This is a genomic window from Comamonas aquatica (assembly GCF_018064205.1).
Lineage (GTDB): Bacteria > Pseudomonadota > Gammaproteobacteria > Burkholderiales > Burkholderiaceae_C > Comamonas > Comamonas aquatica.
This window is the reverse complement of record NZ_CP072916.1, coordinates 3342501-3400171: the sequence shown is the minus strand read 5'-3', so window position 1 is coordinate 3400171 and position 57671 is coordinate 3342501. Positions and strand designations below refer to the sequence as shown.

Genomic DNA, 57671 nt, shown 5'->3' with positions numbered 1-57671 from the left:
CCAATTTCCGCGACCTGGGTGGCTACGCGGGGGCCGACGGGCGCACCGTGCGCTGGCGCAAGCTGTTCCGCTCGGACCACCTGGCGGGCCTGAGCCCCGCCGACCTGCAGGCCTTGCAGGCCCTGGGTGTGGCGCGGGCCGTGGACTTCCGCGGGGTGCAGGAGCGGGCCAGCCAGGGCTATGCCTGGCCATTCCTGGAACAGCAGGTGCTGGGCATTGAGCCCACCGTGGTGCAGCGGGCCCTGGCCCTGGTGCAGCAGGGCCACCGCCTGACCGCCGACGAAACCGTGGGCCTGATGCAAGACACCTACCGCAGCTTCGTCATCGACAACGCCGACCGCTTTGCCCGCCTGTTCCGCCTGCTGCAGGACAGCGACCAGCCGCTGGTGTTCCACTGCACGGCCGGCAAGGACCGCACCGGCTGGGCCGCCGCGCTGATCCTGCTGGCGCTGGGCGTGTCGCGCGAGGCGGTGCGCGAGGACTACCTGCTGACCAACCAGCTCTACCGCCGCCCGGCCGAGCTGGCGGCCAAGGCCGCGCAGTCCGTGCCGCAGGACATCCTGGACGTGCTGTGGCGCGTGCAGATGCCGTTTCTGGACAGCGCCTTCGTGCTGGCCGAGCAGCACGCCGGCAGCATGGACCGCTACCTGGCCGAGGTGCTGGGCGTGGACGCCGCAGCCCGCCAGCGCCTGGCCCAGCGTTACCTGGAAGGCTGAGCGGCGCGCGACAGCACCCCGCTGCGGCTTGCGCTAAACTTCACAAAATTAAGAGCGCCAAGCGCAGGATGGATCAGCGTTTACTGCTGTTTTGATACAAATTGAGGCTGCGGCTGCCCGCGCTGTCCGGGCTGGCTGCGGTCTTGCAACCGAGCCCGCCATGTCCCGCCGCCGTTTTTTGTTGGCCGTTGCCGCCGCCACGACTTTGACCCTCAGCGCCTGCTCCCAGGCCGTGCCCACCAAGATCAGCGTCAGCCAGGCCCAGCTCGAGCAGGGCCTGCTGCAGCAATTCCCCAAGCGCTTCCCCGTCGCCGGCCTGCTGCAGCTGGAAATGCAGCGCCCCGCCCTGCAGCTGCTGCCGGCCAGCAACCAGTTGCAGACGCACCTGCCCGTGCAACTGTCCGGCCCCGCGCTGCGCCAAAGCTATGCCGGCCGCATGGAGGTGCGCTTTGCCCTGCGCTATGAACCCCAGGACCGCACCGTGCGCGCGCACCGCGTGGAGGTGCTGAGCCTGCAGTTCGAAGGCGCCGATCCCGCCGTGGCCGACATGGTCTCCACCTATGGCCCGCGCCTGGCCTCGCAGGCGCTGGAGGCCTTTGCGCTGTACCACGTCAAGCCCGAGGAGCTGCAGCTGGCCGACAGCCTGGGCCTACAGCCCGGCGCCATCACCGTGACCCCGCAGGGGCTGGACGTGGCCATCGTCGCCAAGGACGCGGCGGCCAAGCCCTGAGGCCCTTGCCCGCAGGCGCCGCGGTGTTGTTGCCGGCGCCGCTACCATCGGACGACTCGGGCCGCCATGGTGGCCGGCCCATGGACGGAGGTACGACTTGATGCAGCAATCCCACGCACACCCCATCGGCGGCAAGTGGCCGGCCCAGTTCCCGCAGCGCCTGCAGCTGTATTCGCTGCCCACACCGAATGGCATCAAGGTCTCGGTGATGCTGGAAGAGGTGGGTCTGCCCTACGAAGCCCACCGCGTGGACATCCAGGCCGGCGACCAGTTCACACCCGAATTCCTGGCGCTCAACCCCAACAACAAGATTCCCGCCATCTGGGACCCGAACGGTCCGGGCGGCCAGCCGCTGGGCCTGTTCGAATCCGGCGCCATCCTGGTCTATCTGGCCGAAAAAACCGGTCAGCTCCTGCCCCAGGACCCTGCGCGGCGCTATGAAGCCCTGCAGTGGCTGATGTGGCAGATGGGCGGTGCCGGCCCCATGTTCGGCCAGGTGGGCTTCTTCTGGCGCTATGGCGGCAAGGATTTCGAGGACAAGCGCCCGCTGCAGCGCTATGTGACCGAGGCCAAGCGCCTGCTGGGCGTGCTGGATGCGCGCCTGCAGGGCCGCGACTGGATCCTGGGCGCTGACTACACGATCGCCGACATCGCCGTGCTGCCCTGGGTGCGCTGCCTGTCGGTGAACTACGAGGCCGATGCCCTGTTGGGCCTGGCCGACTACGCCAACGTGCAGCGCGTGCTGCAGGCCTGGCTGGCGCGCCCCGCCGTGCAGCGCGGCCTGGGCGTGCCTGCTGCCGCGGCGGCCTGAGCACGGCGCGCAAGGGCCCGCTGCGCTCGGGTTGGGGTGAGGCTGCGCAGTCCGCGCACCCGCTGCGGGCCGTGGCCCTGCGCTTGCCGGCTGGGACGTTGGCGGTGCCCGTGCTGCCACCGTCTTGCTGCTGGAACGCTCTGTTGCAGTGGCAGGGCTTGGAGCGGGCGGCCCGCGCCCTTATCTTCGAAGCATGTGCAACGCCGCAGTGTTGCCCGTCCGCAGGGGACGGGGATGGCGGCACCCAGCAGGAGCGACGGCCATGTCCGCATCCCCCATCCTTCAACGCCTGCCTCTGGGCAACCAGTGGCCGTGCATCGACCCCTTTCTGTTCTGCGCCCACCACAACGACGCCTACCCCGCCGGGGACGGCGCGCTGGGCGTGCAGGCCGTCGAGCTGGAAGACCGCCCCATGGGCAGCGACTTCAGCGGCAAGGACGGCTTTTCCATGTACCACGGCGACCATGTACCGGGCTTCCCGGGCCACCCCCACCGCGGCTTTGAAACCGTGACCCTGGTGCGCGAGGGCCTGATCGACCACGCCGATTCGCTGGGTGCGGCCGCGCGCTTTGGCGGCGGCGACGTGCAGTGGGTGACGGCTGGCGCCGGCATCATGCACTCGGAGATGTTTCCGCTGCTGCACACCGACCGCTCCAACCCGCTGGAGCTGTTCCAGATCTGGCTGAACCTGCCGGCCAGCCAGAAGATGGTGCCGCCCCACTTCACCATGCTGTGGAACGAGCGCATCCCGCGCCTGCAGCACACCGATGCCGCCGGGCGCCAGACCACGGTGACCGTGGTCGCCGGCGCCCTGGCAGGGGCGGGGGCCCCGCTGCCTCCGCCGCCCGAATCCTGGGCCTCCCAGGCCGAGGCCGACGTCGCCATCTGGACCCTCCGCCTGCAGCCCGGCGCCCGCTGGACCCTGCCCCGGGCCACAGGGGCGGCCACCCGTCGCATGCTGTACTGGTTTGTGGGCGACGCCCTGCAACTGGAGGGCGAGGACTTGGGCGCGCACGCCGCGCTGCAGGTGGAGGCCGGGCGCGACCTGGCCCTGGTCAACACCGGGGGCGAGGTGGCCGAGCTGCTGCTGCTGCAGGGCCGCCCGCTGGGCGAACCCGTGGTGCAGTACGGCCCCTTCGTGATGAACACGCAGCAGCAGATCATGCAGGCCATGCAGGACTTCCGCCGCACGCAGTTCGGGGGCTGGCCCTGGGACAGCCAGGCGCCGGTGCATGGCGCCACGCCGCGCCGTTTTGCGCGCCATCCGGGGCAGGCCGCGGACGAAGTGCCCGCATCCGCCTGACGTGATGCCCACCGAGTGCCTGCAGGGCAGGCGGGCGATGGTGGACAATGCAGCGCATTCCAACCGTGGCGGCCTGGCCGCCACTTTTTTGTGGCAACGCACATGAACATCACCCAAGACACGGCGGTCACGCTGAACTACAAGATCCACGAACTGCTGCAGGGCGGCATCGCCGGCGCTGTGCTGGACAAGGGCGACGTGGCCTACCTGCACGGTGGCTACGACAACCTGTTTGCCAAGGTCGAGGCCGCGCTGGACGGCAAGGCCGTGGGCGAGTCGCTGACCGTGGACCTGAGCGTGGACGAGGCCTTCGGCCCCCACGACCCCAGCCTGCAGCGCACCATCCCCAAGGGCGAATTCCCCGCCGGCGTGAAGGTGGGCGGCCAGCTGCGCGGCACCAACGACCAGGGCCTGCCCCAGATCTACAACGTGGTGAAGATCAAGGGCCCCGTGGTCCAGCTGGACGGCAACCACCCCCTGGCCGGCAAGGCGCTGCGCTTCAGCTGCAAGATCACCGAAGTGCGTGCCGCCTCGGAAGAGGAAGTGGCGCACCGCCACGTGCACGGCGGCCACGGTCACCACCATTGAGCCCGCTGCGCCCCGCAGGAAGAACCGCCGTCAGGCGGTTTTTTTATGGTGTTTTTTCGAAAAAAAGGAGCGTTTAACGCAGGTAGGGAAAGGGCTGGATGCCGAAAAGGCTTGAAAAGTATGGATCCCGCCGTGCAGGGGGCTGGCTGGGGCCTGGGAGAGTTGGTGGTGGGCAGGCCACAGGGCGGTGCGCACGGACCGGGCCAGCGCATTTGGCTAGGGCACCCTTGATCCCAGGGGCGCGCACTGCCATGCCGGCGCGGTGCCATGGGTGAGCGCGTGTGTTAGTCCCCACTGCGAATGGGGCTCCTGCCGGCAGCAGGAGGACTTGGAGTGGTATAAATAAAAATAGTTCTCAATAATATTTGAGTTCATGCATTCTCCTGCCTTCCCCCTGCGACCGGTTGCGGTCGCTTTGTCGTTCTGGGCCCTGGGTTCGGCTGCATCCGCGCAGAACCAGGCTGCCGCCACCCTGGAGACCGTCACGGTCGAAGCCAGTGCCGATGCCTCGGCCGAAGGCCTGTCCAAGCCGTTTGCCGGCGGCCAGGTGGCGCGCGGTGCGCGTGCCGGTATTCTCGGTACGCGCGACAACATGGAAGCACCGTTTTCCATCACCAGCTACACGAATGAGTTGATCCAGAACCAGCAGGCTCGTAGCGTGGCCGATGTGCTGCAAAACGACCCGGCCGTGCGTGTGGCGCGGGGTTATGGCAACTTCCAGGAAGCGTATTTCCTGCGCGGCTTTGTGCTGAGTTCGGACGATATTGCCTACAACGGTTTGTACGGCCTGATGCCCCGCCAGTACACCTCGGCCGAGTTGTTCGAGCGTGTGGAAGTGCTGCGCGGTGCCAGCGCCTTCCTCAACGGTGCCACGCCTTCGGGCGGAGGCATTGGCGGCAATATCAACCTGCTGCCCAAGCGTGCGCCGAATGAGCCGCTGAACCGTGTGACCGTGGGCGCCGCCAGTGGCGGTCAGTTGTATGTCGCGGCCGATGTCGCCCGCCGCTTTGGCCCGGGCGGCAGCACCGGCATCCGCGTCAACATGGCGCACCGCAAGGGCGACACCGCGGTGGACGGTGAAAGCGTGGGCCTGAATGTGGCCTCGGTCGGTGTGGATTGGCGCAGCAGCCGTGCGCGCCTGTCGGCGGACATCGGCTATCAAAACTACAAGCTGGACGGCACACGCCCCAGCGTGACTTTGGGCAGCGGCGTGAGCGTGGTGCCTACCGCACCCGACAACACCACCAACTACGCCCAGCCTTGGACGCATTCTTATGAACGCGACCTGTACAGCACCGTGCGTGGCGAATACGACTTCAGCGACAACCTGACCGGCTGGCTGGCAGCAGGCGCACGCACGGGCCATGAAGACAACCGTCTGGCGGGCGTGACGGTTACCAATGGCAGTACGGGCGATGCCACCACCTACCGTTTTGACAACCGTCGTGAGAACACGGTGAAGACGGCGGAGATGGGCTTGCGCGGCAAGTTCAACACTGGGAGCGTGGGGCACACCGTGGTGGGTGCTTTCTCGTACTACGGACTGCAAGAGAAAAACGCCTACGTGATGGATTACTTCAACACGTTGGCCACCAATATTTACCAGCCAACTTCCTGGGCCATGCCTGCCACATCCGGCTCGGCGTTCGTGGGTGGCGATTTGGCCAACCCTGGGAAGCTGAATACGGTGCGCATGACCAGCTTTGCGCTCGGCGACACCCTGTCCCTGCTGAATGACCGATGGCTGCTGACGCTGGGTCTGCGTCACCAGCAGCTGTCGAGCACCGATTACGCCTACAGCGATGTCATGAGCGGGACACCGTACAACGAAAGCCGCACTAGTCCCGTGGCGGGCGTGGTGTTCAAGCTGCGCCCCGAGGTGTCGCTGTACGCGAACTACGTGGAAGGCCTGTCCAAGGGCGAAAACATCACCGGCAACTATGCCAACGCGGGTACCTCGCTGGCACCCTATGTGTCCAAACAAAAGGAAGTCGGGATCAAGTACGACGGCGGCCGCATCGGCGGCGGGTTGGCCTTTTTCTCGACGGACAAGCCGGGCAAGCTGGTGGAAAACAACTATGTGACAGCCCATGGTGAAGACCGCCACCAGGGTCTGGAGCTGACCGCCTACGGTGAGCCTGCGAAAGGCTTGCGCGTGCTGGGTGGCGTGACCTGGCTGGATGCAGAGCAGCGCAATACCGGCAATGCCGCCACCCAAGGCCAGCGCGTCATTGGCGTGCCACGCCAGCAGGGCAACCTGGGGGTGGAGTGGGATGTGCCCATGCTGCGCGGTCTGACGCTGGATGCCCGTGCCGTGATGACCGGCAGTAGCTATGCCGACAGCGCTAACACGCTGCGCGTGGCGGGTTGGGCCCGTCTGGACCTGGGCGTGCGTTACCTGACCGAAGTGCAGGGCAAGCTGCTGACGCTGCGTGCCCGCGTGGACAACGTGGCAGACCGCGACTACTGGGCCTCGGTCGGTGGTTACCCAGGCAGAGGCTACCTGGTCCAGGGCGCGCCGCGCACCTTCACGCTCAGCGCCAGCGTGGACTTCTGAGGCTAGGCTCGCATGCGTGAATTCTGGACCGTGGTCCACCGCTGGCTGGGCCTGACGGTGGCGCTGTTCCTCATCGTCGCCGGGGCCACCGGCGCCGTGATTTCCTGGGACCATGAGATCGATGAGTGGCTGAACGCCGACATCATGCACACGCCCGGCCGGGGCGCGCTGCAGGACCCGCTGGCGCTGGCCGCGGCCGTGGAGGCGCACGATCCGCGCGCCGAGGTGTCGTACATGACCCTGGGGCTGGAGGAAGGCCATGCCGCCTCGTTCCTGGTGCGTCCGCGCAAGGATCCGGCGACCGGTGCGCCCTATGTCCTGGGCTACAACAACGTGTTCGTCGACCCCGTGACCGCCCAGGTGACGGGCCAGCGCAACTCCAAGAGCCTGGTGCTGAGTCAGCGCAACCTCATGCCCTGGCTGCGCCACCTGCACGAAAGCCTGCACATGCCGGCCTTCTGGGGCAGCGACCGCTGGGGCTTTTGGCTGATGGGGGGCGTGGCGCTGATGTGGCTGATCGACAGCTTCGTGGCCCTGTACCTGACGCTGCCGCGCCGCCTGGCGGCCGTGCGCAGTGCGCGCGCGACACCCGCACCGGCGCGCTCGTGGTGGGCCCGCTGGCAGCCCGCATGGGTGGTGCGCTGGCGTGCCGGCGGCTACAAGCTCCACTTCGACCTGCACCGGGCCGGGGGGCTGTGGGTCTGGCTGGTCATCATCGTGGTGTCCTTCACCTCGTTCTCGCTGAACCTGTACCGCGAGGTGTTCTACCCGGTGATGCGCCAGATCTCGACCACCACGCCAGGTCCCTACGAGACGCTGACGCCCGCACCGTTCGGCAGCTTCATCGAGCCCAAGATCTCGTTCGCCCAGGCGATCGACATCGCGCGCGCCGAAGGCGAGCGCCAGGGCTTCGAGCACCCGCCCGGGGGCATCTGGTATGGCGGCGACTTCCCGTTCTACAACGTCTCCTTCTTCGACCCCAGCAACGAGCTGGGCGCGCAGGGCATGGGGCTCTCGAACATCTACGTCAGCGCCGAGGACGGTGCGGTACTGGGCCAGCACCGTCCCTGGCATGGCACGGCGGCCGATGTCTTCGTGCAGCTGCAGCTGCCCCTGCACTCTGGCCGCATCCTGGGCCTGCCCGGGCGCATCCTGATGTCGGTCATTGGGCTGGTGGTGGTGATGCTGTCTGTCACCGGCATCGTCATCTGGGAGCGCAAGCGCCGCGCCCGCCGCGCGGCGGCGCGTGCCCCGCAGGCCCTGGTGGGCGACAGCGCCTGAGCGACGGGTTGGCGGCCCCGCTGCGGTGGGACTGGTGAAAAAGTGAGCGGTTAGCGCGCGTGTTTACTGGTTTTTGCTGCGTTTTGCATGCTAAATCACCGCATGACGCGCGCGGGCTGCTCCTTTTTTTAGCGCCTGCGCAGCAGTGCCCGGCGCAGCAGGCGCGCGGCGCGGTCGCGGATGCGGAACGGGCTGTGGCCCACCGCGGGCTGGAACTTGGCGCGCTGGCAGGCGCTCAGAAAGTCGCCCAGCAGCACGCTGCTGTCGATGATGGGGCTGTCCGGGTGGTGGAATTCCGGGTGCCACTGCGTGGCGGCGATGTAGCTCTGGCCCGGCGCCCGGCGGTAGATGGCCTCGGGGATGTGGTCGGGCACGCTCCAGGCCTCCACCTCGAAGCCGGGCGCCACGTCCTTGATGCCCTGGTGGTGGATGCTGTTGACCCGCGCCATGTAGGTGTTGGGGTAGAGCTGGGCCAGGCGCGAGCCCTTGACGATGTGGATGTCGTGCTGGTGCCGGTCGTAGGTGGTGGCGTTGCGGTGCATCTGCGCGCCCGGCACCTGGGTCAGGATGTCCTGGTACAGCGTGCCGCCAAAGGCCACGTTGATCAGCTGCAGCCCGCGGCACACCCCGAAGATGGGCTTGCCCGCCTGGCTGAAGGCCTCGACCACGGCCAGGTCGTACAGGTCGCGCACGCGGTCGCCCAGCCATTCGGGGCGCAGCGGCTCCTCGCCATAGCTGCCGGGCCAGACATCGGCACCGCCGTGCATGACCACGCCGTCCAGCCATTGCGCGTAATGCGCCAGGGTCACATCGCCCCTGGCGGTCTCGCCCATGGGGCAGGGCACCATCACCACCATCGCGCCCGAGGACATGATCCAGTGCGCGATCGACTGCTCCACGTACTGCAGGGTCTTGCCGGTGAACAGCGGGCGGCTGGCGTCGGCGTGGGAGAAGCAGGCGGACAGCCCGATCTTGAGGCGGCGTGAGGCAGGAGGGGACATGGCGACAGGCACGGCAGGGATGGCGATGCTTGGGTTTGTAACCGCGTCCCCGGGTTTTGTCATGTAGGAGAGCTGCCGCAACTGCCGCAGAACGTCGCCCGGTGGCGGCCATCCAGGCTGGCTGGCGTGCTATGTATTTTGAGTGTATCCAAGCCAGCGGCCCGGCCGGGGTGTGGCGACCGGCCGACGCCGCGGCGGCGGTGGTCGGGTTGATCCGGGTCAATCAGACGCCCTGGACTGACTTGCGGCGGCAGTTTTTGACCCCACACTGTGGTTGTCGGGCGGCAGGTGGCTGCAGCGCTGCTAGGATGTGTGCAGCAACCTGATTTCCGCTGGCCTCAGCAAAACCCGCCGTGCGATCAACGGCACGGCATTTGGTGACAAGGAGAGATGCATGCAAGTACAAGTCCATACCGACGCAACCATCCAGGGTGGCGATTCGCTGGAGACATGGGCCCATGAGGAAATCAACACCAAACTGGCCCGGCTCAAGGAGCATGTGGTGCGCGTCGAGGTGTTCCTGACCGGGGTGGATGCCCTGAAAGCCACGGGCGGCCCGGGCAAGAAGTGCGTGCTGGAAACCCGGGCCAACGGCCGCCCCCCCGTGGCCGTGAATGCCGAGGCAGAAAAGGTCAAGGACGCATTCAATGCCGCGCTGGAAAAGCTGCGCCGCACCGTGGAAGCCGATCTGGACAAGCTGCGCGACAAGAACGGCCGTGAAAGCGTGCGCGGGGTGGACGACGCGGCCACCGGCACCAACGGCTGATTCCCACGCCTCCACCGACAGTTTCTGTACCCCAAAGCCATGGCCGAGAGGCCATGGCTTTTTTCATGGGCCGGGCCCGCGCAGGGCCGGCCTGCGGGGCCGTCTGGTTCAGGCCAGTGCTGCTGTCAGCGCGCCGGGCGTGGTCAGCTTGTCGGCCACCAGCAGCGCGCGCATCTGCGCCTGGTCCATGATGCCCAGCTCCTCGGCCACCAGGGCGATGGGCTTGCCCGAGGCCATGGCCGTCTTGGCGATCTGGGCGGCCTTTTCGTAGCCGATCAGGGGGTTGAGGGCGGTCACCAGCGTCACCGACTCGTGGATGCGCGCGTCCAGCAGGGCGGTGTTGGCCTCGATGCCCTCGACGCAGTTGCGCTGCAGGGTGTTGCAGGCGCGGCCCAGGTGGCTCAGGCTCTGGTGCAGGGCCCAGGCCATCAGTGGCTCGAAGGCGTTGAGCTGCAGTTGCCCGCCTTCCACGGCCATGGTGATGGCCGCGTCATTGCCGATGACCTCGAAGCAGACCTGGTTCACCACCTCCGGGATCACCGGGTTGACCTTGCCCGGCATGATGGACGAGCCGGCCTGGCGTGCGGGCAGGCGGATGTCGCCCACGCCGGCCTGCGGGCCGGAGGACAGCAGGCGCAGGTCGTTGCTGATCTTGGACAGCTTGACGGCGATGCGCTTGAGGATGCCGGAGATGTCGGCAAATGCGCCGGTGTCGCCGGTGGCGGCGATCAGGTCGCGGGCCTTGACCACGGGCACGCCGGACAGCGCGGCCAGCGTGGGCACCACCACGTCCACATAGCCCACGGGGGCGTTGATGCCGGTGCCGATGGCGGTGCCGCCGAGGTTGATCTCGCACATCAGGGTGGCCGATTCGCGCAGGCGCTGTTCATCGTCGGCAATCATCTGGGCAAAGGCCGTGAACTCCTGGCCCAGCGTCATGGGCACGGCGTCCTGCAGCTGCGTGCGGCCGATCTTGAGGATGTGGGCGAACTCCCCGGCCTTGACCTGGAAGGCGCCGCGCAGCGCAGCCAGTGCCGCCAGCAGGTCCTGGATGCCGAAGTAGGTGGCCAGCTTGACCGCCGTGGGGTAGGCATCGTTGGTGGACTGCGAGGCATTGACGTGGTCGTTGGGGTGGATCACGTCGTAGCGGCCCTTGGGCAGGCCCAGGATTTCCAGCGCCAGGTTGGCGATCACCTCGTTGGCGTTCATGTTGGTTGAGGTGCCGGCCCCGCCCTGGATCACGTCCACCACGAACTGCTCATGGTGCTGGCCGGCGATCAGGCGCTGGCAGGCCTGGGCAATTGCATCCGCCTGGGTCTGGCTGATCACGCCCAGGCGCAGGTTGGCGGCGGCCGCGGCCTGCTTCACATGCGCCAGGGCGCGCACCAGGGCTGGCATCTGTGCCACGGTGTGGCCGGTGATGGGGAAGTTCTCCACCGCCCGGGCGGAGTGCACGCCCCAGTAGGCGTGGTCGGGGATGTCCTTGGGACCCAAAAAGTCGTGTTCCTGGCGCATGGCGGTGTGGCTCTCTCGTTGAATGGCGTGCCGACCCGCCAGACGTGCAAACGCCGCCCGGACAGGCGGCGTGCAGGGCCCGGATGGCGGGGCCGTGTGCCCGGTCGCAGGGCCGGGGGCGCCGCGGGGCATTGCCAGGGATTATGAAAGCCGTGCGCATGGGTTGCACCGCATTTGTGCATAGATGCCGTGCAATTGCACTTTCAAGGTGCTTTTTGCGTGTATTTGCCTAAATAAATCGCATGAAGATGAATAAATTGCATAGATCAGTGGTTTTTATCGCATATCGCACTGAAACAGTGCGAAAACATGGATACGAAACGGTGCGTCTGTGGGCATGGGTTCCTGCGGTCGGGGCGGTGATACGGCCCCCTGGCTGACAGACAGGGCGCGCGCGGCATGTTCAGATGGCAGGCCAAGCGCCGCCCACGGCCGCGCCCCGCAAACTAGGAGGAACCTATGACAACAATCCCAGACACCGACGCCATCACCCAGTTGCCCGAACGCTTTCAGGCACGCATCGAAGGCCGGGTCCAGCACCGCGTGGGCGATGGCCCGCTGGACGATATCCCCAAAGGGCAGGAAGTGCAGGTGGACGTGGCCCTGGCCAGCATGGTGGTGTCCTGGACCAGCGAGGGCCAGCCGGTCACGGTGACGCTGGCGCGCGAGGAGTTCATGTACTACGTGGACGAGGGCAGCATTGCCATCCTGCGCTGAGGCGCCGCCACCGGCCCGGGGGGCCATGGCACAAAAAAAGCCAAGTCGATGACTTGGCTTTTTTCATAGCTGACAGCGCTGGATGGGCAAGCGCTGGAGCCTGTTTTGGCAGGTAATCCGGAAGATTACTTGGCCACCACGCGCACCATTTCCAGGCACTTGTTGGAGTAGCCCCATTCGTTGTCGTACCAGGCCACGACCTTCACGAAGGTCTTGTCCAGGGCGATGCCGGCTTCGGCATCGAACACGGAGGTGCAGGTCTCGCCGCGGAAGTCGGTGGCTACCACCTTGTCTTCGGTGTAACCCAGCACGCCCTTCAGCGCGCCTTGGGACTGGGCCTTCATTTCGGCGCAGATTTCTTCGTAGGACGCTTCGGTGTTCAGTTCCACGGTCAGGTCGACCACGGACACATCGGAGGTGGGCACGCGGAAGGACATGCCGGTCAGCTTCTTGTTCAGCTCAGGAATCACCACGCCCACGGCCTTGGCAGCGCCGGTGCTGGAGGGGATGATGTTTTCCAGGATGCCGCGGCCGCCGCGCCAGTCCTTGTTGGACGGGCCGTCCACGGTCTTCTGTGTGGCGGTGGCAGCGTGCACGGTGGTCATCAGGCCGCGCTTGATGCCCCACTTGTCGTTCAGCACCTTGGCCACGGGGGCCAGGCAGTTGGTGGTGCACGAGGCGTTGGAGATTACGTCCTGGCCGGCATAGGTCTTGTCGTTCACGCCGAACACGAACATGGGGGTGGCGTCCTTGGAAGGGGCCGACATGATGACCTTCTTGGCACCGGCCGCGATGTGCTTGCGGGCGGTTTCGTCGGTCAGGAACAGGCCGGTGGACTCGATCACGATGTCGGCGCCGACTTCGTTCCACTTCAGGGCGGCGGGATCGCGTTCCTGGGTCAGGCGGATCTTCTTGCCGTTGACGATCAGGGTGTTGCCTTCCACGGCGACTTCACCGTCGAAACGGCCGTGCACGCTGTCGTACTTCAGCATGTAGGCCAGGTAGTCGGGCTCCAGCAAGTCGTTGATGCCAACGATCTCGATGTCGGAGAAGTTTTGCACTGCAGAGCGCAGCACGTTGCGGCCGATGCGGCCAAAACCGTTGATGCCAACCTTGATAGTCATAGTTGCCTCGTTGCTATGGAATGTGAAAACAAAACCGGGTCACTGTACGTAAAACACCCGCCTCGGCCAAGGCGTGGGCGGGTGTTTCAGTCGTGATTACTTGTTGCGCTGGATCGCCTCGATCACGGTGGCGGCCACGTTCTCGGCGGTGAAGCCGAAGTGCTTGAACAGCACGGGCGCGGGGGCCGATTCACCGTAGGTGTCGATGCCCACCACGGCGGCGCAGCCGTACTTCCACCAGAAGTCGGTCACGCCCATTTCGACGGCGATGCGGGGCAGGCCGGCGGGCAGCACGCTGGTCTTGTACGCCACGTCCTGCTTGTCGAAGGTGGTGGTGCTGGGCATGGAGACCACGCGCACGGCAATCTTCTGGGCGGCCAGCTGCTTTTGCGCGGCCAGGGCCAGCTGCACTTCGGAGCCGGTGGCGATGATCACGGCCTGGGCCTTGCCCTTCAGGCCCACATCCTTGGGCTCGGACAGCACGTAGGCGCCGTTGGCGATGTGGTCCAGCGCGTCTTCGCTCTTGGGTGCGTAGGCCAGGTTCTGGCGGCTCAGCAGCAGGGCCGTGGGCTTGTGCTTCTGGCTCAGGGCCACGGTCCAGGCCACGGCGGTTTCCGTGGTGTCGGCGGGGCGCCACACGTCCAGGCCGGGGATCAGGCGCAGCGAGGCGGCGTGCTCGATGGACTGGTGGGTGGGGCCGTCTTCGCCCAGGCCGATGGAGTCGTGCGTGAACACGTGCACCACGCGCTGCTTCATCAGCGCCGCCATGCGGATGGCGTTGCGGCTGTAGTCGGAGAAGGTCAGGAAGGTGCCGGCGTAGGGGATGAAGCCACCGTGCAGCGCAATGCCGTTCATGATGGCGGCCATGCCGAATTCGCGCACACCGTAGTTGATGTGGCGGCCAATCTGGCCGGCTTCGGTCTTGACCACGGCGCCCTTGGCATCCACGCGGAAGGCGGGGGTGGACTTGGTGTTGGTCAGGTTGGAGCCGGTCAGGTCGGCCGAGCCGCCCAGCAGTTCGGGCAGGGCGGCGGTCAGGCCTTCCAGGGCCAGCTGGCTGGCCTTGCGGCTGGCCACGGTGGCGGCCTGGTCGTGCGCGTCGGAGGCGATCTGGGCGGCCACTTGCAGGAAGTTGGCGGGCAGCTCACCGGCCATGCGGCGGGTGAATTCGGCGGCCTGGGCGGGGAAGGCCTTGGCGTAGGCCGCGAACTTCTTGTTCCAGGCGGCTTCGGCCTTCTGGCCAGCGGCCTTGGCGTCCCAGTCGGCGTAGACCTCGGCGGGGATCTCGAAGGGCGCGTGCGTCCAGCCCAGGGCGGCGCGGGTCAGGGCGATTTCGTCGGCACCCAGGGGTTCGCCGTGGGCCTTGGCGGTGTTGGCGCGGTTGGGCGAGCCCTTGCCGATGCTGGTCTTGCAGCAGATCAGTGTGGGCTTGTCCTTGCTCTTCTTGGCCAGGGCGATGGCGGCGTCCACGGCGTCCACGTTGTGGCCGTCCACGGCGCGGATCACGTTCCAGCCGTAGGCTTCAAAGCGCGCGGGGGTGTCGTCACCGAACCAGGGCGTGACCTGGCCGTCGATGGAGATGCCGTTGTCGTCCCACAGGGCGATCAGCTTGTTCAGCTTCCAGGCGCCGGCCAGGGCGGCGGCTTCGTGGCTGATGCCTTCCATCAGGCAGCCGTCACCCATGAACACGAAGGTGTGGTGGTCGACGATGGCGTGCTTGGGCTGGTTGAACTCGGCGGCCAGCAGCTTTTCGGCCAGGGCGAAGCCCACGGCATTGGTGATGCCCTGACCCAGGGGGCCGGTGGTGGTTTCCACGCCGGGGGTGATGCCCACTTCGGGGTGGCCGGCGGTCTTGCTGTGCAGCTGGCGGAAGTTCTTCAGCTCTTGCAGGGGCAGGTCGTAGCCGCTCAGGTGCAGCAGCGCGTAGATCAGCATCGAACCGTGGCCGTTCGACAGGATGAAGCGGTCACGGTTGGCCCACAGGGGGTTGGCGGGGTTGTGCTGCAGGTGGCGGCTCCACAGCGCCACGGCCATGTCGGCCATGCCCATGGGGGCGCCGGGGTGACCGGAGTTGGCTTGTTGAACGGCGTCCATTGCCAGCGCACGGATTGCGTTGGCCATCATCGGGGTGTTTGCCATGGGAGATTGGCTCCGGGGTTGGTGTTGGTGCAAAGAATTGCGGGATTTTACCGGTGTGGGCTGGCGGCGGTTTCCAGTCGATTACATAGCCCCCTGCATCGCCTACAGTGTGGGCTGCTGCGTGCCTGCGCACGCCAGAGAAAACTGCTACGCCATGACTTTTGCCTCCCTTCCCGCCATGCTGCTGGCCGCCGGCCGCGGCGAGCGCATGCGCCCCTTGACCGACACCACCCCCAAACCCTTGCTGACGGTGCAAGGCCGTGCCCTGCTGGACTGGCACCTGGGGGCCCTGCTGCGCGATGGCGTGCGCCAGGTGCTGGTCAACACTGCCTGGCTGGGCGCCCAGATCCCCGCGCACCTGGATGCCGTCTGGCCCGCGCAGGGCCTGCAGCTGCAGTACTCGCACGAGCAGGACGACTTCGGCCAGGCCCTGGAAACCGCTGGCGGCATCGCACGCGCCGTGCCCTGGCTGGGCGCTGCGTTCTGGCTGGCCGCGGGCGATGTGTACGCGCCGGACTTCGTCTTCGACGCGGCCCAGGCGCAGGCCTTTGCCGCGTCCGACGATCTGGCCCATGTGTGGCTGGTGCCCAACCCGGCGCACCACCCGAACGGCGATTTTGGCCTGCAAGAAAGCACGCCCGGCAGCGGCACAGGCCGCGCGCTGAACCTGCCGCCCGCACCGGCCGGCCAGGCCGGTGCGGCGCCGCGCTACACCTACAGCACCATCGCCCTGCTCAAGGCCGCGCTGTTTGCCGCGCCCTGGTGCGACATCGCCGCCGGCAACCCGCAGGGCGTGGCCGCGCCGCTGGCACCGTTGCTGCGCCAGGCCATGGATGCGGGGCGCTGCGGGGCCTCGCTGTACACCGGCCGCTGGACCGATGTGGGCACGCCCGAGCGCCTGGCGGCCTTGAACCAGGCTGCATAAAAAAGAGCAGGTGGCGCGCGCTGCGCCGAGGTTTTCAAGGCTTAGGGCTTTGAAACCCAGGTGGGACGCGCGCGTGCAGCTCCTTTTTTCGTTGGATGCGGCGCATGCCGCCGCGGCAGGGCCCGGGGGCGCCGCATGGGAGACCCGAGATGGTGGTGTGGGAATACGCGCAATTGTTCGTGGTGGTGGCCCTGGCGTCGGTGTGCCAGAACCTCACGGGCTTTGCCTTTGGACTGATCTTTGTGGGCGTGGCCGGGGCCTTGCAGCTGATGCCGATCGCCGACGCCGCCAACGTGGCCTGCCTGCTGTCGCTGGTCAACGGTGCGGTCTACCTGCGCAGCCACCCGTTCGAGCCGCGCTGGGACGTGCTCCAGCCGCTGGCCATTACCAGCCTGCTGGGCACGCTGCTGGGGCTGGCGCTGCTGCACTGGCTCAGCGGCAGCGCCCTGGGCGTGCTGCGCATGATCCTGGGCGCGGCCATCGTGCTGTGCGCCGTGGTCCTGCTGCTGCAGAAGGCGCAGCGCACGGCCCCCTCGCCCTGGCCGTCGACGTGGCTGGCCGGGGGCCTGGCGGGCGTGCTGGGCGGCCTGTTTTCCACGTCCGGCCCGCCCCTGGTCTACCACCTGTACCGCCAGCCGCTGTCGCCGCTGGTGGTGCGCCAGAGCCTGCTGGCCCTGTTCCTGATGGGCAATGTGCTGCGCCTGGGGGGTCATCGCCATGGGCGAGCTGGCCTGGTCCTCGGTGCTGGTCAGTGCGGTGGCCCTGCCCGTGGTGGCCGCCGTGACCTGGCTGGTGGCCCGGCATCCGCCGCCGCTGCCGCAGCGGGCCCTGCAGTGGCTGGTGTGCGCCTTGCTGATGCTGGCCGGTGTCAGCCTGCTGTGGGCCTGAACCCTGGCGCGCAGGGGCATTCGGGCGCAGTACCATCTGTGGCATGACTTCTGTTTACGCACAACGCCGCGCCCGCCTGGCCGCCCAATTGGGCGATGGCGGCATCGCCATCATTCCCACGGCACCGGAGCGCGGTCGCAACCGCGACAACAGCTATCTGTACCGGCATGACAGCTACTTCTACTACCTGACGGGCTTCACCGAACCCGGCGCCTGCTTGGTGCTGCGGGCCGATGGCAGCAGCACCCTGTTCTGCCAGCCCAAGGACCTGGAGCGCGAGATCTGGGACGGCTACCGCCTGGGCCCGCAGGCCGCGGTGCAGACCCTGGGCGTGAGCGAGGCCCTGTCCATCGACGACATCGACACGCGCCTGCCGCGCCTGCTGGAGAACCAGGCCACCGTCTGGTGGCCGTTTGCCACCCACGAGGGGCTGGCCGCGCGCGTCGAAGGCTGGCTGGGCCAGGTGCGCGCCCGCACCCGCGCCGGGGCACTGTGCCCGGCGGCGCAGGGCGATGTCTGCACGCTGCTGGACGAGATGCGCCTGGTCAAGGACGCGCACGAGCTGGACCTCATGCGCCGCGCCGGCCAGATCAGCGCCCGCGCCCACATCCGTGCCATGCAGCGCTCGGCCCGCATGCTGCGCGCCGGCGAGGCCGTGTGCGAATACCACCTGGACGCCGAGCTGCTGCACGAATTCCGCCAGGGCGGTGCCAATGGCGTGGCCTATGAGTCCATCGTCGCCGCCGGCGCCAACGCCTGCGTGCTGCACTACCGCGCCGACAAGGCGCCCGTGCGCGCCGGCGAGCTGGTGCTGATCGACGCCGGCTGCGAGCTGGACGGCTATGCCAGCGACATCACCCGCACCTTCCCGGCCAACGGTCGGTTCAGCGGCCCGCAGCGCGATCTGTACCAGCTGGTGCTGGCCAGCCAGAAGGCCGCGGTGGCGGTGACCAAGGCCGGCAACCGCTTCAGCGATGCGCACGATGCCGCCGTGGCCGTGCTGGCGCAGGGCATGCTGGACGTCGGGCTGCTGGACCGCAACGTGTATGGCACGGCCCAGGACGTGATCGCGCAGCGCGCCTACTTCCAGTTCTACATGCACCGCACCGGCCACTGGCTGGGCATGGACGTGCACGACTGCGGCAGCTACGTGGAGCCGAGCGAGATTGACCAGAGCACGCAGCACACCGATGCGCTCAGCGGTCAGTTGGTGACCACCCGGCCCAGCCGCATCCTGCGCCCCGGCATGGTCACCACCATCGAGCCCGGCATCTACGTGCGCCCAGCGCCCGGCGTGCCGCAAGCCTTCCATCACATCGGCATCCGCATCGAAGACGATGCCGTGGTGACCGACACGGGCTGCGAGCTGATCACCCGCGGCGTGCCCGTGGAGGTGGCCGAGATCGAAGCCCTGATGCGCGATTAACCCCCCAAGAGAGACCTGTTTGATGAGCCTGCAAGACCTGTACATCCGCCGTGCCACCAAGATCGTGGCCACCCTGGGCCCCGCCTCGAGCGAGGTGGATCTGCTCGCCAAGATGATTGCCACGGGCGTGAACGTGGTGCGCCTGAACTTCAGCCACGGCACCGCCCAGGACCACATCGACCGCGCCAAGGCCGTGCGCGAGGCGGCCGTGCTGGCCGGGCGCGAAGTGGCCATCATGGCCGACCTGCAAGGCCCCAAGATCCGCGTCGGCAAGTTCGCCGATGGCAAGGTGCAATTGGTAGCAGGGGCCAGTTTCGTGCTGGACGCCAGCCGCAAGGAGCCGGGTGACCTGCAGGGCGTGGGCCTGGACTACAAGGAACTGCCACGCGATGTGAAGGCAGGCGACGTACTGCTGCTCAACGACGGCCTGATCGTGCTGACCGTGGAGCGCGTGCTGGGCGATGCCGTGCACACCACGGTGACCATCGGCGGCGAGCTGTCCAACAACAAGGGCATCAACAAGCAGGGCGGCGGCCTGACGGCGCCGGCGCTGACGGCCAAGGACATGGAGGACATCAAGACCGCCATGGCCCTGGGCGCCGACTACGTGGCGGTCAGCTTTCCCAAGAACGCCACCGACATGGAAATGGCGCGCCAGCTGTGCACCGTGGCCTGCGCCGGCAGCGGCCACCGCCCCGGCCTGATCGCCAAGATCGAGCGTGCCGAGGCCATCCCGCTGCTGGAGGAAATCCTCAAGGCCTCGGACGGCATCATGGTGGCGCGTGGCGACCTGGCCGTGGAGGTGGGCAACGCCGCCGTGCCGGCACTGCAAAAGAAGATGATCCGCATGGCGCGCGACATGGACAAGGTGGTGATCACCGCGACCCAGATGATGGAGAGCATGATCACCAACCCCGTGCCCACGCGCGCCGAGGTCAGTGACGTGGCCAACGCCGTGCTCGACGGCACGGACGCCGTGATGCTCAGCGCCGAGACCGCGGCCGGCAAGTACCCGCTGGAGACCGTGCGCGAGATGGCCCACATCTGCGCCGCCGCCGAGGCGGCCGAGGACCGCAGCCAAGACGCCCAGTTCGGCGAGCGCGAATTCACCCGCATCGACCAGGCCATCGCCCTGGGCGCGCTGTTCACGGCCCACAAACTGGGGGCCAAGGCCATCGTGGCGATGACGGACAGCGGCTCGACCGCGCTGTGGATGAGCCGCCACCGCATCCACACGCCCATCTACGCGCTGACCCCCAAGGTCAGCACCCAGCGCAAGATGGCGCTGTACCGCAACGTGCGCCCGCTGCTGATGGACACCAGCGCCGAGCGTGACACCGCCCTGGTGCAGGCCGAAAGCCACCTGCGCATGCGCGGCATCGTGCAGTCCGGCGATGTCTACGCCATCACCTGCGGCGAGCCCATGGGCCAGCCCGGCGGCACCAACATGCTGCAGATCTGCCGCGTGCCCTGAGGGCGGCATGCGCGCCCACCCCAGCGGGCTGGCGGGCGATTGCGCCACGCCATGGTCAGCCGGGGTGGAGGCGGTTAAAATCGGCGGTTACGACGCGGTTACGGCCGCGCTACATTCCAACTTTTTTGACCGGACCACGACCATGCCTCTGATCTCGATGCGTGAAATGCTCGACCATGCCGCCGAAAACGGCTATGGCATCCCCGCCTTCAACGTGAACAACCTGGAGCAGGTCCAGGCCGTGATGGCTGCGGCTGACGAAGTCGGCGCACCCGTGATCCTGCAGGCCAGCGCCGGTGCCCGCAAGTACGCTGGCGAGCCCTTCATCAAGCACCTGATCCAGGCCGCGGCTGAGATGTACCCCCACATCCCCCTGGTGATGCACCAGGACCACGGCACCACCCCCGAGGTGTGCCAGGGCGCGCTGAACCTGGGCTTCGGCTCGGTGATGATGGACGGCTCGCTGATGAGCGACGGCAAGACGCCTTCGTCCTTCGACTACAACGTGGACGTGACCAAGCAGGTCGTGGCCATGGCCCACCGCATCGGCGCCACCGTCGAAGGCGAACTGGGCTGCTTGGGCAACCTGGAAACCGGTGAAGCCGGCGAGGAAGACGGCATCGGCGCCGAAGGCAAGCTGGACCACAGCCAGATGCTGACCGACCCCGAGGAAGCCGCCCAGTTCGTGCAGGCCACGCAGCTGGACGCCCTGGCGATCGCCATCGGCACCAGCCACGGTGCTTACAAGTTCAGCCGCCCCCCCACGGGCGACATCCTGGCGATTTCCCGCGTCAAGGAAATCCACGCCCGCATCCCCAACACCCACCTGGTGATGCACGGCTCCTCCTCCGTGCCCCAGGAACTGCTGGCCATCATCAACCAGTACGGCGGCAAGATGAAGGAAACCTACGGCGTGCCCGTCAAGGAAATCCAGGAAGCCATCAAGTACGGCGTGCGCAAGGTGAACATCGACACCGACATCCGCCTGGCGATGACCGGCGCGGTGCGCAAGTTCCTGGCCGAGAACCCCGACAAGTTCGATGCCCGCGAATGGCTCAAGCCCGCGCGCGAAGCCGCCAAGCAGGTCTGCAAGGCGCGTTACCTAGAATTCGGTTGCGAAGGCCAGGGTGGCAAGATCAAGGGCTACAGCCTGGAGCAGATGGCCAAGAAGTACGCTGCGGGCGAACTGGCCCAGGTTGTGAACTGAGCGCACTGGCGCTGGCGGCGCCCAGCGCCTGACAGACCCCGGCCCGCAGGCACCGCCTGCGGGCTTTTTTCATGGGCGCGTGGCGGCTTCGCTGCGGGTGCCATCTTGGTGCGGGGTGCACCCCGCACGGGACGGACGCCCTGTTTCGGGTCGCCGGTCTTGCGCATGTGGCATGTCAACATTGCATATATTCATGCAAACATTGTGAAAAGTTGTTCACAATCCGGGCAACAAGGACCTTTTATGACCACAACCATTCTTCGTCGCACCCTGATTGCCTGCGGTGCTGCCATGCTGGCAGCCGGCCCCGCGTTTGCGGATGACGCCGCTTCCTTCCCCAACAAGCCCGTGACCATCGTCGTGGGTTACCCCGCGGGCGGTTCGACCGACCTGGTGGGCCGTCTGGTGGCCAACGAAATCGAAAAGCACCTGGGCCAGACCGTGGTGGTCGAGAACCTGGGCGGCGCCGGTGGCGCCATTGGGGCACAGAAGGTGGCCAGCGCCAAGCCCGACGGCTACACGCTGCTGGTGGGCGCGAACAACGAAATCGCCATCGCCAACCAGATCAACAAGGCCGTGAAGTACAAGATCAGCGACTTCACGCCCATCGGCATGGTGGCATCGCAGCCCATGGTGCTGGTGGCTTCCAAGAAGGCCGGCGTGAAGAATGCCGCCGAGTTCGTCAAGGCCGTCAAGGCCAACCCCGGCAAGTTCAGCTACGGTTCGTCGGGCGTGGGCACGGCCCTGCACCTGGCCGGTGAAATGATGAAGGACCAGGGCAAGATCGACATGCAGCACGTGCCTTACCGCGGCGTGCCTGCGCTGACGAACGACGTGCTGGGCGACAACATCGAGTACGGCGTGTTCGTGCTGTCCTCGGGCCTGCCGCTGATCAAGGCCGGCAAGGTGACCCCCATCGGCACCACCGAAGCCAAGCGCTACGCTGCCACCCCCGACATTCCTGCCCTGGCGGAAACGCCCGAGTTCAAGAATGTAGACATCAACTCGTGGTTCGCCATGATGGCCCCCGCCAACCTGCCCGCGCCCATCGCGGCCAAGCTGAAGGCGGCGCTGGACAAGACCATGGCCTCGCCCGAGTTCCGCAAGAAGATGGAAGACGCCGGCGCGTCCGTGATGGACAGCAAGCTGGATGCTGGCAAGTACATCAACGGCGAAATCGCCAAGTACAAGAAGATCATCGACGTCGCGAAGATCGAACTGTAAGCCGGCTGCGCAGGCCTGCCCTGAGCCCACCCCAAAGCCCGTCCGGTTAGCGCCGGACGGGCTTTTTTTATGGTGGTTTATAAAAAAATGAGCGTATAGCGCTTGTCTGGCAAGGGTTGCAGGCTTGAAAGTGCCTGAAAGGCTTGCAGAGCCTGCGCTGCCTGCTCTGCTTTGTGGATCAACGCCCGCGCTGCAGGCGCGCCGGCTCCAGCGCGGCCTGGTCCACGCCCTCGTCCATCAGGCTGGGGTCGATGGGCTCGTCCAGCAGCAGGTTGCGCGCCAGCAGACTGTAGGCGGCGGCGCTCTGGATGCCGTAGCCGCCCTGGGCGGCCACCCAGAACAGGCCGGGGACCTCGTCGTCCCAGCCGATCACCATCTCGCCATCGGCGACGAAGGAGCGCAGCCCCGCCCAGGTGTGCGAGGGGCGGCGGATGCGCAGCGTGGTGGCCTGCTCGATGTTCCAGATGCCGGTGGCGATGTCCTCCTCCTCGGGCTGCACATCGTGGGGGTAGGTGGCGTCGGCATTCGCGGGGGAGCCCAGCAGCTGCCCGGCATCGGGCTTGAAGTAGAAGCTCTCGTCCGCGCTGATGACGGCCGGCCAGTGCGCGGCCTCCACCCCTTCGGGCGCGGGGAAGGTGAAGGCGCTGCGGCGCGCCGGCACCAGGCCGATGGCGCGGGCCCCGGCCAGCTCGCCCAGGCCGTCGGCCCAGGCGCCGGCGGCATTCACCAGCGCGTGGGTCTGCAGCTGGCGCCCGTCGGCCAGCGTGACCGTCCAGCGGCTGGCGAACACATCGTGTTGCAGGCCGGTGACCTCGGCCTGGCACCAGACCTGGCCGCCCTGCTGGCGCAGGCCGCGCAGAAAGCCCTGGTGCAGTGCGTGGACCTCGATGTCGCGCGCACCATCGTCCACAAAGCCATCGACGATGCTAGCGTTCAGCACCGGCACCAGGGCGCGTAGCGCATCGCCGTCCAGGCGCTGGGCGCCCGGGGAGTGGCGCACCGCCTCGGCATAGGCGCTATCGATCAGCGGTTTTTGCGCGGCCGTGGCCACGTACATCACGCCACGCGGGTGCAGCAGCGGCACATCGGTGAAGCCGGGGGGCGGATTTTCATAGAAGGCGCGGCTGGCGCGCGTCAGCGCCTGCACCTGGGGGGGGCCGTAATGCTCCTCGAACAAGGCCGCCGAGCGGCCCGTGGTGTGGTAGCCGGGCTGGGTTTCGCGCTCCAGTACCAGCACGCGCTGGCCCGCCTGTGCCAGCTGCCAGGCCGTGCTGGCCCCGGCCATGCCGGCGCCAATCACCACGATGTCCCATTGCTGGGCCTGCATATTGCTAGTTGCTTCACTCATGCCAGCAACGATACGCGGGTTCTGGCCCTTGTGAAGGGGTGGTGGCGACGGCCCAGGGGTTTCCCGGGCGGTGTTTTGCTTGATCTGCGTCAATTTTGGATGCAAGCCGCCACTTTTTTGCCCGCCGGATCGCTGCGCTGACAGGCTTACTGCGGATACTTGCTTCACCAACTTTTTTCGAGCCGGTGTGGGCACTGACTGTGCGGACAGCAGTGGCTGTATCGCAATTTGCTATGACCTCTGTGCTGCATCGCATGCGCTTGTCCCACAAGCTGCTGATTCTGGGTTTGGTGGCGCTGGTGATGGTGGCGCTGCCGCTGTCGCTGTATGTGACCGATGTGCTGGGCAATCTGCGCCACGCGCGCAGCGAGGCCACCGGCATGCCGCCCATGATGGCCGTCAATGCCGCCGTGCAGCAGCTGCAGGTGCACCGCGGCACGGCCGCAGGTATGCTGGGCGGCGACGCCACCATGGCCGCCCGCCGCGATGCGGTGCGCGAGACGGTCCACCAGCGCCTGGCGCAGGCCCAGCAGGCCCTGGCACAGGCCGAGGCGCCGCCCGAGCTGCGCCAGCAACTGGACCAGCTGGTGCAGCGCTGGAAGACGCTGGAGCAGGCGGTGGCCAGCCGCAGCATCCGCGGTCCCGACAGCATGGCGCAGCACACCCAGCTGGTGGTGCAGCTGTTGCTGCTCAACGAAGCGCTGCTGCACACCTATGCCCTGAACACCACGGCCCGCGATGACAGCCAGGCCATGATCCAGGCGCTGCTGACCCAGGCCCCGCTGCTCAGTGAAAGCCTGGGGCTGCTGCGCGGGCAGGGCGCCGGCTTCCTGGCCCAGGGTACGCTGCCACCGGAAAACCGCGGCAGTCTGCGCGCCCTGCACCAGCGGGTGGCGGACCTGCAGGCGTCCGTGGGCCGCTCGCTGGAGCGCGCCATGCAGCTCAACCCCCGCTACCGCCAGGTGCTGGAGGCGCCGTGGGGCCAGGCCCAGCAGCTGGGCAGCGACAGCCTGAAGATGGCGGCCGACCAGTTGATCAATGCGCCGCAGCTGTCCCTGGCCGCGCCGACCTTTTTTGACGCGCTGACGCGCAGCATCGAGGCCGTGAATGGGCTGGCCGTGGGCGGCACCGAGGCCTTGACCGAAGCCCTGCGCGCCGAGGAGCGCCGCTTGCGCCAGCAACTGACCGCGATGCTGGCGCTGATGGCGGCGGGCCTGGCGGGCGGGCTGTGGCTGGCCGTGGTGTTCGTGCGCTCCATCACCCAGCCGCTGCACCAGGCGGTGGCCATGGCCCAGGCCGTGGCCCAGGGGGACCTGAGTGGTGAAGACCACGCCGTGGGCAGCAACGAAGTGGGTGAATTGCTGCAGGCGCAGCAGGCCATGCGCGCGCACCTGCGTCCCATGGTGGCCCAGGTGCGCCGGGGGGCGGACAGCGTGGCCCTGGCCAGTGCCGAAATCGCCCAGGGCAACCTGGACCTGTCCAGCCGCACCGAAAGCCAGGCCAGCGCGCTGGAGGAAACCGCCGCCTCAATGGAACAGCTCAGCGCCACCGTGCGCCACAACGCCGACAACGCGCGCGAGGCCAGCCACCTGGCGCATTCGGCCCGCGATGTGGCGGTGCAGGGCGGCGCGGTGGTGGGCCAGGTGGTGCAGACCATGCAGGGCATCCACGACAGCAGTCGCCAGATTGCCGACATCATCGGCGTGATCGACGGCATCGCCTTCCAGACCAACATCCTGGCGCTGAACGCGGCGGTGGAAGCCGCACGCGCGGGCGAGCAGGGCCGTGGTTTTGCCGTGGTGGCCAGCGAAGTGCGCAGCCTGGCGCAGCGCAGCGCCGATGCGGCCAAGCAGATCAAGCAGCTGATCGAGGCCAGCGTGGCGCGCGTGGGCGAGGGCAATGTGCTGGTGCAAAAAGCCGGGGACACCATGGACGATGTGGTGGCCGCCATCCAGAAGGTGAACGACATCGTCGCCGCCATCAGCAGCGCCAGCCAGCAGCAGGCCAGCGGCGTGGCCCAGGTGGGCGAAGCGGTGCAGCAGATGGACCAGGCCACGCAGCAAAATGCCGCCCTGGTCGAGCAGATGGCAGCCGCTGCCAACAGCCTGAACCAGCAAGGCCAGGAACTGGTGCAGGCTGTGTCCCTGTTCCGCTGGGACGGCACCCACACTGCCGAGCCGGTGGCCGCGCCGCGCAGTCACGCCGTGCAGCACCAGCCGCGGGCGCTCGCCTAGCGCTCCGCCTCGGCGATGAATCCCTAAGGAGCTGCGGCTCCTTTTTTAATTTGCATAGCGGTAAACGCTTGCATTGCCTGGGTTTGTGCCCGCATTAGGCCTAACAACTGGGGCAAGTGATGCAGCCTGCCATGTGATGCTCATCAGGGCGTGAGGTGGGCCTGCAGATAGCGGCCGGTGTGGCTGTCGGCATGCTGCGCCACCTGCTCGGGCGTGCCCGTGGCCACCACCTGGCCGCCGCCGGTGCCGCCTTCGGGGCCCATGTCGATGATCCAGTCCGCGGTCTTGATCACGTCCAGGTTGTGCTCAATCACCACGATGGTGTTGCCCGCATCGCGCAGCTGGTGCAGCACGTTGAGCAGCAGCTGCACATCGGCGAAGTGCAGGCCGGTGGTGGGTTCGTCCAGGATGTAGAGCGTGCGCCCCGTGTCGCGCTTGGACAGCTCCAGCGCCAGCTTGACGCGCTGGGCCTCGCCGCCCGACAGGGTGGTGGCGCTCTGCCCGATGCGGATGTAGCCCAGGCCCACGTCCAGCAGGGTCTGCAGCTTGCGCGCGATGCTGGGCACGTCCTGGAAGAAGCTGCGCGCCTCTTCCACCGTCATGCCCAGCACGTCGGCGATGTGCTTGCCCTTCCATTGCACTTCGAGGGTTTCGCGGTTGTAGCGCTGGCCGTGGCAGACGTCGCAGGGCACGTAGACATCGGGCAGAAAGTGCATTTCCACCTTGATCATGCCGTCGCCCTGGCAGGCTTCGCAGCGCCCGCCGGCCACGTTGAAGGAAAAGCGCCCCGGGCCATAGCCGCGTTCGCGCGCCGTGGCGGTCTCGGCAAACAGGTCGCGGATCGGGGCGAACAGCCCGGTGTAGGTGGCCGGGTTGCTGCGCGGCGTGCGGCCGATGGGGGCCTGGTCCACGTTGATGACCTTGTCCAGGTGCTCCAGGCCTTCCAGCGCCTGGTGGGCGCCGGGTTCGGTGCCAGCGCGGTGCAGCTGGCGCGCCACTTCGGCGTACAGCGTGTCGTTGACCAGGGTGCTCTTGCCGGAGCCGGAGACCCCCGTCACGCAGGTGAACAGCCCGATCGGGAAGTCCACCGTCACGTCCTGCAGGTTGTGGCTGCGGGCACCCACCACGCGCAGGCTTTGCAGGGCGTGGTGATCGGGGGCGCTGCCGCTGCCGGGGATGGCCGGAAAGCCGCTGGCGGCAGGCGCCGCCGCCGTGTCGGCTGCCTTCACGGGCAGCCAGGGCGTGCGGCGCGGCGGCACGGCAATGCGTTTGGCGCCACTCAGGTACTGGCCGGTCGGGGACTGGGGCGTGGCCTTGACCTCGTCGAACGTGCCCTGGGCCATGATCTGGCCGCCGTGCACGCCGGCGCCCGGGCCCATGTCGATGATGCAGTCGGCCGCACGCATCATGTCTTCGTCGTGCTCCACCACGATCACGCTGTTGCCGATGTTGCGCAGGTGCTGCAGCGTGGCGATCAGGCGGTCGTTGTCGCGCTGGTGCAGGCCGATGCTGGGCTCGTCCAGCACGTACATCACGCCGGTCAGGCCGCTGCCGATCTGGCTGGCCAGGCGGATGCGCTGGGATTCGCCGCCGGACAGGGTGTCGGCGCTGCGCTCCAGGCTCAGGTAGTTCAGGCCCACGTCCAGCAGAAAGCGCAGGCGCGAGGAGATTTCCTTGACGATCTTCTCGCCGATTTCGGCCTTGTTGCCCTGCAGCTGCAAGGTGCTGAACCACTGGTGGGCTTGGGCCAGGGTGGCGGCGTTGACCTCGTAGATGGCACGGGCCTGATCGCCGTCGCCCACGCGCACATGGCGTGCCTCGCGGCGCAGGCGGCTGCCGTGGCAGTCGGGGCAGCTGCGCAGGCTGCGCAGGCGGGCCAGGTCGTCGCGCACGATCTGCGAATCGCTTTCGCGCAGGCGCCGTGCCATGTTGGGGATGACGCCTTCGAACACATGCTCCACCACGGTGGGCTTGCCGTCGCCGTCGTAGGTGAAGGCCAGCTTCTCGGTGCCGGAGCCCCACAGCACGACCTGGCGCACGGCGGCTGGCCAGCTGTCGAACGGCGCCTCCACATCCTGGCCATAGTGCTGCGCAATGCTTTGCAGCAGGCTGAAGTAGGTGCTGTTGCGCCGGTCCCAGCCGTGGATGGCGCCATTGGCCAGGCTGATGGAGGGAAAGGGCACGACCTTGTCCGGGTCGAAGTCCTCGCTGATGCCCAGGCCGTCGCAGGTGGGGCAGGCGCCCATCGGGGAGTTGAAGGAGAACAGGCGCGGCTCCAGCTCCTCCAGCGCATAGGTGCACAGCGGACAGGCAAAGCGGCTGCTGAAGACGTGCTCCTGGCCACTGTCCATGTCCACGGCCAGCACGCGGCCGCTGGCGGCATCGCCGCCGATGCGCAGCGCCGCCTCCAGGCTTTCGGCCAGGCGCTGCTGCAGGTCGGGGCGTACCTTGACGCGGTCCACCACCACGTCGATGTCGTGCTTGGCGTGCTTGTCCAGCACCGGCAGGTCGCTGGCCTCGCGCACGCTGCCGTTGATGCGAAAGCGGATGTAGCCCTGGGCCTGCATCTGCGTGAACAGCTCGGCGAATTCGCCCTTGCGCGCGCGTGCCACCGGGGCCAGCACCATCAGCCGGGTGCCTTCGGGCAGGGCCAGGATGGCGTCCACCATCTGGCTGATGGTCTGGGCCTGCAGGGGCAGATCGTGCTCAGGGCAGTAGGGCGTGCCGGCGCGGGCGAACAGCAGGCGCAGGTAGTCGTTGATCTCGGTGACCGTGCCCACGGTAGAGCGCGGGTTGTGGCTGGCGGCCTTCTGCTCGATGGCAATCGCCGGCGACAGGCCTTCGATCAGGTCCACGTCCGGCTTGTCGAGCTGCCCCAGGAACTGGCGCGCATAGGCCGACAGGCTTTCCACGTAGCGGCGCTGGCCCTCGGCGTACAAGGTGTCGAAGGCCAGGCTGGACTTGCCCGAGCCCGACAGACCGGTCACCACCACCAACTGGTTGCGTGGGATGTCCAGGTCGATGTTCTTGAGGTTGTGCGTGCGTGCACCGCGGATGCTGATGCGCGTATGCCCAAGGGCCTGGCCTAGGTAGCGGCCGTCAGGGTCGGGCGCATCGGCAGGCGGGAAGGGAGTCAAGGCGGCAGTCACGTCAGGGCTGGGGTCCGAAGGGAAATCATCCATCATAGAGATTTGGCCCGCCCGGTGTGTGGCGGTCATCTGCCCAATCGCAGACAATAAGGACTTGTTGGAGCCGCTGTACCGGGGCTCCGTGCGCCGCGGATTGCGGCTTTTTTGTGCCGTTCCACCTTGGTTTTGTTGCGTGTCCCAGCCCCACACCGATACCCCCTCCACCTCGCCTGACACCGCCGTCGGCAGCACGATGACCCCGCTGGAGCGCCGCGCCAGCGCCAGCCTGGCGCTGATTTTTGCGCTGCGCATGCTGGGGCTGTTCCTGGTGCTGCCGGTGTTCGCGCTGGAGGCGGCCAAATACCCGGGCGGCCAGGACGCGGCCCTGGTGGGCCTGGCCATGGGCCTGTATGGGCTGACGCAGGCCGTGTTCCAGCTGCCGCTGGGTCTGGCCTCGGACCGCTGGGGCCGCAAGCGCGTCATCGTGGCCGGGCTGGCCGTGTTCGCGCTGGGCAGCCTGGTGGCCGCCCTGGCCGATTCCCTGCTCGGACTGATGGTCGGGCGGGCGCTGCAGGGCGCGGGCGCGGTGTCGGCCGCCGTGACGGCGCTGATGGCCGACCTGACGCGCGACAGCGTGCGCACCAAGGCCATGGCCCTGGTGGGCGGCTCCATCGGCCTGATGTTTGCGCTGGCCCTGGTGCTCAGCCCGCTGCTGGCGGCCTGGGGCGGGCTGCCCGGCATCTTCGGTCTGACCTTTGCGCTCACGCTGGCCGGCATTGCCGTGGTGCTGTGGGTGGTGCCGCCTGAGCCGGTCCGGCACGCGGACGCACCGCGCGGCAAGGCGTCCGAACTGTGGCAGCACCCCGATCTGCTGCGCCTGAACGCCGGCGTGTTCCTGCTGCACACCGTGCAGATGGCGATGTGGGTGGCCGTGCCGGCGCTGCTGGTGTCGGCCGGGCTGGCCAAGGACGTGCACTGGAAGCTGTACCTGCCGGCCGTGGTGCTGTCCTTCGTCGCCATGGGCGGCTTGTTTGCCCTGGAGCGGCGCGGCCGCCTGCGCGCCGCCCTGCTGGGCTCCATCTGCCTGATCCTGGTGGTGCAGATCGGCCTGGGGGCCGTGGCCCAGGCGGTGCTGCCGGCCTCGCTGGCGCTGCTGGGCGGGCTGATGTTCCTGTTCTTTGTGGGCTTCAACGCGCTGGAGGCCAGCCAGCCCAGCCTGGTCTCGCGCATGGCGCCTGCGGCGCTGCGTGGCGCGGCCCTGGGGGCGTACAACACCCTGCAGTCGTTGGGGCTGTTTGCCGGGGGCTTCCTGGGCGGGGTGCTGGCCAAGTGGGGCGGCATGCCGGCCCTGTTCGCGGCCACGGCAGCGCTGATGCTGCTGTGGCTGGTGATCACCTGGCCGCTGCAGCCGATTGGGCGTGCGCCGCGTCATTAAAAAACAGAGCATCTAGCGCTGGCTGATCAATGGCTTCCATGCAGAAATGCGTGGAAGTCTTTTTTACGTCAGCGCGGCCTGCTCTGATTTTTGAAACGTCCTGCGCCGCATGTCCGGCAGGCGCACAGGTGTTGTTGTGCCGGGCTGCACGGCGCGCGGCAGGTGCGGTATGCTGCCAGCCTGCAGTCATACCGGGGGGTGCTGCACTCACTGATCTGGCGCGGGAACCTCCCCACTTTTTGCCCGCGCTACTTGCACAAAGGTATTCACCATGGCATCCGTCAACAAGGTCATCATCGTCGGCAACTTGGGGCGCGACCCCGAAATGCGCACCTTCCCCAGCGGGGACCAGGTCGCCAACGTCACCATCGCCACCACCGACCGCTGGCGCGACAAAAACACCGGCGAGAACAAGGAATCCACCGAGTGGCACCGCGTGGTCTTCAACGGCCGCCTGGCCGAGATCGTCGGCCAGTACCTGCGCAAGGGCTCGCAGGTCTATGTGGAAGGCAGCCTGCGCACGCGCAAGTGGACCGACCAGGCCACCGGCCAGGAGCGCTACGCCACCGAAATCCGTGCCGACAGCATGCAGATGCTGGGCAGCCGCCAGGGCATGGGCGGTGGCAACCAGAACCAGGGCTATGGCGATGACGCCGGCTATGGCGACAACGGTGGCTATGAGGCCCAGGCCCCACGCCGCGCGCCAGCGTCCGCACCGCGCCAGGCCGCACCCCAGCAGCGCATGGCACCGCCCGCGGCGGCTCCCGCGCCCATGGCCCCACCGCCCCAGCGCGCGGCTTCCGGCTTTGACGACATGGACGACGACATTCCGTTCTGACCGGCCACAGCCTGATCGCACCACCCGCACGGTTCGCCCGCTGCGGGTTTTTTATGCCCGCAAGCCGGGCTGAGAACTCGGATGCGGGTGCGGGGTTTGTGGGCCCCAGGCGCAGGTTTGGGCAGTTCTGGGCAGACTGCAAGGTTTTGGCTTTGTCTGCCTGTCCCATGCCTTCTTTCTATGCCAAGCAATGGCGTCGCCTGTTGTCGAGTTTTTCCCCGCAGATCCGGTGCTTGGTGGCGGAGATGGCGCAGGCCCACAACCAGGCGCTGGCCGAGCACTTTTATAGCGCCATGCTGGAGGACGAGGCCGCGGCGGGCCTGCTGTCGCACGAACAGGTGCATGCCCGCTTGATGGGGTCCATGCGCCAGTGGATCGCCCAGGTGCTGAGCGCGCAGCCGGAGGATGACCTGGAGCCCCTGGTGCAGCACCAGGTCAAGATCGGTGAAATCCATGCGCGCGTGGACGTGCCCGTGCACCTGGTGCTGCGCGGCGCGCGCCGGCTCAAGGACGGCTGGCACCACCTGCTGGCGCAGCACCATCCCGAGCAGCAGACGCTGGCCAGCCAGATGGTGGCCGCCGTGATCGACCATGCCATGGAGGCGATGTCGCAAGGCTATGCGGTGTCGCGCGACAGCAATTCGCGCACCAAGGAGGCGTACCGCCTGTTCTCCGTGACGCAGAACCTCACGACCGTGCGCGAGCAGCGGCGCGCCGAGTTGCTGGCCTGGGAGAACCAGTGCCTGTACCTGCACGCGCTGGGCGCTGAAAGCCAGCCGTTGAGCAACCTGGCCTCGTCCAATTTCGGGCTTTGGTTCCGCCACAAAGGCGCCGACATCTTCCAGGGCGCCCCGGCCGCGCAGAGCATTCTGGACGCCATCGAACGCATCGACCAGGAGCTGCTGCCGGCCCTGATGCGTGCCAAGGGCGGCGAGGTGGCGCAGCCGCTGCTGCAGCTGCACGAACAGGTCCGCCACATGGCCATGAACCTGGAGGCCTTGTTCACGCAGAACAGCGAACTGGATGCCGGGCGCGACGTGCTGACGCAACTGCTCAACCGCAAGTTCCTGCCCGTGGTGCTGTCCAAGGAAGTGTCCTATGCGCGCAAGAGTGCTGCGGCGTTCAGCGTGCTGACCATCGACATCGACTTCTTCAAGCAGATCAACGACCAGCATGGCCACGAGGGGGGCGACATGGTGCTGCAGCAAATGGCGGCCCTGCTGAGCCACAACATCCGCGGGGGGACTACCTGTTCCGCCTGGGGGGCGAGGAGTTCCTGATGGTGCTGGTCGATACCGGCAGCGAAGGGGCCCAGCGCGTGGCCGAGAAGCTGCGCAAGCAGGTGGAGCAGGCGCGCTTCCAGCTGCCGCGCAACCAGACCCAGGCCGTCACCATCAGCGTGGGGGTGGCGACCTTCGACGGCCATCCCGACTACCAGCGCATCCTGCGCCAAAGCGATGCGGCGCTGTACCGCGCCAAGACCGCCGGCCGCAACCGGGTGCAGGTGGCCGAGCTGGAAGGCTGAGCCCGCCCGCGCAGCCCGGTGCCTGTGGGCCGGGCTGCGGCGGCGGTGTTCAGGCGCGCAGGTTCAGCACGTCGAACATGTCGAACTGGCCCTGCGCTTGGGTGGCCAGGAAGCGCACGGCGCGCAGGCTGCCTTCGGCATAGGTAGCGCGGCTGCTGGATTTGTGCGTGATCTCGATGCGCTCGCCCGTGCCGGCAAACAGCACGGTGTGGTCGCCCACGATGTCCCCGCCACGCACGGTCGCAAACCCGATGGTGTTTTCCTTGCGCTCCCCGGTGTGGCCAAAGCGCTCGTAGACAGCGCGGTCTTCCAGCTTGGTGCCCTGGGCTTCGGCAATCACTTCACCCATCTTGATGGCGGTGCCCGAGGGTGCATCCACCTTGTGCTTGTGGTGGGCTTCGACGATCTCGATGTCGTAGCCGGTATCCAGTGCCTTGGCGGCCATCTCCAGCAGCTTCAGGGTGACGTTGACGCCCACGCTCATGTTGGGCGCCAGCATGATGGCGGTCTTTTGCGCGTAGGCAGCAATCTGGGCCTTTTGCGCATCGCTGAAACCGGTGGTGCCAATCACCACCTTGACGCCCAGCTCGGCGCACACGGCCAGGTGCTCCAGGGTCCCTTCGGGGCGGGTGAAGTCGATCAGGAAATCGGCCTTGGACAGTGCACTGCGCAGGTCGCTTTCGATCAGCGCACCGCTGCTCTGGCCCAGAAAGGCGGCGGCATCGCTGCCCAGGGCCGGGCTGCCGGGCAGGTCCAGGGCCGCAGTCAGCATGCAGTCTTTGCTGTTCTGGATGGCCTCTACCAGCATGCGGCCCATGCGGCCAGATGCGCCTGCGACGGCGATGCGCAGGCGAGGGGTCGAAGAGGTGGCGGTCATAGCAATCCTGTCAGTGTGTCGAACGTGCAAAGCCGCTCCAGCGCCTGAGGCACCGAGCGGCCCGTGTGCAGCATGCCAAGGCGCATGTGCAGAGAAATTCAGTTGGCTTCCAGCGGGGGGTAGCTGCGCTGGGGTTGCGCGGTGTCGCGGGCGACAGCGTCCGTAGCCTTGGGCTTGGCGGCCGGGAACTTGGCCAGCTGCTCTTCGGAAGCCTGCAGGTTGGGCACCTTCAGTTTGCCGGTGGGCTTGCCCAGGGTGGCCACGAATTCGGATTCCGAGGGCATTTCATCGCCTTCGGCCCGCACGAAGCGCTCGCCTTCGAAGAAGACGTTCAGCTTGCGGTTCTGGGCTTCCACCCCCTGGCGCTGGATGGTGAACACATAGTCCCAGCGGTCGGCGTGAAAAACGCTAGTGACCAGGGGCGTGCCCAGGATTTCACGCACCTGCTGGCGGCTCATGCCAGGCTGCAGGGCCTGCACCTGTTCGCGCGAGACGAAATTGCCTTGCACCACTTCCACCTTATAGGGGGTGATGGAGCTCATGGCATTGCGGGTGGTTTCACTCACGCTGCTACATGCGGCCAGCAGCGAGACGAGAGACAGGGTCAGCGCCACCCGGAGGCGACAACGGGCGTGTACATGCATGGGTAATAAGCCAAGGATATGATCTGGCCCATTGTAGCGGCAGGTGCTGTCGGGGCTGGCGCGCAATTGCGCACCCGGTTTTGGGCCGTTTTGTTGTCAGGGGCAAGCTGTCGTAAGCTTGTGCCGCAACCCACTTTCAATTACGCCATGAAGAACATCGACGACCTCAAAAGCACAGGCCTGAAAGCGACGCTGCCGCGCCTGAAGATCTTGGAGATTTTCCAGGGTGGCAAGCAACGCCATATGACGGCCGAAGACGTGTTTCGCGTCCTGCTCGATGAGCGTTCGGACATTGGTCTGGCGACGGTCTACCGCGTGCTGACCCAGTTCGAGCAGGCCGGCATTTTGCTGCGCAGCAATTTCGAAAGTGGCAAGGCGGTGTACGAGCTCAACGAGGGCCAGCACCACGACCATTTCGTCTGCACGGCGTGCGGCAAGGTGGAGGAGTTCTATGACCCCGAGATCGAGAAGCGCCAGCAGATGATCGCCGACCGCATGGGCTGGAGCATCCAGGATCACTCCATGTCGCTGTACGGCCAGTGTGCCGACTGCACGACCAAGGTGGGCAAGCGCTGAGCGCCGGCACGGCGAGCGTGCCCTGCTGCTGACCAGGCATCCTCGGGATGCCTTTTTTTATGCCGCCTTACTGGGCGCCGCGGCCCATGTCGCGCTCCATCGCCTTGCGGTGACGCTCGACAAATTCCTGGTAGGTGTCGATGCCCCGCAGCTGCAGGATGCTGTTGCGCACGGCGGCTTCCACCAGCACCGCAATGTTGCGACCCGCGGTCACGGGAATCACCACCTTGCGCACCGGGATACCCAGCACGTCCTGGGTCAGGGGCTCCTGGGGCAGGCGTTCGTACTCGCGCTCCATGGTTTCCTTGCGCACCAGGTGCACGATGAGCTTGAGGCGCATCTTGCGGCGCACGGCGGTCTCGCCAAAGATGGCGCGGATGTCCAGCAGGCCGATGCCGCGCACTTCCAGCAGGTTCTGCAGCAGCTCGGGGCACTTGCCCTCGATGGTCGTCTGGTTGATGCGGTACAGGTCGACGGCATCGTCGGCGACCAGGCCGTTGCCCCGGGTGATCAGCTCCAGGCCCAGCTCGCTCTTGCCCAGGCCGGACTCGCCGGTGATCATCACACCCATGCCCAGGATGTCCATGAACACGCCGTGCATGGTGGTGCGGTCGGCAAAGTGCTTGGACAGGTAGGCGCGCAGCACGTCGATGACGAAGGCTGAGGCTTCGCGCGTGGCGAACATGGGGATTTGTGCCTGTTCGCACATGGTCAGCAGGGCGGGGGGCGCTGCTTGCCCGTCGGCCAGCACCAGCACCGGGGGCTCCAGCTTGACGATGCGCGCAATCCGCCGGGCACAGTCTTCGGGGGTGGCGTTCTGCAGGTAGGCCACTTCGCGTTCCCCCAGCACCTGCAGGCGGTAGGGGTGGATGTAGTTCAGGTAGCCGACCAGATCGGCGCCGGAGCGCGCGGAGCGCACGGCCATCTCATCGAAGCGGCGTTCCGAGGCGCCCAGGCCGGCCAGCCATTCCCAACGCAGCGTGGTACGAAAAGCTTCGAAGAGCCGGTTGGCGTTGATGGCTTTGTGGCGCATGGCGGGGGCAGTGAAACCTTGCCGGCCCTCGCAGCAGGCAAGGTGGGGTTAGTTGGCAGCGGCGGATTGCCAGGTGGCAATCAGTTCGTGCAGGACCAGGGCGTCGTTGGCGCTCTTGAGCGACTCGCGCAGGCCGCTGTCGCTCAGCAGCTCGGCAATTTCCGACAGGATTTCCAGGTGCTGCTGGGTGGCGGCTTCGGGCACCAGCAGAAAGATCAGCAGCTGTACCGGTTGCTCATCGGGGGCGTCGAAGCCGATGGCGCGGGCCAACTGGAACACCGCGGCCATCGGGGCCTTCAGGCCCTTGATGCGGCCGTGGGGGATGGCGACGCCATGGCCCAGTCCGGTGGAGCCCAGACGCTCCCGGGCGAACAGGCTGTCCGTGATCAGCGCGCGCGACAGGCCGTGCAGTCCTTCAAACAAAAGACCGGCTTCTTCAAAAGCGCGTTTTTTGCTGGTGGCATCAACGCTCACAAGCACTTGAGCGGGCGACAGGATGGAAGCTAGACGGTTCATGTTGGGAGGAATTATGCATCGCCCGGACCCAGAATGCTGGCTGGTGCGCCGGAGCAAAAAGGCCGCCAGCTGGCGGCCTGTCAGGGCAGACTTTACCCAAATCTGCGTTCAAGCAAAAGACAAGGTGCTTTAAGGGGCCGCGAAGGCCGCCACGGCGTGTTTGGTCGGGGTGCAGCGCCAGCCCTTGGTGCGGGTCTTGTGGCTGAGAACCAGTCGGTCCAGCTTGTCGGCCAGTTCGTCGATCGCGGCGTACAGGTCAAAGTGCTTGCTGCCGGCGTGCAGGGCGTTGCCCTTGACGAGGATGCTGCACTCGGCGCGCTGGCGCCCGTCCTTTTGCGCTTCGTTGTGCGTGGACAGCAGCACCTTCACGTGGATCACCTGGTCCACGTGGCGCAGCACGCGGTCCAGTTTAGCGAGAACATAAGCCCGCAAGGCGGGGCTGACATCCAGATGGTGGCCGCTGATGGTCAAGTTCATAAATCAACCTCCTGTGCTTTCAGGGTGGCAAAGCTGGGGGCCGCACACCAGGGGTGCGGCTGGGGGCGGTTGAATGCGCATTCGTCGCTTGCGAACCACTATGCGCCTGTTGACCGGGGTGTGCAAGCGCATGCTGGGGTGGCACGCGGGGAAATGGCCGCCCGGCAGACGGGGGGCGCAAATGAGCGCAAAATGGGGCGTTTTTGCTGAGGTCTGCTGGGCGTGTGCGCCGCTGCGCAGGATCGGCATCGACATTGACGCAACCAGGTGCGCTGCGTGCGCCAGCGTCTGGCCCCGCCCTAAAATCCTGGCCTGCAGCACGGCCTGCCCGGCACGGCGACTTTGCCTAGTTTCGAATTCCTTTTGTCTGCCTTCTCCATGACACAGCCCACGACTTCTGCCCTGCACACTTCCAACATCACGTCCCTGCCGCTGCTGGCGCGCGGCAAGGTGCGTGACAACTACGCCGTGGGGGATGACCGCATCCTGATGGTGGCTTCGGACCGTCTGTCGGCCTTCGACGTGATCATGGGCGAACCCATCCCCGGCAAGGGCGTGCTGCTGACGCAGATGGCACTGTTCTGGTTCGACAAGCTGGGCCACATCTGCCCCAACCACCTGACCGGCGAAGCGCCCGAGTCCGTGGTCAAGCCCGAGGAAGTCAAGCAGGTCGAAGGCCGCTCCATGCTGGTGAAGCGCCTCAAGCCGGTGCTGATCGAGGCCGTGGTGCGCGGCTATCTGGCCGGCAGCGGCTGGCAGGAATACAAGGCGTCGCAGTCGGTCTGTGGCGTGCCCCTGCCCGCCGGCCTGACCAACGCTGCCAAGCTGCCCGAGCCCATCTACACCCCGGCCGCCAAGGCCGAGATGGGTGACCACGACGAAAACATCACCTACGAGCGCACCGTGGAAATGGTGGGCGAGCAGCTGGCCGCCCAGATCCGCGACACCGCCATCCGCATTTACAAGGAAGCGGCCGAGATCGCGCTGACCAAGGGCATGATCATTGCCGACACCAAGTTCGAATTCGGCCTGACCGAAGACGGCACCCTGGTGCTGATGGACGAGGTGCTGACCCCCGACAGCTCGCGCTACTGGCCCGTGGAAGGCTACGAGGACGCGCTGGCCCAGGGCGAGAACCCACCCAGCTACGACAAGCAGTTTGTGCGCGACTGGCTGGAGCAGGCCAAGGTCAACGGCAAGCTGTGGGACAAGACGGCCCCCGCGCCGCGTCTGCCCCAGGAGGTGATCGAGAAGACCGCCGCCAAGTACCGTGAAGCCCTGCAGCGCCTGATGGCCTGAGCAGGCGCCGCACGCCGCTGAAAAGAGAGCGGTTGGCGCTCGTCAGTAGTGGTTTAGAGGCTGAAAAACCTCTGAAAGGCTTGCTGGGCTTGCGCAGGCAGCTCCTGGTTGGTGCAACCCTGCGCAGTCCGCAGTCCGCAGTCCGCAGTCCGCAGTCCGCAGTCCGCAGTCCGCAGTCCGCAGTCCTAAGCTCTCAGCGGCGTGCGGGGGCGGCCTGCAGGGCGCTGGCCATGTCCATGGCCAGCTTGCGCAGGGCCTGCCAGCTGTCGCGTGGCCAGCCGTCGGCGGGCAGGCCCTTGACGATGCCGTCGACCAGGTGGGCCGAGTGCAGCAGGCGCACAGCGGCATTGGGCGTGAGGCGGGGCACCACGCGCTCGAACAGCTTTTCCTTGGCGCCCCAGATGCGCAGGCCGCGCAGCACCATGGGCAGGGGCTGGCCGCCGGCCAGCGCGTCCTTGGCGCGCTTGAGGTTGCGGATGTCCTCGGCCAGCGTCCAGTGCACCAGCACCTCGGCCGTGCCCTCGGCCTGTAGGCCGTCCAGCATGCGCATGGCGCGCGGCAGGTTGCCGGACAGCACGGCCTCGGACAGCTTGAAGACGTCGTAGCGCGCCACGTTCAGCACGGCCTGTTCGACCACCTCGTAGCTCAGCTCACCCTCAGGCTGCAGCAGGCCCAGCTTCTGGATCTCCTGGTGCGCGGCCAGCAGGTTGCCTTCCACGCGGTCGGCGAAGAACTGCAGGGTGCGCTGGCCCGCCTCGCCCGAGGCCACGCGTTGGCCCTGCTGGGCCAGGCGCTGCGCAATCCAGGTGGGCAGGGCGGCGCGCTCGATGGGGTCGATGGCCACGGTCACGCCGTTGGCCTCCAGCGCGGCGAACCAGGCGCCCTTCTTGGTCTGGGCGTCCAGGCGCGGCAGGGTGACCAGGGTCAGCGTGTGCTCGTCCTGGGCGGCGTGGGCGGCCAGCTGCTGCAGGGCGGCGCCGCCGTCCTTGCCGGGCTTGCCCGAGGGGATGCGCAGCTCCACCAGCTGCTTGTCGGCAAACAGGCTCAGCGATCCACCGGCGGCCAGCACCGCACTCCAGTCGAAATGCGCCCCCTGCACGGTGTGCACGCTGCGTTCGGTGTGGCCGGCTGCGCGCGCGGCGGCACGGATGGCGTCGGCCGCCTCCTGCTGCTGCAGCGGTTCGTCGCCGTACAGGGTGTACAAAGGCCGCAGACCCTTGTGCAGGTGTGCGGCCAGCTGGTTCAGTGCCAGTTGCATGGGGGCTTATTCCGCCGGGGGGTGGGCGGCGGCCAGGCGGCGCAGCAGCTGCTGCGCCATGTCGGCGTACATGTTGCGGTACAGGGCGGCTTCTTCCTCGTCCTTGGCCAGGGCCAGGGATTCGCTGTAGCTCATGTCGCGCTTCTGGTGGATTTCCGCGTCCTCGATCCAGACGCGGCCGTCGCGGTCGACCAGCTTGAAGCGGCCGGTCAGGCGCAGCTCCACCTCGCGCACCTGGCCGGACACGGTCTTGGCCAGCACCACGCGCTGGCGGGTCTCGCCCAGCAGGTGCAGGGTGGCCTCGGCCGTGTCGGGCTTGGCGGGCGGCAGCACCACGGTCAGGTTGCCACCGGCCGTGGCCAGGTTGCGCAGCACTTCACGGGTGAAGGGCGAGCCCGCCGGGGCCTGCACATACAGCGATTTGAAGGGGAAGGACGGCGCGCCACGCAGGCGAAAGCCGCAGGCGCTGACCACAGGGGCCAGCACCATCAGGGAAAGCAGCGTACGTTTGCGCATGGCGTGCATCCTCAGGCGTCGTCAGACGACGATGTTGACCAGACGGCCGGGCACCACGATCACCTTCTTGGGGGTGGCACCGTTGATGAACTTCTGGGCTTCTTCGTGGGCCAGGGCGGTGGCTTCGATCAGGGCCTTGTCGGCGGCGGCGGGCACGCGGATCGCGCCGCGCAGCTTGCCGTTGACCTGCAGCACCAGCTCCAGCTCGTCCTGCACCAGGGCCGAGGCATCCACCTGGGGCCAGGCCGCGTCCAGCAGGTCGCCCTGCTTGTTGGCGTAGCCCAGCTCGTTCCACAGCACATGGGTGATGTGCGGTGTGGCGGGGTAGAGCACGCGCAGCAGGATGCCAAAGCCTTCGATGGCAGCGATCTGGCCGTCGGCGCTGTCCAGGCCCTTGAAGCCTTCCAGCGCGTTGATCATCTTCATCGCGCCCGAGACCACGGTGTTGTACTGCATGCGCTGGTAGTCGTAGTCGACCTGCTTGAGCACGGTGTGCATTTCCAGGCGCAGCGCCTTGGCGTCCTTGCCGAACTGCACCTGGGACAGGTCGGACAGACCGTCGGTGGCGGCTTCGGCGGCGGCGTAGTTGCCGGCCAGCAGCTTGGCGCCGAAGTTGTAGACGCGGCGCAGGAAGCGGTAGCTGCCTTCCACGGCGGCGTCGTTCCACTCCAGCGTCAGCTCGGGCGGTGCGGTGAACATGGTGTACAGGCGCGCGGTGTCGGCGCCGTACTTCTCGATCAGCTCCTGCGGGTCGATGCCGTTGTTCTTGGACTTGGACATGGTGCCCACGCCCTCGTAGGCGATGGCCGTGCCCACGGGCAGCAGGCCGTCGGCGCTGTCGACTTCGGTCTTCAGCTTGGCACCGATGATCTTGCCGGTCTCGTCGTGGACATGCTCGACGTCCTTGGGCCAGAAGTATTCCTTGGCGCCCTTGGCCGTGCGGCGGCTGTAGATGTGGTTCAGCACCATGCCCTGGGTCAGCAGCTTGGTGAAGGGCTCATCAATCTTGACCAGGCCCAGGTCGCGCATGACCTTGGTCCAGAAGCGTGCGTACAGCAGGTGCAGGATGGCGTGCTCCACGCCGCCGATGTACTGGTCCATGCCGCTGCCGCCGGTAGCGGCATTCTGGTCGCGCATCCAGTATTCGGCGCCGGCGCCAACCATAGCTTCGCCGTTCTTGGCGTCGCAATAGCGCATGAAGTACCACGAGCTATCCACGAAGGTGTCCATGGTGTCGGTTTCACGGCGCGCTGGCTTGCCGCAGCAGGGGCAGACCACGCCAGCATGGAAGGCTTCGCTCTTGACCAGCGGATTGCCCGAGCCATCGGGTACTAGGTCTTCGGGCAGCACCACGGGCAGGTCCTTCTCGGGCACGGGCTGGGCGCCGCAGTCGGCACAGTGGATGATGGGGATGGGCGTGCCCCAGTAGCGCTGGCGGCTGATGCCCCAGTCGCGCAGGCGCCAGGTGGTCTTCTTCTCGCCCAGGCCCTTGGCGGCGACCAGCTCGGCCACCTGGTCCACGGCCTGGGTGTGGGCCAGGCCATCCAGCACGCCGGAGTTCACGCAGACGCACTTTTGCTTGTCGCCGTACCACTCCTGCCAGGCGTCGGTGGAGAAGGTTTCACCGTCCACCGCCACCACCTGCTGGATGGGTAGGTCGTATTTCTTGGCGAACGCAAAGTCGCGTTCGTCATGGGCAGGCACGCCCATCACGGCGCCGTCGCCATAGCTCATCAGCACATAGTTGCCGACCCACACTTCCACTTGCGCGCCGGTCAGCGGGTGCGTGACGAACAGGCCCGTGGGCATGCCTTCTTTTTCCTTGACCGCCAGCTCGGCTTCGGTCGTGCCGCCCTTTTTGCATTCTTCGATGAAGGCAGCCAGTTCGGGCTTGTCGGCGGCGGCGTGCAGGGCCAGCGGGTGCTCGGGCGCCACGGCGCAGAAGGTCACGCCCATGATGGTGTCGGCGCGCGTGGTGAAGACGTACAGCTTGCCGCCCTGGATGGGCTGGCCGTCGGCGCCCTGGATGTCGTGCGTGAACGCAAAGCGCACGCCGGCCGACTTGCCGATCCAGTTTTCCTGCATCAGGCGCACCTTGTCGGGCCAGCCTGTCAGCGTGGCCTTGTCGTTGCCGACCTGCACGTGGTCCAGCAGCTCTTGTGCATAGTCGGTGATGGCCAGGTAGTAGCCGGGGATCTCGCGCTTTTCCACCAGGGCGCCGGTGCGCCAGCCGCGGCCGTCGATGACCTGCTCGTTGGCCAACACGGTCTGGTCCACCGGGTCCCAGTTCACCACCTGGGTCTTGCGGTAGGCGATGCCCTTGTCCAGCATCTTCAGGAACAGCCACTGGTTCCACTTGTAGTACTCGGGGTCGCAGGTGGCGATCTCGCGGCTCCAGTCGATGGCCAGGCCCATGGACTGCATCTGCTTCTTCATGTACGCGATGTTGTCGTACGTCCACTGGGCCGGTGGCACCTTGTTCTTTAGCGCGGCGTTCTCAGCGGGCAGACCGAAGGCATCCCAGCCCATGGGCATCAAGACGTTGTAGCCCTGCATGCGCAGCTGGCGCGTGAGCATGTCGTTGATGGTGTAGTTGCGCACGTGGCCCATGTGCAGCTTGCCGCTGGGGTAGGGCAGCATGGAGCAGGCATAGAACTTTTTCTTGTTGCTGTCCTCTACGACACGGTAGGCATCGCGGGCGGCCCAATGGTCGTGCGCCGCGCGTTCGACCTCGGTGTGGTTGTATTTGTCTTGCATGAGCTGGTAGATCGGTTGTGCAGTCAAAATACTGCTTTCTCTGGATTTTAGGCGCTAGGACGGTTCCCTTGGCGCGCGAACGGGCGACCCTTTCGGTGCGGTTTGCCTGCAGATCCCCTTCTCTGACTGACTTTTTCTGACATTCGTTTGGACTGGTGCCAAACGCAGGTGTGTGCCGTGGATTTGACTGCTGTTGCTTTGTATGCCGGGATGGAGCCGTGGGCCCAGGCCTGTACCGGCCTGGTGTTGCTGGCCCTGCTGGCCCTGGTGTCGCGTTTCGTGGTGCAGGGCGTGCTGCTGCATTTCGTGCGTCTGTGGCGCCGGGCGATGCCGGCCATGGGCTGGGCGCCGATCCTGCTGCACGACCATGTGCTGGTGCGCCTGGCCAAGATCGTGCCCTCCGTGGTGGTGCAGCTGGGCATCCACTGGGTGCAGCACCTGCCGCCCAACGCGACCAAGGCGATCGGCAACCTGGCGACGGCGCTGACCGTGTACCACGTGGTGCGCGTGGTGGCCACGCTGCTGGGCGAGATCAACGATGCCCACGACCGCCACGACGGCCCCAAGGCCACGCAGACCCATTCCATCAAGAGCTATGTGCAGCTGGCCAAGCTGGTGGCCTACATCGTGGGCGCGCTGCTGATCGCGGCGGCCATCATGGACCGCTCGCCGCTGCTGCTGCTGTCGGGCCTGGGCGCCATGTCGGCGGTGCTGATGCTGGTGTTCAAGGACACCATCCTGTCCTTCGTGGCCGGGGTGCAGATCGCCTCCAACGACATGATGCGCGTGGGCGACTGGATCGAGATGCCCCAGGCCGGTGCCGACGGCTTCGTGGTGGACATCGCGCTGAACACCGTCAAGGTGCAGAACTGGGACAAGACCATCACCACCATCCCCACCTGGCGGCTGATGACCGAGAGCTTCAAGAACTGGCGCGGCATGTTCCAGTCCGGCGGGCGCCGCATCATGCGTTCGCTGCTGGTGGATGCTGCCACCGTGCACCTGCTGACCCCGGCCGAGCGCCAGAACCTGGCGCGCATCCGCCTGCTGGATGGTTTCTGGAGCGAGCGCGAGGGCCTGCTGGCGCAGGACGGCCAGGGCGGGGTGCTGCCCCCGCAGGCCGCCGTGGCGCCGGACATGGTGACCAACCTGGCCGCCTTCAAGGCCTATGCCTACGCCTACCTGCAGGCCCACCCCGGCATCTCCAAGGCGCCCGGCATGTTCATGCTGGTGCGCACGCTGGAGCCCACGGCCACCGGCGTGCCGCTGCAGCTGTTTTGCTACACCGCCACCACCGTGTGGGTGGAGTACGAGGGCATCCAGGGCGATGTCATCGACCACCTGATCGGCGTGCTGCCGCAGTTTGGCCTGGCCCTGTACCAGCGCTCGTCCGACCAGGGCAGCCGCCAGATCGCCCAGGCGCTGGCCCACGGCGAGCATGCCTAAGCCCGCGCGCGCCAGCGCCGCCGCCCACCTCCGGGGATAATTTCGCTATGACTAAGCACAGAGTGGTCGTCGGCCTGTCCGGCGGCGTGGATTCGGCGGTGACCGCCTATTTGCTCAAGCAGCAGGGCCATGACGTGGTCGGCATCTTCATGAAGAACTGGGAAGATGACGACGACAGCGAGTTCTGCTCCAGCCGCCAGGACTTCCTGGACGCGGCCAGCGTGGCCGATGTGATCGGCATCGAGATCGAGCACGTCAACTTCGCCGCCGAGTACAAGGACCGCGTGTTCGCCGAGTTCCTGCGCGAGTACGAATCCGGCCGCACGCCCAACCCCGATGTGCTGTGCAACGCCGAGATCAAGTTCAAGGCCTTCCTGGACCACGCCATGCGCCTGGGGGCGGAGAAGATCGCCACCGGCCACTACGCCCGCGTGCGCCAGAACGCCACGACCGGCCTGTTCGAGCTGCTCAAGGGCCTGGATCCGTCCAAGGACCAGAGCTACTTCCTGCACCGCCTCAACCAGGCCCAGCTGTCCAAGACGCTGTTCCCCGTGGGCGAGCTGCACAAGACCGAGGTGCGCCGCATCGCCGAGGAAATCGGCCTGCCCAACGCCAAGAAGAAGGATTCCACCGGCATCTGCTTCATCGGCGAGCGGCCGTTCCGCGACTTCCTGAACCGCTACATCAGCAAGGAACCCGGTCCCATCCTGGACGACCGCAACCGCAAGCTGGGCAAGCACGTGGGCCTGAGCTTCTACACCCTGGGCCAGCGCTCGGGCCTGGGCATCGGCGGCGTCAAGGACAAGGGCGCGGCGCGCGGCGCGGGCGACCATGCCCCCTGGTTCGTGGCCGCCAAGGAGGTGGAGAAGAACATCCTGCGCGTGGTGCAAGGCCATGACCACCCGCTGCTGCTGTCGCACCGTCTGGACGCGGACAACGCCAGCTGGGTGGCGGGCCATGCCCCCGCGCCCGGCACCTATGGCTCCAAGACCCGCTATCGCCAGCCCGATTCGCCGGCCGTCCTGGGGGCTTGCCCCAGCGCCACGCAGTTCCGCCTGGACTTTCCCGAGGCGCAATGGGCGGTCACGCCCGGTCAGTCGGCCGTGCTGTACGACGGCGAGGTCTGCCTGGGTGGCGGCATGATCGCCGCCGTCGATCCCCAGGACTGAGGCCGGCGCCACGGCGGGCCGCAGAACCGGCCACGCCCCCAGCCCAGGCCAACACCAGGCACGCTTGCGTGCCTTTTTTGTGCGCAAAATTTGGGTCAAATCATGCGCTAGCGCTTATCCATCCTGCGCAGGATGCTATGGAATCAGTCGATCAGTTGGGCGCGGGCCTTGGCCATCCAGCCGTGCAGGTGGGTGTGCAGGTCGCTCTGGCTGAAGGAGCAGCTTTCCTCGGTGAACAGGGCGCTGGACTCCAGCCGGTCCAGCAGTTGCAGCAGCACCGGGCCGTAGCGCTCGGGCAGGGCCGCCAGCAGGGCATGGGCGGCGCGCGCCTGGTCGTTGAGCTGCGCGGCGCTGAGGCTGCCGTCCTCCAGGCGCAGCAGGGCGTCGTCCAGGGCCTGCAGCTGCAGCAGGGCGTCGGTGTGGGCGGTCATGGCCGTTCTCCTCGGTGGCGGGGTGTTGGCATGCAGTGTAGGGCGCGGCAGACAGCCCTGTCACCGCACAGACCTCGCTTCTCGGCGAGAATCTGGGCATGAACGCGCTGAACATTGCCGAAACCATGCAGACCATGGGTTTGCAAGCAAAAGTGGCTGCAGCCCAGATGGCACGGGCGAATGCTGCTACCAAAAGCAAGGCCTTGCTGGCCTTGGCACGCCTGCTGCGCGACAACGTCGCGGCGCTGCAGGTGGACAACGCCCGGGACCTGGAGCGGGCCGTGGCGAATGGCTTGTCCGACCCGATGGTCGACCGCCTGCGCCTGACGCCCAAGGTGCTGGAGACCTGCGCCCAGGGGTGCGAGCAGCTGGCCCACATGCCGGATGTGATCGGCGAGATCTCGGGCATGAAGCAGCAGCCCAGCGGCATCCGCGTCGGCCAGATGCGCGTGCCCATCGGCGTGTTCGGCATGATTTACGAAAGCCGCCCGAACGTGACCATCGAGGCCGCCAGCCTGTCCATCAAGAGCGGCAATGCCTGCATCCTGCGTGGCGGCTCCGAGGCCATCGACTCCAACAAGGCCCTGGCTCGCCTGGTGGCCCAGGCCATGGCCGAAGCCGGCCTGCCCGAGCACGGCGTGCAACTGGTGCAGACCACGGACCGCGAGGCCGTGGGCCAGTTGATCGCCATGCCCGCCTATGTGGACGTCATCATTCCGCGTGGCGGCAAGGGCCTGATCGAGCGCATCAGCCGCGACGCCAAGGTGCCGGTGATCAAGCACCTGGACGGCAACTGCCACACCTATGTGGACGACCCCTGCGACATCGAGCTGGCCGTCAAGGTGACCGACAACGCCAAGACCCAGAAGTACAGCCCCTGCAACGCCACCGAAAGCCTGCTGGTGGCGCGCGGCGTGGCGCAGGAGTTTTTGCCCAAGATCGGCGCCATCTTTGCCGCCAAGGGCGTGGAGATGCGCGGCTGCCCCGAAGCCCTGGCCATCCTGCGCCAGGTCGCCGGCGCCCAGCTGGCCGAGGCCACCGAGGCCGACTGGAGCGAGGAATACCTGGCCCCCATCATCAGCGTGAAGGTGGTGGACGGCCTGGACGCCGCCATCGCCCACATCAACCGCTACTCCAGCGGCCACACCGAGGCCATCCTGACGCGCGACCACGTGCACGCCCAGCGCTTTTTGCGCGAGGTCGACTCGGCCAGCGTCATGGTCAATGCCAGCACCCGCTTTGCCGACGGCTTCGAGTACGGCCTGGGCGCGGAAATTGGCATCAGCACCGACAAGTTCCATGCGCGCGGTCCGGTGGGCATCGAGGGTCTGACCTCGCTCAAATACATCGTGCTGGGCGAAGGCGACGTGCGCAGCTGAAGCCCGCAGGCCGGACGGCGGCAATCGGCCGCGCGGCCTGGGCAGGTGCCTGCATCACAAGGACAGGGCATGAAGATCATCATCTTGGGGGCGGGCCGGGTCGGCTACAGCGTGGCGGAGAGCCTGGTCTCCGAGCGCAATGACATCACCGTCATCGACACCGATGCCCAGCGCCTGCAGGAGCTGCAGGACCGGTTCGACCTGCGCGGGGTCATGGGCAACGGCATCGACGTGCAGGTGCTGGCCGAGGCCGGCGCCGCCGACACCGACCTGCTGATTGCCTGTGCGGCCCAGGACGAAACCAACCTGGTCTGCTGCAAGATCGCCCACATGGTGTTCGGCGTGCGCACCCGCGTGGCGCGCGTGCGGGCGGCGGGCTTCGATGTGTCGCAGCCGCTGCTGGGCCCCGAGGGCTTTGCGGTGGACACCATCATCTGCCCCGAAACCTCGGTGATGCGCTACATCCTGAAGCTCATCGAGTACCCCGATGCCCTGCAGGTGCGCGAGTTCGCCGGCGGGCGCGCCTGCCTGTCCTCGGTGCGCGCGCGGCTGGGGGCGCCGGGCGTTGGCATGCGCATCGGCGACGTGCGCATGCACCACCCGGAGCTGGCGATGCGCATCGTGGCCATCTACCGGCGCTTTGCCGACGAGCCCGACCGTTTCGTGCGCTGCGACGGCAGCACCCGCATCGAGCCGGGCGACGAAGTCTTCGTGCTGGCCGCCAGCGAGCATCTGCAGCAGATGCTGAATGTCTTTCACCGCCCCAGCGGTCAGCCGGCGCGGGCAGTGCGTCGCATTTTGATAGCAGGCGGCGATCCGGTCAGCCTGCACCTGGCCCAGGCCCTGGCGACCGAGCCGGGGCGCTTCATCGTCAAGATCATCGAAAGCGATCCGCGCCGCTGCGAGGTGCTGGCGGCGGCCCTGCCCAGCGAGGTGCTGGTGCTGCAGGGCAACCCCACGGACGAGGACCTGTTCGCCGACGAGAGCGTGGAGGAGACGGACCTGTTCCTGGCGCTCACCGAGGACGACGAGAACAACATCATGGCCAGCCTGCTGGCCAAGCGCATGGGTGCCAGCCGCGTGCTGGCGCTGATCAACCGGCGCAGCTATGCCGACCTGATGCACGGCACGCAGATCGACATCGCGCTGTCGCCCGCGCAGGCCATGCTGGGCGAGTTCCTGGCCCATGTGCGCAAGGGCGACGTGCAGGCCGTGCACAGCCTGCGCCGCGGCGTGGCCGAGGCACTGGAGATCGTGGCGCGCGGCGACCGCAAGAGCTCCAAGGTGGTGGGGCGCCCGGTGGAGGCGCTGAAGCTGCCGCCCGAGGTGCACATCGGCCTGATCATCCGCGGCCTGCCGGACACCGAGGACATCCAGGCCCAGGCCGAAGGGGTGGAGCCCGAGGTCATCATCCCGCACAGCCACACCGTGATCGAGAGCAACGACCACGTGGTCTTCTTCCTGCCCAACAAGCGTTTGGTGCAGGAGGTGGAGCGGCTGTTCCGCGTCAGCGCCACGTTCTTCTAACGCGCAGGAGCGCTGCATGCAAGACCTGTTTCCCGTACTGCGCGTGTTGGGCGTGCTGCTGGTGTTCTTCGCCCTCGGCATGACGGTGCCGCTGGCGGCCTCCTGGTGGCTGCAGGATGGGGTCTGGCCCGCCTGGCCGGCCGCCATGGCGACCACGGCGCTGGCCGGGCTGCTGCTGTGGTTCTGCATGCGCCACCACAAGCGCGAGCTGCAGCCGCGCCACGGCGTGATCCTGGTGACCCTGGTGTGGGTCTGCCTGCCGCTGTCGGCGGCCCTGCCGATGATGGCGGTCTACCACCTGTTGGGGCGCGAGCTGCCTTTCACCTATGCCTATTTCGAGGCCGTGTCCGGGCTGACCACGGCGGGCTCGTCCGTGCTGTCCAACCTGGACGAGCTGCCGGTGTCGCTCAACATCTGGCGCACCTTCCTGCAGTGGGTCGGTGGTATGGGGATCCTGATTCTGGCTGTGGCCATCATGCCGCTGCTGGGCGTGGGCGGCAGCCAGATGTTCCGCGCTGAGGCGGCCGGCCCGGTCAAGGACACCAAGCTGACACCCCGCATCACCGGCACGGCCAAAGGCCTGTGGGGGGTGTATGCGGTGTTTTCCGTGTCCTGCATGCTGGCCTACTGGCTGGGGGGGATGGAGCCGCTGGACGCGCTGATGCACATGTTCACCACGGTGAGCCTGGGCGGGCTGTCGTCCCATGACGCCAGCTTCGGCCACTTCCAGTCACCGCTGCTGGAGGCCATCGCCTTCGTCTTCATGGTGGCGGCCAGCTGCAATTTCGCGCTGTACTTCGTGGCCATGCGCAAGGGCAACTGGCAGGGCTTCTGGCGCGACCCCGAGATGCGCGCCACGGTCGGCGTGCTGCTGGGCAGCAGCGTGCTGGTGTCGCTGCTGCTGTGGGGCAAGGGCGTGTACGGCCCGCTGGAGGCCTTCCGCTACGGCATGTTCAACACCGTCTCGGTGGCCACCACCACGGGGTTTGCCACGGTCGACTACCTGGGCTGGCCGGTGTTCGCCCCGTTCTTCATGCTGTTCCTGTCGGGCATGGCCACCAGCGCTGGCTCGACCGGCGGGGGCATCAAGATGATGCGCATGCTGATTCTGTTCAGCCAGGCGCGGCGTGAGCTGACACGGCTGGTGCACCCGCGCGCCGTACAACCGGTGGTGCTCGGTGGGCGTGTCGTGGATAACCGCATGATTTTTGCCGTTCTGGCGTTTATGCTGGTGTATGGCGGCACGATTGTGCTGCTGAGCATGGTGATGATGCTGACGGACCTGGACCCCATCACGGCGTTTTCGGCCGTGGTGGCCAGCGTGCACTGCCTGGGACCGGGGTTGGGCAGCATCGGGCCGGCCTCTTCGTACGCGGGGCTGACGGACTTTCAGATCTGGGTCTGCACGCTCGGTATGTTGTTGGGGCGCTTGGAGATTTTGAGCTTTCTCGCACTGCTGACCCCTGCATTCTGGCGCCGGTGAGTGAGCACCTGCGTATGATTCAGGGCATAAGGGTAAACACTTAAGTTTGCAGCGATTACCTACAATTACATAACCACCGTCGTTCGAGGACATACATGGTTCCACATCTCATCACCGCTTTGACCGGGCCGATCAACGAGCTTGAGCAGCGCATCATCGACTCCATGCCAGCCATTGAACGCTGGTTCCGCCTGGAGTGGATGGAGCACACGCCGCCCTTCTACAGCTCGGTGGACATCCGCAATTCCGGTTTCAAGCTGGCCCCTGTGGACACCAACCTGTTTCCCGGCAACTGGAACAATCTGACCGACCAGATGCTGCCCCTGGCGGTGCAGGCCACCATGGCGGCGATCGAGAAGATCTGCCCCGAGGCGCGCAACCTCCTGATCATTCCGGAGAACCACAATCGCAACCCCTCCTACCTGATGAACCTGGCGCAGCTGCAGCGCATCTTCAAGATGGCGGGGCTGAATGCGCGCCTGGGCTCCATCAGCCCGGACATCAAGAAACCCACCGAGCTGAGGCTACCCAACGGCGAGACCGTGCTGCTGGAGCCGGTGATCCGCAGCAAGCGCCGCATCGGCCTGAAGTACTTCGACCCCTGCACCATCCTGCTGAACAATGACCTGTCGGCCGGCGCGCCGGGCATCCTGGAAGAGCTGTACGAGCAGTACCTGCTGCCCCCGTTGCACGCGGGCTGGAGCGTGCGCCGCAAGAGCCGCCATTTCCAGAGCTACGAAGAGGTGGCCAAGCGCTTCGGCAAGCTGCTGGGGATTGACCACTGGCTGATCAATCCCCTGTTCGCCAAGGTGGAGCAGCTGGACTTCAACGAAGGCACGGGCCTGGACAACCTGGCCACCCAGGTGGATGCGTTGCTGACCAAGGTGCGCCGCAAGTACAAGGAATACGGCATCAAGGAAAAACCCTTCGCCATCGTCAAGGCCGACAACGGCACCTATGGCATGGGCGTGATGACGGTGCGCGACGCCAAGGAGCTGGACGACCTGACCAAGAAGGCACGCAACAAGATGGGCATCATCAAGGATGGCCTGTCGGTGCAGGACTTCATCATCCAGGAAGGCGTGCAGACCTCGGAGCGCATGAACGACGCCGTGGCCGAGCCCGTGGTCTACACCCTGGACCGTTATGTGGTTGGCGGCTTCTACCGCATGCACCCCGAGCGCGGCATCGACGAGAACCTGAACGCCCCCGGCTCCAGCTACGTGCCGCTGGCGTTCGCGCACAGCACCCACATGCCCCAGCCCGGCATGCACCCCGGTGCCAGCGCGCCCAACCGCTTCTACATGTACGGCGTCATCGCGCGCCTGGCCATGCTGGCCGCCAGCTATGAGCTGGAAGCCACCAACCCCGACGCCGAGGTCTACGACTGAGGCCCTGGGCAGGACACGACCGTGGTGTAAAAAGAAGAGCTGCCAGCGCTGGTTTTTCAAGGAATGCAGATGGAAATCTATTGAAAATCCTTGTAAAGCAAGCGCAATCAGCTTCTGTTTTCTAAGCGCAGCCCCCGGGTCTGCGCTTTTTTTATGCCGTCGTCCCCGGCGTGCCAGAACCGGGTGGCGCTGCGCGGTGGCTGTGCGCACAATGTGCGCCATGCAATTTTTCAGAGACTTCAGCCTGTCGGCGCTGAGTGCCGGTTTTGTGGCGGTGTTGGTGGGCGTGACCAGCTCGGTGGCCCTGGTGTTCCAGGCGGCCCAGGCCTTCGGTGCCACGCCGGCACAGATCAGCTCGTGGATGTGGGCCCTGGGCTGGGGCATCGGTCTGTGCTGCGCCGTGCCCTCGCTGCTGCTGCGCAAGCCGGTGATGGTGGCCTGGTCCACGCCCGGGGCCGCAGTGCTGGCGGCCGCCGGGGTGGCGGGCGGCTTCAGCATGGCCGAGGCCGTGGGCGCCTTCATCGTCAGCGCGGCGCTGATTGCGCTGTGTGGCTTCAGCGGCTGGTTCGAGCGGGTGATGGACCGCATCCCCGCCGCGATTGCGGCGGCGCTGCTGGCCGGGGTGCTGGCCCGCTTTGGCCTGCAGGTGTTCGAGTCGGCGCAGACGGCCCTGCCCCTGGTGCTCAGCATGCTGCTGACCTATGTGCTGTCGCGGCGCCTGTGGCCCCGCTATGCCGTCATGCTGACCCTGATGGCCGGCATCGCCTGTGCGGCCTGGCAGGGGCAGATGCAGTGGTCGCAGGTGGAGTGGCGCCTGGCCCTGCCGGTGTTCACCACGCCCAGCTTCACCTGGCAGGCCTGCATCAGCGTGGCGCTGCCGCTGTTTGTGGTCACCATGGCGTCGCAGAACCTGCCGGGGGTGGCGGTCATCCGCACCGCCGGCTATGCGCTGCCCGTGTCCCGGTTGGTGGGCACCACCGGCGTCGTCACCTTGCTGCTGGCACCGTTCGGGGCCTTCGGTATTAACCTGGCGGCCATTACGGCGGCCATCTGCATGGGCACCGAAGCCCACGCCGACCCGGCCAAACGCTACACCGCGGCGGTCTGGTGCGGTCTGTTCTATGTGCTGCTGGGCATCTTCGGGGCCGTGGTGGCCGGGCTGCTGGCGGCCTTCCCCAAGGAGCTGGTCATGGCGATTGCCGGCTTGGCGCTGCTCGGCAGCATTGGCGGGGGGCTGGTGGCTGCGTTGCAGCAGGACAGCAGCCGTGAGGCCGCACTCATCACCTTTCTGGTCACGCTCAGCGGTGTGGTGATTGCCGGCATCGGTTCGGCCTTCTGGGGTGTGGTCGCCGGGGGCTTGACCCTGTTCGTGCAACAGTACCAACCTTGGCGTACAAAAGCGCGCTGAACCTTTTCTTCTTTCTTGATCGGGGCGCTGCCCCAGCCCACCATGCAATTTCTGTTTGTCGCCGATCCCCTGGAATCTTTCAACACCAAGAAGGACAGCACCTTCGCCATGATGCGCGAGGCCCAGCGCCGTGGGCATACGGTGTTCGCGACCGAGCCCCGGGACATCAGCTGGCAGGTGGGGGGTAAGGTGGTGGCCCAGGTGCGGGCCCTGCGCCTGACCGGCGATCTGCACGACTGGTACGAAGAAGTGGGTGTGGCACAGCAGGCGTTGGCCGACTTTGATGCCGTGCTGATGCGCAAGGACCCGCCGTTCGACAGCGAATTCTTCTATGCCACGCACATGCTCAGCCAGGCCGAGCGGGAGGGCGCCAAGGTCTTCAACAAGCCGGCGGCGCTGCGTGACCACCCCGAGAAAATGGCGGTGATGGAATTCCCCGAGGTGCTGGGCCCCACCCTCATCACCCGCAACCCCCAGGACATCCGCGCCTTCCATGCCCTGCACCAGGACATCATCCTCAAGCCGCTGGACGGTATGGGTGGCATGGGCATCTTCCGTGTTGGCCCTGATGGCATGAACCTGGGCTCCATCATTGAAACCCTGAACCAGCAGGGCGCCACCAGCGTGATGGTGCAGAAGTTCCTGCCTGCCATCACCCAGGGCGACAAGCGCATCCTCATCATTGGCGGCAAGCCCGTGCCGTATTGCCTGGCCCGCATTCCGCAGGGCAACGAAGTGCGCGGCAACCTGGCTGCGGGTGGCAAGGGTGTGGCCCAGCCGCTCAGCGACAGCGACCGCGCCATCGCTGACAAACTGGGGCCCATCCTGGTCGCACGCGGCCTGCTGCTGGTGGGCCTGGATGTGATCGGCGACAAGGTCACCGAAATCAACGTCACCAGCCCCACCTGCTTCCAGGAGATCCAGCAGCAGACCGGCTGCGACGTACCGGCGCTGTTTGTGGATGCGCTGGAGCAGGCGGTCCAGGCCGCTGCCTGAGTGCGGCATCAGGCACCCGCTGCAAGCGGGTGCAGGAAATCCAAGGGATTTCCCTCGGAGTGCCAAAAATAGGTATAGAATTGCGGTCTTCGCTGCCCACGACAACTGGCGGCGAGCAAGGAGAAAAAATTCTTCTTGAAAGCGCAAAAAGTTGTGCTACAATACAAGGCTTCGCTGATCACGGCGAAGCAAGAAATCTGAAGTAATTCAGGTTTGCATCTTTAAAAAGATACAGCCGATAAGCGTGGGCGTTTGAAGGCGAATTGCCAAGTTCTTTGGAACTAAAAACAAACGCTCATGGAAATAGAGAAGTGAAGTTCACTTCAATTCCGTTTTTATGAGTGAGTCGCAAGACTTTAAATTCAAGATCGAACTGTAGAGTTTGATCCTGGCTCAGATTGAACGCTGGCGGCATGCCTTACACATGCAAGTCGAACGGTAACAGGTCTTCGGATGCTGACGAGTGGCGAACGGGTGAGTAATACATCGGAACGTGCCTAGTAGTGGGGGATAACTACTCGAAAGAGTGGCTAATACCGCATGAGATCTACGGATGAAAGCAGGGGATCGCAAGACCTTGTGCTACTAGAGCGGCCGATGGCAGATTAGGTAGTTGGTGGGATAAAAGCTTACCAAGCCGACGATCTGTAGCTGGTCTGAGAGGACGATCAGCCACACTGGGACTGAGACACGGCCCAGACTCCTACGGGAGGCAGCAGTGGGGAATTTTGGACAATGGGCGCAAGCCTGATCCAGCAATGCCGCGTGCAGGATGAAGGCCTTCGGGTTGTAAACTGCTTTTGTACGGAACGAAAAGCCCTGGGTTAATACCCTGGGGTCATGACGGTACCGTAAGAATAAGCACCGGCTAACTACGTGCCAGCAGCCGCGGTAATACGTAGGGTGCAAGCGTTAATCGGAATTACTGGGCGTAAAGCGTGCGCAGGCGGTTTTGTAAGACAGAGGTGAAATCCCCGGGCTCAACCTGGGAACTGCCTTTGTGACTGCAAGGCTAGAGTACGGCAGAGGGGGATGGAATTCCGCGTGTAGCAGTGAAATGCGTAGATATGCGGAGGAACACCGATGGCGAAGGCAATCCCCTGGGCCTGTACTGACGCTCATGCACGAAAGCGTGGGGAGCAAACAGGATTAGATACCCTGGTAGTCCACGCCCTAAACGATGTCAACTGGTTGTTGGGTCTTAACTGACTCAGTAACGAAGCTAACGCGTGAAGTTGACCGCCTGGGGAGTACGGCCGCAAGGTTGAAACTCAAAGGAATTGACGGGGACCCGCACAAGCGGTGGATGATGTGGTTTAATTCGATGCAACGCGAAAAACCTTACCCACCTTTGACATGTACGGAATCCTTTAGAGATAGAGGAGTGCTCGAAAGAGAGCCGTAACACAGGTGCTGCATGGCTGTCGTCAGCTCGTGTCGTGAGATGTTGGGTTAAGTCCCGCAACGAGCGCAACCCTTGCCATTAGTTGCTACGAAAGGGCACTCTAATGGGACTGCCGGTGACAAACCGGAGGAAGGTGGGGATGACGTCAAGTCCTCATGGCCCTTATAGGTGGGGCTACACACGTCATACAATGGCTGGTACAAAGGGTTGCCAACCCGCGAGGGGGAGCTAATCCCATAAAGCCAGTCGTAGTCCGGATCGCAGTCTGCAACTCGACTGCGTGAAGTCGGAATCGCTAGTAATCGTGGATCAGAATGTCACGGTGAATACGTTCCCGGGTCTTGTACACACCGCCCGTCACACCATGGGAGCGGGTCTCGCCAGAAGTAGGTAGCCTAACCGCAAGGAGGGCGCTTACCACGGCGGGGTTCGTGACTGGGGTGAAGTCGTAACAAGGTAGCCGTATCGGAAGGTGCGGCTGGATCACCTCCTTTCTGGAAAATGAAGCAGTTCAAGTTTGAACGCCCACACTTATCGGTTGTTGGATGGCAACTGTTAGAGCGCAAGTTCTGATGGATTGGGTCTGTAGCTCAGCTGGTTAGAGCACTGTGTTGATAACGCAGGGGTCGTTGGTTCGAGCCCAACTAGACCCACCAAACTTCCAATGCGAAAAACCCGATGGGGGATTAGCTCAGCTGGGAGAGCACCTGCTTTGCAAGCAGGGGGTCGTCGGTTCGATCCCGTCATCCTCCACCAAGGATTGGTTAGAAAATGATAGCGCCAAGTGGTGCTATAATCGTTGGCTCACCTCAATACAAAAGCAGTCTTGCAAAGACTGCTTTTGTATTGATCGATCCGATCAATAGGCTGTTCTTTAAAAATTCATAGAGTCGAAATCAGCGTTGCTGGCGGAAAGCATGAAACATTGCACCGTGCCGCCAGCAACTATTTGATTGCGTCACACGAATTCAACTAATGAATTCGATGTAATGACGAATCATTCTCTAGGCTGCGTCTGAAAGGATGCAACCGAAGAATCATTCACATTACGGCATAACGCGTGAGGTGCAAGACCTCACCAGTCTTTGAACTCGAAATGGCGAGCTCTGGCAACAGAGATCAAAGTTATAGGGTCAAGTGACTAAGAGCATATGGTGGATGCCTTGGCGATTACAGGCGAAGAAAGACGTGATAGCCTGCGATAAGCTTCGGGGAGCTGGCAAATAAGCTTTGATCCGGAGATTTCTGAATGGGGAAACCCACCCGCAAGGGTATCGTTAGCTGAATACATAGGCTAACGAGGCGAACCTGGAGAACTGAAACATCTAAGTACCCAGAGGAAAAGACATCAACCGAGATTCCGATAGTAGTGGCGAGCGAATTCGGAGGAGCCTTCTAGTGATAGCACGACGGTTAACAAAACGGAATGGAAAGTCCGGCCATAGTAGGTGATAGCCCTGTATGTGAAAACTGACGTGTGGTACTGAGCTAGAGAAAAGTAGGGCGGGACACGTGTAATCCTGTCTGAATATGGGGGGACCATCCTCCAAGGCTAAATACTCGTAATCGACCGATAGTGAACCAGTACCGTGAGGGAAAGGCGAAAAGAACCCCGGGAGGGGAGTGAAATAGATCCTGAAACCGTATGCTTACAAAAAGTCGGAGCCTCGAAAGGGGTGACGGCGTACCTTTTGTATAATGGGTCAGCGACTTACATTCAGTGGCAAGCTTAACCGAATAGGGAAGGCGTAGAGAAATCGAGTCCGAATAGGGCGTTCAGTCGCTGGGTGTAGACCCGAAACCAAGTGATCTAACCATGGCCAGGATGAAGGTGCCGTAACAGGTACTGGAGGTCCGAACCGACTGATGTTGCAAAATCAGCGGATGAGCTGTGGTTAGGGGTGAAAGGCTAAACAAACTTGGAAATAGCTGGTTCTCTCCGAAAACTATTTAGGTAGTGCCTCAAGTATTACCTGCGGGGGTAGAGCACTGTTTTGGCTAGGGGGTCATGGCGACTTACCAAACCAAGGCAAACTCCGAATACCGCAGAGTACAGCTTGGGAGACAGAGCACCGGGTGCTAACGTCCGGACTCAAGAGGGAAACAACCCAGACCGCCAGCTAAGGTCCCTAAAATTGGCTAAGTGGGAAACGAAGTGGGAAGGCTAAAACAGTCAGGATGTT

The 57671-nt window shown here is 65.9% G+C and carries 43 protein-coding genes, 2 tRNA genes, 2 rRNA genes and 1 pseudogene (2 of these 48 cut by a window edge); 33 read left to right on the top strand and 15 right to left on the bottom strand.

Annotated features, from left to right (window positions below; all coding sequences use genetic code 11):
- The 7 genes from KAQ61_RS16000 to KAQ61_RS15970 all read left to right on the top strand — a co-directional run.
- Nucleotides 1–716, top strand: the 3' portion of a protein-coding gene (locus KAQ61_RS16000) for a tyrosine-protein phosphatase (RefSeq protein ID WP_045265867.1). 61 nt of this gene lie to the left of the window's left edge; 716 of the gene's 777 nt are visible here — the last part of the coding sequence; its start codon lies off the left edge, out of view; its stop codon occupies nt 714–716.
- A 160-nt stretch (nt 717–876) separates the two neighbouring features.
- On the top strand, nt 877–1446 hold the full coding sequence (locus tag KAQ61_RS15995) for a DUF1439 domain-containing protein (RefSeq protein WP_210929798.1): 570 nt from the start codon (nt 877–879) through the stop codon (nt 1444–1446).
- 100 nt (nt 1447–1546) lie between these two features.
- A complete protein-coding gene (locus KAQ61_RS15990; protein WP_043378610.1) occupies nt 1547–2257 on the top strand; it encodes a glutathione S-transferase N-terminal domain-containing protein in 711 nt (236 codons plus the stop codon).
- 262 nt (nt 2258–2519) lie between these two features.
- Nucleotides 2520–3560 (top strand): pirin family protein, encoded by a 1041-nt coding sequence (locus tag KAQ61_RS15985; RefSeq protein ID WP_210929797.1) that lies wholly within the window; start codon nt 2520–2522, stop codon nt 3558–3560.
- 102 nt (nt 3561–3662) lie between these two features.
- On the top strand, nt 3663–4148 hold the full coding sequence (locus KAQ61_RS15980; RefSeq protein ID WP_043378616.1) for an FKBP-type peptidyl-prolyl cis-trans isomerase: 486 nt from the start codon (nt 3663–3665) through the stop codon (nt 4146–4148).
- Between the two features lie 373 nt (nt 4149–4521).
- A complete protein-coding gene (locus KAQ61_RS15975; RefSeq protein ID WP_210929796.1) occupies nt 4522–6705 on the top strand; it encodes a TonB-dependent receptor in 2184 nt (727 codons plus the stop codon).
- Nucleotides 6706–6717: 12 nt separating this feature from the next.
- Nucleotides 6718–7986, top strand: coding sequence for a PepSY-associated TM helix domain-containing protein (locus KAQ61_RS15970; RefSeq protein WP_210929795.1), 1269 nt, complete (start codon nt 6718–6720; stop codon nt 7984–7986).
- A gap of 128 nt (nt 7987–8114) precedes the next feature.
- Here KAQ61_RS15970 and KAQ61_RS15965 read toward each other — a convergent pair whose 3' ends face one another.
- Nucleotides 8115–8987 (bottom strand): gamma-glutamyl-gamma-aminobutyrate hydrolase family protein, encoded by an 873-nt coding sequence (locus KAQ61_RS15965; RefSeq protein WP_210929794.1) that lies wholly within the window; start codon nt 8985–8987, stop codon nt 8115–8117.
- 394 nt (nt 8988–9381) lie between these two features.
- Between KAQ61_RS15965 and KAQ61_RS15960 the strand changes: the two genes are divergently transcribed.
- Nucleotides 9382–9753 (top strand): HPF/RaiA family ribosome-associated protein, encoded by a 372-nt coding sequence (locus tag KAQ61_RS15960; RefSeq protein WP_042415921.1) that lies wholly within the window; start codon nt 9382–9384, stop codon nt 9751–9753.
- 108 nt (nt 9754–9861) lie between these two features.
- On the opposite strand, the gene KAQ61_RS15955 is transcribed toward KAQ61_RS15960, so the two are convergent.
- Nucleotides 9862–11268 carry an aspartate ammonia-lyase gene (locus tag KAQ61_RS15955; RefSeq protein WP_210929793.1) on the bottom strand — a complete coding sequence of 469 codons (1407 nt, stop codon included), beginning with the start codon at nt 11266–11268 and terminating at the stop codon, nt 9862–9864.
- 459 nt (nt 11269–11727) lie between these two features.
- Between KAQ61_RS15955 and KAQ61_RS15950 the strand changes: the two genes are divergently transcribed.
- Complete coding sequence (locus KAQ61_RS15950; RefSeq protein WP_210929792.1) at nt 11728–11985, top strand: hypothetical protein; 258 nt, start codon at nt 11728–11730, stop codon at nt 11983–11985.
- A gap of 125 nt (nt 11986–12110) precedes the next feature.
- Here KAQ61_RS15950 and gap read toward each other — a convergent pair whose 3' ends face one another.
- Together gap and tkt are read right to left on the bottom strand one after the other, a co-directional pair.
- Complete coding sequence (gene gap / locus KAQ61_RS15945; protein ID WP_210929791.1) at nt 12111–13109, bottom strand: type I glyceraldehyde-3-phosphate dehydrogenase; 999 nt, start codon at nt 13107–13109, stop codon at nt 12111–12113.
- A gap of 96 nt (nt 13110–13205) precedes the next feature.
- Entirely contained in the window at nt 13206–15248 is a 2043-nt protein-coding gene (gene tkt, locus KAQ61_RS15940; protein WP_210929790.1) for a transketolase, read from the bottom strand.
- 154 nt (nt 15249–15402) lie between these two features.
- Between tkt and KAQ61_RS15935 the strand changes: the two genes are divergently transcribed.
- From KAQ61_RS15935 to KAQ61_RS15910, 6 genes are all read left to right on the top strand, one after another.
- On the top strand, nt 15403–16173 hold the full coding sequence (locus tag KAQ61_RS15935) for a nucleotidyltransferase family protein (RefSeq protein WP_210929789.1): 771 nt from the start codon (nt 15403–15405) through the stop codon (nt 16171–16173).
- A gap of 149 nt (nt 16174–16322) precedes the next feature.
- On the top strand, nt 16323–17108 hold the full coding sequence (locus KAQ61_RS15930) for a TSUP family transporter (protein ID WP_210929788.1): 786 nt from the start codon (nt 16323–16325) through the stop codon (nt 17106–17108).
- A complete protein-coding gene (locus tag KAQ61_RS15925) occupies nt 17105–18487 on the top strand; it encodes an aminopeptidase P N-terminal domain-containing protein (protein WP_210929787.1) in 1383 nt (460 codons plus the stop codon). Before KAQ61_RS15930 ends, KAQ61_RS15925 begins: the two co-directional genes overlap by 4 nt.
- A 37-nt stretch (nt 18488–18524) precedes the next feature.
- A complete protein-coding gene (pyk, locus tag KAQ61_RS15920; protein ID WP_154163195.1) occupies nt 18525–19961 on the top strand; it encodes a pyruvate kinase in 1437 nt (478 codons plus the stop codon).
- Nucleotides 19962–20103: 142 nt separating this feature from the next.
- Nucleotides 20104–21168, top strand: coding sequence for a class II fructose-bisphosphate aldolase (gene fba / locus KAQ61_RS15915; protein WP_042415891.1), 1065 nt, complete (start codon nt 20104–20106; stop codon nt 21166–21168).
- Nucleotides 21169–21411: 243 nt separating this feature from the next.
- Nucleotides 21412–22392 carry a Bug family tripartite tricarboxylate transporter substrate binding protein gene (locus KAQ61_RS15910; RefSeq protein ID WP_210929786.1) on the top strand — a complete coding sequence of 327 codons (981 nt, stop codon included), beginning with the start codon at nt 21412–21414 and terminating at the stop codon, nt 22390–22392.
- Between the two features lie 178 nt (nt 22393–22570).
- Here the strand turns inward: KAQ61_RS15910 and KAQ61_RS15905 are convergent, their stop codons facing one another.
- Nucleotides 22571–23719, bottom strand: a complete 1149-nt coding sequence (locus tag KAQ61_RS15905; RefSeq protein ID WP_210931954.1) for an NAD(P)/FAD-dependent oxidoreductase — start codon at nt 23717–23719, stop codon at nt 22571–22573.
- A gap of 275 nt (nt 23720–23994) precedes the next feature.
- Here KAQ61_RS15905 and KAQ61_RS15900 point away from each other — a divergent pair, with 275 nt between their 5' ends.
- On the top strand, nt 23995–25974 hold the full coding sequence (locus KAQ61_RS15900; RefSeq protein ID WP_244982917.1) for a methyl-accepting chemotaxis protein: 1980 nt from the start codon (nt 23995–23997) through the stop codon (nt 25972–25974).
- A 143-nt stretch (nt 25975–26117) separates the two neighbouring features.
- Here KAQ61_RS15900 and uvrA read toward each other — a convergent pair whose 3' ends face one another.
- Nucleotides 26118–29156: an excinuclease ABC subunit UvrA gene (gene uvrA / locus KAQ61_RS15895; RefSeq protein WP_210929784.1), complete on the bottom strand. Its 3039-nt coding sequence runs from the start codon at nt 29154–29156 to the stop codon at nt 26118–26120.
- Nucleotides 29157–29355: 199 nt separating this feature from the next.
- Here uvrA and KAQ61_RS15890 point away from each other — a divergent pair, with 199 nt between their 5' ends.
- From KAQ61_RS15890 to KAQ61_RS15880, 3 genes and pseudogenes are all read left to right on the top strand, one after another.
- Nucleotides 29356–30537: an MFS transporter gene (locus KAQ61_RS15890; protein ID WP_210931952.1), complete on the top strand. Its 1182-nt coding sequence runs from the start codon at nt 29356–29358 to the stop codon at nt 30535–30537.
- Between the two features lie 271 nt (nt 30538–30808).
- On the top strand, nt 30809–31375 hold the full coding sequence (gene ssb / locus KAQ61_RS15885) for a single-stranded DNA-binding protein (RefSeq protein WP_045265880.1): 567 nt from the start codon (nt 30809–30811) through the stop codon (nt 31373–31375).
- A gap of 53 nt (nt 31376–31428) precedes the next feature.
- Nucleotides 31429–32900 (top strand): annotated as a pseudogene (locus KAQ61_RS15880) (diguanylate cyclase).
- A gap of 49 nt (nt 32901–32949) precedes the next feature.
- On the opposite strand, the gene dapB reads toward KAQ61_RS15880, so the two are convergent.
- Entirely contained in the window at nt 32950–33777 is an 828-nt protein-coding gene (gene dapB, locus KAQ61_RS15875) for a 4-hydroxy-tetrahydrodipicolinate reductase (RefSeq protein WP_045265882.1), read from the bottom strand.
- A 98-nt stretch (nt 33778–33875) separates the two neighbouring features.
- The gene (locus KAQ61_RS15870; protein WP_045265883.1) at nt 33876–34421 is read right to left on the bottom strand and encodes an outer membrane protein assembly factor BamE; all 546 of its coding nucleotides are present in this window, start codon (nt 34419–34421) and stop codon (nt 33876–33878) included.
- Between the two features lie 147 nt (nt 34422–34568).
- Here KAQ61_RS15870 and fur point away from each other — a divergent pair, with 147 nt between their 5' ends.
- Nucleotides 34569–34997 (top strand): ferric iron uptake transcriptional regulator, encoded by a 429-nt coding sequence (gene fur / locus KAQ61_RS15865; RefSeq protein ID WP_042415857.1) that lies wholly within the window; start codon nt 34569–34571, stop codon nt 34995–34997.
- A 67-nt stretch (nt 34998–35064) separates the two neighbouring features.
- Here fur and hprK read toward each other — a convergent pair whose 3' ends face one another.
- The 3 genes from hprK to hpf all read right to left on the bottom strand — a co-directional run bounded on the left by hprK (nt 35065) and on the right by hpf (nt 37023).
- Complete coding sequence (gene hprK / locus KAQ61_RS15860; protein WP_042415854.1) at nt 35065–36030, bottom strand: HPr(Ser) kinase/phosphatase; 966 nt, start codon at nt 36028–36030, stop codon at nt 35065–35067.
- Nucleotides 36031–36078: 48 nt separating this feature from the next.
- Nucleotides 36079–36546 carry a PTS sugar transporter subunit IIA gene (locus KAQ61_RS15855; protein ID WP_042415852.1) on the bottom strand — a complete coding sequence of 156 codons (468 nt, stop codon included), beginning with the start codon at nt 36544–36546 and terminating at the stop codon, nt 36079–36081.
- A 129-nt stretch (nt 36547–36675) separates the two neighbouring features.
- Nucleotides 36676–37023, bottom strand: coding sequence for a ribosome hibernation-promoting factor, HPF/YfiA family (gene hpf, locus KAQ61_RS15850; protein ID WP_045265885.1), 348 nt, complete (start codon nt 37021–37023; stop codon nt 36676–36678).
- A 378-nt stretch (nt 37024–37401) separates the two neighbouring features.
- Between hpf and KAQ61_RS15845 the strand changes: the two genes are divergently transcribed.
- On the top strand, nt 37402–38322 hold the full coding sequence (locus KAQ61_RS15845) for a phosphoribosylaminoimidazolesuccinocarboxamide synthase (protein WP_210929783.1): 921 nt from the start codon (nt 37402–37404) through the stop codon (nt 38320–38322).
- Between the two features lie 193 nt (nt 38323–38515).
- On the opposite strand, the gene holA is transcribed toward KAQ61_RS15845, so the two are convergent.
- From holA to leuS, 3 genes are read right to left on the bottom strand one after another with little or no spacing between them, the layout of a single operon-like run.
- Entirely contained in the window at nt 38516–39580 is a 1065-nt protein-coding gene (holA, locus tag KAQ61_RS15840) for a DNA polymerase III subunit delta (RefSeq protein ID WP_210929782.1), read from the bottom strand.
- A gap of 6 nt (nt 39581–39586) precedes the next feature.
- A complete protein-coding gene (locus KAQ61_RS15835) occupies nt 39587–40096 on the bottom strand; it encodes an LPS-assembly lipoprotein LptE (protein WP_210929781.1) in 510 nt (169 codons plus the stop codon).
- A 21-nt stretch (nt 40097–40117) separates the two neighbouring features.
- Complete coding sequence (gene leuS, locus KAQ61_RS15830; RefSeq protein WP_210929780.1) at nt 40118–42853, bottom strand: leucine--tRNA ligase; 2736 nt, start codon at nt 42851–42853, stop codon at nt 40118–40120.
- A 210-nt stretch (nt 42854–43063) separates the two neighbouring features.
- Here leuS and KAQ61_RS15825 point away from each other — a divergent pair, with 210 nt between their 5' ends.
- Entirely contained in the window at nt 43064–44299 is a 1236-nt protein-coding gene (locus tag KAQ61_RS15825) for a mechanosensitive ion channel family protein (RefSeq protein ID WP_042415842.1), read from the top strand.
- Nucleotides 44300–44346: 47 nt separating this feature from the next.
- Entirely contained in the window at nt 44347–45468 is a 1122-nt protein-coding gene (mnmA, locus tag KAQ61_RS15820; protein WP_210929779.1) for a tRNA 2-thiouridine(34) synthase MnmA, read from the top strand.
- A 143-nt stretch (nt 45469–45611) separates the two neighbouring features.
- On the opposite strand, the gene KAQ61_RS15815 is transcribed toward mnmA, so the two are convergent.
- A complete protein-coding gene (locus KAQ61_RS15815; protein ID WP_210929778.1) occupies nt 45612–45899 on the bottom strand; it encodes a hypothetical protein in 288 nt (95 codons plus the stop codon).
- A 98-nt stretch (nt 45900–45997) separates the two neighbouring features.
- Between KAQ61_RS15815 and KAQ61_RS15810 the strand changes: the two genes are divergently transcribed.
- From KAQ61_RS15810 to KAQ61_RS15765, 10 genes are all read left to right on the top strand, one after another.
- On the top strand, nt 45998–47278 hold the full coding sequence (locus tag KAQ61_RS15810; RefSeq protein ID WP_043378669.1) for a glutamate-5-semialdehyde dehydrogenase: 1281 nt from the start codon (nt 45998–46000) through the stop codon (nt 47276–47278).
- A gap of 69 nt (nt 47279–47347) precedes the next feature.
- On the top strand, nt 47348–48805 hold the full coding sequence (gene trkA, locus KAQ61_RS15805; RefSeq protein ID WP_210929777.1) for a Trk system potassium transporter TrkA: 1458 nt from the start codon (nt 47348–47350) through the stop codon (nt 48803–48805).
- Nucleotides 48806–48821: 16 nt separating this feature from the next.
- Nucleotides 48822–50288 carry a TrkH family potassium uptake protein gene (locus KAQ61_RS15800; RefSeq protein ID WP_210929776.1) on the top strand — a complete coding sequence of 489 codons (1467 nt, stop codon included), beginning with the start codon at nt 48822–48824 and terminating at the stop codon, nt 50286–50288.
- Nucleotides 50289–50383: 95 nt separating this feature from the next.
- Entirely contained in the window at nt 50384–51679 is a 1296-nt protein-coding gene (gene gshA / locus KAQ61_RS15795; RefSeq protein ID WP_210929775.1) for a glutamate--cysteine ligase, read from the top strand.
- 220 nt (nt 51680–51899) lie between these two features.
- Nucleotides 51900–53087, top strand: a complete 1188-nt coding sequence (locus KAQ61_RS15790; protein WP_043378857.1) for a benzoate/H(+) symporter BenE family transporter — start codon at nt 51900–51902, stop codon at nt 53085–53087.
- Nucleotides 53088–53129: 42 nt separating this feature from the next.
- Nucleotides 53130–54083, top strand: coding sequence for a glutathione synthase (gshB, locus tag KAQ61_RS15785; RefSeq protein ID WP_210929774.1), 954 nt, complete (start codon nt 53130–53132; stop codon nt 54081–54083).
- Between the two features lie 370 nt (nt 54084–54453).
- A 16S ribosomal RNA gene (locus KAQ61_RS15780) occupies nt 54454–55982 on the top strand.
- Nucleotides 55983–56067: 85 nt separating this feature from the next.
- Nucleotides 56068–56144: transfer RNA gene (locus tag KAQ61_RS15775), tRNA-Ile, on the top strand.
- Between the two features lie 24 nt (nt 56145–56168).
- Nucleotides 56169–56244: transfer RNA gene (locus KAQ61_RS15770), tRNA-Ala, on the top strand.
- Between the two features lie 375 nt (nt 56245–56619).
- Nucleotides 56620–57671 (top strand): 23S ribosomal RNA (locus tag KAQ61_RS15765); it runs 1826 nt beyond the window's last position.
- Together the 16S and 23S rRNA genes with 2 tRNA genes alongside form the textbook arrangement of a ribosomal RNA operon.

What these genes read in the sequence shown, in the direction of transcription:
- KAQ61_RS15995 (WP_210929798.1), top strand. Translation starts at nt 877, where the DNA reads ATGTCCCGCCGCCGTTTTTTGTTGGCCGTTGCCGCCGCCACGACTTTG.
- KAQ61_RS15990 (WP_043378610.1), top strand. Translation starts at nt 1,547, where the DNA reads ATGCAGCAATCCCACGCACACCCCATCGGCGGCAAGTGGCCGGCCCAG.
- KAQ61_RS15985 (WP_210929797.1), top strand. Translation starts at nt 2,520, where the DNA reads ATGTCCGCATCCCCCATCCTTCAACGCCTGCCTCTGGGCAACCAGTGG.
- KAQ61_RS15980 (WP_043378616.1), top strand. Translation starts at nt 3,663, where the DNA reads ATGAACATCACCCAAGACACGGCGGTCACGCTGAACTACAAGATCCAC.
- KAQ61_RS15975 (WP_210929796.1), top strand. Translation starts at nt 4,522, where the DNA reads ATGCATTCTCCTGCCTTCCCCCTGCGACCGGTTGCGGTCGCTTTGTCG.
- KAQ61_RS15970 (WP_210929795.1), top strand. Translation starts at nt 6,718, where the DNA reads ATGCGTGAATTCTGGACCGTGGTCCACCGCTGGCTGGGCCTGACGGTG.
- KAQ61_RS15965 (WP_210929794.1), bottom strand. Translation starts at nt 8,987, where the DNA reads ATGTCCCCTCCTGCCTCACGCCGCCTCAAGATCGGGCTGTCCGCCTGC.
- KAQ61_RS15960 (WP_042415921.1), top strand. Translation starts at nt 9,382, where the DNA reads ATGCAAGTACAAGTCCATACCGACGCAACCATCCAGGGTGGCGATTCG.
- KAQ61_RS15955 (WP_210929793.1), bottom strand. Translation starts at nt 11,268, where the DNA reads ATGCGCCAGGAACACGACTTTTTGGGTCCCAAGGACATCCCCGACCAC.
- KAQ61_RS15950 (WP_210929792.1), top strand. Translation starts at nt 11,728, where the DNA reads ATGACAACAATCCCAGACACCGACGCCATCACCCAGTTGCCCGAACGC.
- gap (WP_210929791.1), bottom strand. Translation starts at nt 13,109, where the DNA reads ATGACTATCAAGGTTGGCATCAACGGTTTTGGCCGCATCGGCCGCAAC.
- tkt (WP_210929790.1), bottom strand. Translation starts at nt 15,248, where the DNA reads ATGGCAAACACCCCGATGATGGCCAACGCAATCCGTGCGCTGGCAATG.
- KAQ61_RS15935 (WP_210929789.1), top strand. Translation starts at nt 15,403, where the DNA reads ATGACTTTTGCCTCCCTTCCCGCCATGCTGCTGGCCGCCGGCCGCGGC.
- KAQ61_RS15930 (WP_210929788.1), top strand. Translation starts at nt 16,323, where the DNA reads ATGGTGGTGTGGGAATACGCGCAATTGTTCGTGGTGGTGGCCCTGGCG.
- KAQ61_RS15925 (WP_210929787.1), top strand. Translation starts at nt 17,105, where the DNA reads ATGACTTCTGTTTACGCACAACGCCGCGCCCGCCTGGCCGCCCAATTG.
- fba (WP_042415891.1), top strand. Translation starts at nt 20,104, where the DNA reads ATGCCTCTGATCTCGATGCGTGAAATGCTCGACCATGCCGCCGAAAAC.
- KAQ61_RS15910 (WP_210929786.1), top strand. Translation starts at nt 21,412, where the DNA reads ATGACCACAACCATTCTTCGTCGCACCCTGATTGCCTGCGGTGCTGCC.
- KAQ61_RS15905 (WP_210931954.1), bottom strand. Translation starts at nt 23,719, where the DNA reads ATGCAGGCCCAGCAATGGGACATCGTGGTGATTGGCGCCGGCATGGCC.
- KAQ61_RS15900 (WP_244982917.1), top strand. Translation starts at nt 23,995, where the DNA reads ATGCGCTTGTCCCACAAGCTGCTGATTCTGGGTTTGGTGGCGCTGGTG.
- uvrA (WP_210929784.1), bottom strand. Translation starts at nt 29,156, where the DNA reads ATGGATGATTTCCCTTCGGACCCCAGCCCTGACGTGACTGCCGCCTTG.
- KAQ61_RS15890 (WP_210931952.1), top strand. Translation starts at nt 29,356, where the DNA reads ATGACCCCGCTGGAGCGCCGCGCCAGCGCCAGCCTGGCGCTGATTTTT.
- ssb (WP_045265880.1), top strand. Translation starts at nt 30,809, where the DNA reads ATGGCATCCGTCAACAAGGTCATCATCGTCGGCAACTTGGGGCGCGAC.
- dapB (WP_045265882.1), bottom strand. Translation starts at nt 33,777, where the DNA reads ATGACCGCCACCTCTTCGACCCCTCGCCTGCGCATCGCCGTCGCAGGC.
- KAQ61_RS15870 (WP_045265883.1), bottom strand. Translation starts at nt 34,421, where the DNA reads ATGCATGTACACGCCCGTTGTCGCCTCCGGGTGGCGCTGACCCTGTCT.
- fur (WP_042415857.1), top strand. Translation starts at nt 34,569, where the DNA reads ATGAAGAACATCGACGACCTCAAAAGCACAGGCCTGAAAGCGACGCTG.
- hprK (WP_042415854.1), bottom strand. Translation starts at nt 36,030, where the DNA reads ATGCGCCACAAAGCCATCAACGCCAACCGGCTCTTCGAAGCTTTTCGT.
- KAQ61_RS15855 (WP_042415852.1), bottom strand. Translation starts at nt 36,546, where the DNA reads ATGAACCGTCTAGCTTCCATCCTGTCGCCCGCTCAAGTGCTTGTGAGC.
- hpf (WP_045265885.1), bottom strand. Translation starts at nt 37,023, where the DNA reads ATGAACTTGACCATCAGCGGCCACCATCTGGATGTCAGCCCCGCCTTG.
- KAQ61_RS15845 (WP_210929783.1), top strand. Translation starts at nt 37,402, where the DNA reads ATGACACAGCCCACGACTTCTGCCCTGCACACTTCCAACATCACGTCC.
- holA (WP_210929782.1), bottom strand. Translation starts at nt 39,580, where the DNA reads ATGCAACTGGCACTGAACCAGCTGGCCGCACACCTGCACAAGGGTCTG.
- KAQ61_RS15835 (WP_210929781.1), bottom strand. Translation starts at nt 40,096, where the DNA reads ATGCGCAAACGTACGCTGCTTTCCCTGATGGTGCTGGCCCCTGTGGTC.
- leuS (WP_210929780.1), bottom strand. Translation starts at nt 42,853, where the DNA reads ATGCAAGACAAATACAACCACACCGAGGTCGAACGCGCGGCGCACGAC.
- KAQ61_RS15825 (WP_042415842.1), top strand. Translation starts at nt 43,064, where the DNA reads ATGGAGCCGTGGGCCCAGGCCTGTACCGGCCTGGTGTTGCTGGCCCTG.
- mnmA (WP_210929779.1), top strand. Translation starts at nt 44,347, where the DNA reads ATGACTAAGCACAGAGTGGTCGTCGGCCTGTCCGGCGGCGTGGATTCG.
- KAQ61_RS15815 (WP_210929778.1), bottom strand. Translation starts at nt 45,899, where the DNA reads ATGACCGCCCACACCGACGCCCTGCTGCAGCTGCAGGCCCTGGACGAC.
- KAQ61_RS15810 (WP_043378669.1), top strand. Translation starts at nt 45,998, where the DNA reads ATGAACGCGCTGAACATTGCCGAAACCATGCAGACCATGGGTTTGCAA.
- trkA (WP_210929777.1), top strand. Translation starts at nt 47,348, where the DNA reads ATGAAGATCATCATCTTGGGGGCGGGCCGGGTCGGCTACAGCGTGGCG.
- KAQ61_RS15800 (WP_210929776.1), top strand. Translation starts at nt 48,822, where the DNA reads ATGCAAGACCTGTTTCCCGTACTGCGCGTGTTGGGCGTGCTGCTGGTG.
- gshA (WP_210929775.1), top strand. Translation starts at nt 50,384, where the DNA reads ATGGTTCCACATCTCATCACCGCTTTGACCGGGCCGATCAACGAGCTT.
- KAQ61_RS15790 (WP_043378857.1), top strand. Translation starts at nt 51,900, where the DNA reads ATGCAATTTTTCAGAGACTTCAGCCTGTCGGCGCTGAGTGCCGGTTTT.
- gshB (WP_210929774.1), top strand. Translation starts at nt 53,130, where the DNA reads ATGCAATTTCTGTTTGTCGCCGATCCCCTGGAATCTTTCAACACCAAG.